The sequence below is a fragment of the Brachybacterium netajii (SeqCode) genome (genome assembly GCF_054114245.1).
Genome location: NZ_JBSYXB010000001.1, coordinates 114,327 through 169,920, shown reverse-complemented (window position 1 = coordinate 169,920; position 55,594 = coordinate 114,327). Strand labels below are relative to the sequence as shown.

Genomic DNA, 55,594 nt, shown 5'->3' with positions numbered 1-55,594 from the left:
GGCGGACATGGGGGCGGACGGTGCGACGGACGAGGGGGATCCGTCCGTTTGTTCGCCCGTGACGAAAACAGGGGCGTCCTGTGTCACGGGAAGTTGAAACGGGCACCGGGACGGGCCAGCCTGAGATGCATGGACACGGCAGAGAAGGTGGACTGGGCGGCGCTGAACACCTCAGCGGCGGGCCGACCTGCCCGACGCCTCGTCGCCCGGGCCATCGCCGCCGCGGGCGGCGACCGCAGCGCAGGGACCGTCATCGAGCTCGGAGCGGGATCGGGAGCGGACTCGTTGCAGTTCGCGCGGCGCGGCTGGACCGTGCATGCCTACGACGCCGACGACACGCTCGCGGCGCGACTGGTCGAGAACGAGCGGATGACCGGCGCGGTGCACTTCCACCACACGGACATCACGGCGGTCGAGGAGTTCCCGGCCGCGTCGATCGTCTACTCCACGTACACGCTCGGACTGCTGGGCCCCGAAGGGCTCGCAGCGACCTGGCCGAAGCTCGTCTCCGCCCTGCCCCGCGGCGGCATCATGGCGGTGGACGTCTTCGGGACCAACGACACCTGGGCCGAGCGCCCCGACGTCGCCGCCCTCGACAGCGCGCAGATCGATGCGATGTTCCGGGGCTTCCAGGTCATCGACCGCTCGGTGCGCGACGAGGACGGCCGCTTCCTGGCCGACAAGAAGCACTGGCACGTCATCACCACCCTCGCCCGCAAGATCTCCTGAGCCGCGGCTCCGGGGCACTCGCGCCGGGGCCCTCCCGCCCGAGCCCCGTCTCGTGAGCCGCCCTCACCGACGGGCGACCGCGCCCAGCGCGCCGATGGCCCGGTCGCGCAGAGGCGCCGTGCGCTCCGCCGAGGCCAGGCGCGCCATCGCCGCGGACCCGATCCTCCACGCCTGCCCCGGCAGCACCCTGCGTCGCTCGTAGGAGCGCAGCGCTCCGGGCACGGCGGCGCGCGTCGAGGCCGTGCCCGCGCCGCCGGTTCCGTCGATCCTGTCCAATGCCTGCGCGAGCGCGACCGCGTCCTGCAGCGCCGTGTTCGCTCCGTGCCCGAGGTTCGGCGCCATCGCATGGGCGGCGTCTCCGATCAGCACGGTCCGACCGCGCACCGGGCGCACCGGCGGTGCGGTGCGGATCCCGTGGATGAGCGTGGCCTCGGGCGTCGCCGCGTCCAGCACGGCGTCGATCGGTGCGCGGCGTCCGCCGACCAGCTCCCGCAGATGCTCCAGGGCCTGCTCGACGGTGTCGCTGCGGTGCTCGGGATGGGCGGCGAACCAGTTGGTGCGTCCGCCGGGCAGCGGCGTGATCCCGACCAGCCAGCCCGCGCCCCAGGTCTCGGCGATCTCCGGCGGGGCGATCTCCGCCGTGCCGCGCAGGATCGTCGTCCGATGCCTCCGGGCGGCGGTGTCGCCGGGCCACAGGGCACGGCGGACGGGCGAGTGCACGCCGTCGGCGCCCACCAGCACGTCCGCGCCCGCGCGCAGATGCTCGACGTCCTCCGGACCCTCCGCGCGGCGCAGGGTCCGGACGACCGCGGCGGGGAGCGACTCCTGCAGGATCCGGACGAGGTCGGAGCGCGCGACCAGCAGGGTGTCCCCGGCCGGCACCCGGGCCAGGACCCGTCCGCCGGCCGTCACGAGCCGGCCCTCCCGCGGCAGGGCGGAGACCTCCCGGACGCGGTCGAGCACGCCGATCCGCTCGAGCGCCCGACGACCGGAGCCGAACAGCCCCAGGGAGGTGCCGACGGCAGGGATCGCGAAGGCCTCGTCGACGAGCTCGACCTCGTGGCCGGCGGCGCCGAGGGCGCAGGCGGCGGCGAGCCCGGCGACGCCCGCGCCGAGGATCCGGATCCTCATCCCGGCCTAGAGGCGCGAGTCCGCGAAGGCGAGCGCCTCCTGCGGATCCAGCACGGCCGCCGGATGCGGACCGGCGGCGCGCCAGACCGCCCGCCGCTCCTCCATCCGCGGGGAGGCGAGGGCCGGTCCGGCCAGCAGCACCATGTTCCCGTCCGACGGGCGGGTGAGCAGGGTGGCGTCCGTCAGCATCCAGGGGCCGGGCAGTCCGCACCGCAGGCAGGCGGCGTCGAGCGCCCGCAGCTGGCGCGCGATGAAGCGCTGGGCGGAGTCGTCGCCGACGTTGACCAGCAGCAGCCCGTCCTCGGCGAGGTGCCCGAGGGCCTCGACCAGGAAGTCCTCGCCGGTCAGATGCGCGGGGGACTCCTCGCCGGAGAACACGTCCAGCACGATCGCGTCGAAGGTCTCGCCCTCGCGTGCGGCGAGGCGCTCCCGCGCATCGCCGATCTCGATCCCGAGCTCCGTGCCCGGCGGCAGCGGGAGCGCGTCGGTCACCAGCGTCGGCAGCTCCCGCTCGATTTCGATCACGAGCTGCGCGGATCCGGGCCGGGTCGCCTGCACGTAGCGGGCGAAGCTGAGCGCTCCCGCCCCCAGGTGGGCGATGGAGAGCGGTGCGCCGGCGGGCCAGCAGGCGTCGATCGCGTGCCCCATCCGCGCGAGGTACTCATGGGTGAGGCGGCGCGGATCGGCGAGGTCGACATGCGACTGCTCGAGGCCGCCGAGCTCGAGCACCCAGCCGCCGCGGACCCGGTCGGGCACGATCTCGGCGATGCGGTCGGAGAAGCTCAGATGCACGCTGCGGCGCGACGCGGACGGACGGGATGAGGACATGAGGACCAGTATCCCGGAGGAGCCGGGGGACACTGCGAGCATGCAGCGTTCTCCTGACCCCGCTCCTGACCCCGCTCGTGGCCCCGCTCCTGGCTCCGCACCCGGCGCTCCCGCCCTCCTCGCCGATCGGCTCGAGATCGGGGGCCGCGTCCTGTCCGTCGCCCGCGCTCGGGCCGCGGACCTCCCCGAGCTCGTCGCGCTGCTCGCCGACGACGTGCTCGGTCGCGAGCGTGAGCTCAGCGGCGAGCACGAGGGGGAGGATCTCGCGCCGTACGAGCGCGCCTTCGCCGCGATCGACGCCGATGCCGAGCACCATCTGCTCGTCGTCGTCCGCGACGAGGACGGGGCGCTCGCCGCGACGCTGCAGCTGACCCTGCTGCCCTCGCTGTCCCGCGGCGGGGCGACGCGGCTGCAGATCGAGGCGGTGCGGGTGGCCTCCGGCCTGCGAGGCGCCGGCCTCGGGACGGCGCTGCTGGACCGGGCGCACGAGTGGGGCCGCGCGCAGGGAGCGACCCTCGCCCAGCTGACCACCGACCGCGCCCGCCCCGACGCGCACCGGTTCTACGAGCGCGTCGGCTACACCGCGAGCCACGTGGGGTTCAAGAGGACCCTGTGACGGAACGGGTGCGCTCGCACCTCCGAGGGCCTCCTCGACGCCCGACGCCCGACGCTCGCCGTCCGCAGGCAGCTCGGAGCTCGCCGCTCAGCGTCCCAGGAGCGTCAGCACGGCGGCCACCCGGCGGTTCACGCTCGCGTCCTCGCTGAGGCCGAGCTTCGCGAACAGCCGCTGCGTGTGCTTCTCGACGGCGCCGCCGCTGATGAACAGCCGCTCCGAGATCCCGGCGTTCGTGAGGCCCTCGCCCATCAGCTCGAGCACCTCGCGCTCGCGCGCGGTGAGGTCGTCCAGCGGGGTGCGGCGGCGGGAGGAGATCACCTGCGCCACCACGTCCGGGTCGATCGCGACTCCGCCGGCGGCGACCCGCTCGATCGAGGCGAGGAACGAGGGGATGTCGAACACGCGGTCCTTGAGCAGATACCCCGTCGCCTGCTCCCCGGACTCGATGAGCTCGGTCGCGTAGCCGACCACCACGTACTGGCTCAGCAGCACGATCGGGGCCTCCGGCCATCGCGTCCGGATCTCCTGGGCGGCGCGCAGCCCCTCGTCGCTGTGGGACGGAGGCATCCGGATGTCGGAGACGACGAGGTCCGGCCGCAGCTCGAGCGCCCGCACCACCAGCTCGGTGCCGGTGGCGGCGGTGCCGACCACCTCATGATCGGCCTCCTCCAGCACCAGCCGCAGTCCCTCGCGGATGAGCGCCGAGTCGTCGGCGATCAGGACGCGCACGGGATCACCGCCTCGATCCTGGTGCCGCCCCCGGGCGGCGAGGAGACCGTCAGCCGACCCTCGAGCGAGGCGACGCGACCCGCCAGCCCCGCCAGTCCGCCGCCGGTGCGCAGCGCGGCGCCCCCGCGTCCGTCGTCCTCGATCCTCACCCGGGCATCATCCCCGATCCGGGTGACCTCCACCAGGACCGACTGCGCCCCGGAATGCTTGGCGGCGTTGGTGAGCGACTCGGAGACGACGTAGTAGATGCCGATCTCGACGTGCTCGGGAAGGTCCAGGACGGGGCATTCGACGACGGCCGGGACCGGCGAGATCGCGGCCAGCTCGGTGAGAGCGGCGGGGAGCCCGCGATCCACCAGCACCGGCGGGGCGATGCCTCGGGAGAGGCGACGCAGGTCGTCGAGCGTCAGGCCGAGCTGCTCGCGGGTCTCGCGCAGCACCGCCTGGGCCTTCTGGGGATCCTTCGCCGCGAGCGACTCCACCCTGGCGAGGTCCATCGACGCCCGCACCAGGCGCTGCTGCGGACCGTCGTGCAGGTCCCGCTCGAGGCGGCGCAGGGCGGCGGACTCGGCGGAGCGGCCCGCGGCGCGCGACTCCTCGGTGCGCAGCAGACGCTGCTGCTCCTGGTACCGCGAGCTCAGCAGGCCGCGAGCCACCCCGCGGTGCGCCGCCGCGAGCCCGCGCACGACGGGTCCCAGCGTGAGCAGGAAGACCAGGCCGATGCAGAACTGCAGAGCGAGATCCGCCGGGAGGGTGAACGGTGCGGGGACGCCCAGCAGCTCGCCGAGCCCGCCGGTCTCCGACGGCGGGAGCACCCGGTCCAGGATCAGCGTCGCGACGGGCCCGCCGATGGTCGCGATCGCACCGACCGTCCAGGCCGCGGCCAGGGGGAAGGTGACCAGGGCGAGCAGGAAGCTGACCACCACCCACAGCGTGTCGAGCCAGCGCTGGGGATCGGCCAGCGGCGCGAGCAGACGACGGAACCGGCCGGCGCCCGACGGGGGTCGCACCGGAGCGGGCGTCGGCAGATCGGTGCCGAGGAGCGCGGACTGCACCGCACGCCCGGCGGCGGCGAAGCCCTTCGCGACCAGCACGGCGAGGACCAGGATCGGCAAGCCGACCCAGACGATCACGGTGGAGACCCCGGCGGCGAGCAGGGCGATGACGAGGGAGAAGCCGATCGCCCCGATCACCACGGTGAGGAGGCCGTAGGCGAGGAAGCCTCCGATGCGGGCGGCCCAGCGGCCGACCGACCGCTGCCGGGAGGGTGCGGTCTCGAGGGTCTGCGCCGTGCTCATCGTGGTCATATCCCTACTGTGGCGGAGCAGGAGCGTCCGGGCGATCCGGTCAGCGGGCCAGGCGGTGTCGGGCTGGCCCGACACCGCGGGCCCGGCATGGTGGTTCCGTCATTCCTCGCACCGCTCCCGTCACCGCTGTTCGCAGACCGCCTTGAGGCGCGCGAGGTCCGCGGCCACCGCGGCCGCGTCCCCGTCGAACTCCTCCACGCTCATCGCCGCGCGGCGGAGGGTGAACACCACCTCGCAGCGGCCCTCGTCGAGCGGCAGCACCCGCAGCGGGTTCAGCACCGATGCGCCGTCGGGCAGAGTCACGGTGTGGTCCAGCACCCCGTGCTCGTTCTCGGGGGCGAAGCTGACCAGCACCTGGCCCATGGGCGAGCTCATCGACCACTGCGTCCCCTCCCGACGCACCTCGCTGCCGGCGAGACCGGCCGCCCAGCGCGGCAGGTTCCGGGGGTCGCTCGCGTACTCGTACACCTCGCGCCAGGGGCGGTCGATGACGATGTCGAGATGACGGGAGGCCGCGGTGCCGCTCTGCTGCGCGCTGTCGTGCATAGCGGCGACGCTAGCAGGGGCGGCCGACAGGATTGACCGGTCCGTCGAGGACCGGAGAACGACTGGTTGACATTGCACCTAGGTGCAATATGGACTAGTGGCATGGCCCTCGCACGCATCATCCTCGGCTTCCTCGCCCTGTCCCCGATGACGGGATACGACCTCAAACGGCACTTCGACACCTCGGTGCGGCACTTCTGGTGGGCCGACAAGTCGCAGATCTATCGCGCGCTCGCGACGCTGGTCGCCGACGGTCTCGCGGAGATCGAGACCGTCCCCGGCCAGGGCGCGCCGGACCGTCAGGTCCACCGCATCACCCCGCGCGGACGGGAGGCGCTGAAGGAATGGCTGGCCGCGCCCCCGGAGCGCCGGAGCGCGCGGCACCCGTTCCTGGCACGGCTGTTCTTCGCCGACGACCTCGAGGAGGGGCGCCTGCGGGAGATGCTCGCCGAGCGCCGCGCGGCGGTCGCCGAGCAGCTCGCCGGCTACGAGCGGATGCTCCCCGAGGTCCGCGCCGAGGCCGAGGGCGATCGCGCCGGAGCGCTCCGCCTCGCCACTCTCGACCACGGCATCCGCCATGCCCGCGCCGAGCTCGACTGGCTTGACGACACCGCCGAGGCCCTCGCATGAGCCCGCGCGTGAGCCCTCGCAGGAACCCTCGCACTGGAGTCCCCGCGCTCGGCGACTACCCGGAGCTCCATCCCTCCGCGCGCGTCGAGGCGCCGTCGGAGCGCGTCGACGCGGCGTCGCAGCCGGGCGGGCCCGACGAACCCGACGAGCGCGACGAGCCCGTCGTGCTCCTGCACGGCGGGACCGTCGCGGGCTGGATGTGGGCGGAGCAGGTCGAGGCGCTCCGGGATCGCACCGTGCTCGCCCTGGACCTGCCCGGCTTCGGGCATCGCGCTGCGGAGAGCTGGCCCGGTCTCGAGGCGACGGCCGACGACGTCCGCGCGCGCGTGCGCGCGCTCGGGGTGGACGGCCCCTTCCATCTCGTCGGGCTCTCGCTCGGCGCGATCGTGGCGCTGCGCGTCGTGGCGCGGCATCCCGAGGCCGTGCTGTCGACCTTCGTGACCGGGACGATCGTCGCCCCGGTGGGGCGCGCGACCCGTCTGAGCGCGCGTCTGCAGCTCGCGCTGCGGGACGCGCGCTGGTTCTGGGCCCTGCAGGCGCGGGCCTACGGCCTGGACGCGGAGGGACGGGAGCGGTTCGTCGCGCACGCGCTCACCCTGCGCCGCGACAACACCGTCGCGATCACCGCCGAGGCCTATGCGGGCGGCCTGCCCGCCGGCCTCGGCCCCGGCTCCGGCCGGATCCTCGCGATCGCCGCGGAGCACGACCCGGCCTCGATCCGCGCCTCCCTCGCCCTCATCGGCGCCGTCGCGCCCCAGGCCGTGCTGCGGATCGCACCGCGCATGCACCACGTCTGGAACGCGCAGGACCCCGATCTCTTCACCGGGGTCCTGCGCGCCTGGCTGCGCGGCGAGGTCGACCCGCGGCTCACGGACCCGCCGCACGCGGCCGTCGGCCTCAGTCCCCGAGGATCGCGCCCCGCGAGGCGGACTGCACGAGCTTGACGTACTTGCCCAGCACGCCCTTGGTGAACTTCGGCGGCAGCGGCTCCCATCCGGTGAACCGGGCGGCGATCTCCTCGGGCTCGACCAGCAGGTCGAGCCGGCCGCTGCCGACGTCCAGGCGGATCCGGTCCCCGTCGCGGACGACGGCGATCGGCCCGCCGTCCACGGCCTCGGGGGCGATGTGCCCCACGCACAGCCCCGTGGTGCCTCCGGAGAAGCGGCCGTCGGTCATCAGCAGCACGTCCTTGCCGAGCCCCGCGCCCTTGATCGCCCCGGTGATCGCGAGCATCTCGCGCATCCCGGGCCCGCCCTTGGGGCCCTCGTAGCGGATGACGACCACGTCGCCGTGGTCGATGGTGCCGTCGGCCAGGGCGTCCAGCGCATGCTGCTCGCGCTCGAAGACCCGCGCCGTGCCCTCGAAGACGTCCTCCTCGAAGCCCGCGGACTTCACCACCGCGCCGTCGGGGGCGAGGGAGCCGTGCAGGATCGTGATCCCGCCGGTCGGGGCGATCGGCGCGGAGGCGGAGCGCAGGACCTTCCCGTCGGCGGGCCGCGGGGAGAGCGCCTCGAGGTTCTCGGCGATCGAACGCCCGGTGACGGTCGCGCAGTCGCCGTCGAGCAGGCCCTCGTCCAGGAGGGTCTTCATGACGACCTGGATCCCGCCGACGTGGTCGACGTCGTTCATGACGTAGCGGCCGTAGGGCTTGAGGTCGGCGAGGTGCGGGACCTTCGCACCGATCCGTGCGAAGTCCTCGAGGGTGAGGTCGACGTCGGCCTCATGGGCGATCGCCAGCAGGTGCAGCACGGCGTTCGTGGATCCGCCGAAGGCCTGCACGACCGCGATCGCGTTCTCGAAGGCCGGCTTGGTCATGATGTCCCGGCTCGTGGTCCCGGCACGCAGGAGGCCGACGACCGCCTCGCCGGCGCGGCGCGCGTCGGCGTCGCGGCGGCGGTCGGCCGACGGCGGGGTCGCCGAGCCCGGGATCGACATGCCGATCGCCTCGGCGACCGTGGCCATCGTGTTGGCGGTGTAGAAGCCGCCGCAGGCGCCCTCGCCGGGGCAGATGGAGCGCTCGATGCGGCCGACGTCCTCCCGGCTCATGAGCCCGCGGGCGCACGCGCCCACGGCCTCGAAGCCGTCGATGATCGTCACGTCCTTCTCCGTGCCGTCGGAGAGGGAGGCGCGGCCGGGCATGATCGTGCCCGCATAGACGAACACGCTCGCGAGGTCCAGGCGCGCCGCGGCCATGAGCATTCCCGGCAGGGACTTGTCGCAGCCGGCGAGCAGGACCGTGCCGTCCAGCCGCTCGGCCTGCACGACCGTCTCGACGCTGTCGGCGATGAGGTCCCGCGAGACGAGGGAGTAGTGCATGCCGTCGTGGCCCATGGAGATCCCGTCGGACACCGAGATGGTGCCGAACTGCAGCGGATAGCCGCCGCCCGCGTGGACGCCGTCCTTCGCGGCCTGCGCCAGCCGGTCCAGGGACAGGTTGCACGGGGTGATCTCGTTCCACGAGCTGGCGATGCCGATCTGCGGCTTCGCCCAGTCCTCGTCGCCCATGCCCACCGCCCGCAGCATCCCGCGGGAGGCGGTCGCCGCCAGCCCGTCGGTCACCTGCCGGCTGCGCGGCTTGATGTCCGGTCTGCCGCCTGCTCCGCCGCCAGCTCCGCCGTCCGGGGCGGTGCCTCCGGTCGTGCCGCCGCTCACTCCGCTGAAGTCTCCGTCGACGCTCATGATGCGAGCGTAGGCCCGCGCGGGCGCGGGCGATAGGTCGCCGACGGAACCGACGGCCGACCGGTCCAGCGGCCGGCCGTCGGCAGGGGTGATCGGCCAGCGGCAGGGCGGTCAGGCGGCGGGGCGCTGGGAGGCGACCCAGCGGGCGCAGGCGCGGGCGCTGTCGAGCGGAGGCTGGATGTCCCCGCGGTCGACCTCCACGACGATCGTGCCGTCGAAGTCGTCGCCGAGGGCCGCCCAGAGGCCCGCGTAGTCGATGTCGCCGCGACCGGGCTCGATCCACAGGCCCGACAGGACGGTCTCCTGGTAGCTGAGTCCCTCGGCGACGGCGCGGTCCCGCACGTCGCGGCGCAGGTCCTTGACGTGCATGCCGCGGACGCGGTCGCGATGCTCGGCGATGAGGGCGACCGGGTCGTCGCCGACCCAGCTGAGGTGGCCGACGTCGGGGCCGAGCCCGAGGAGGGCGGGATCCACCCGGTCGAGGACGTGGCGGGCCTCGTCGGCCGTCTCGATCCAGGTCCCGACGTGCGGATGCAGGATCGGGAGCACGCCTTCGGCGGTGACGACCTCGCCGATGCGCACGAGCAGATCGGACAGGCGGTCCAGGCGCGCGGGGTCCGCGTCGGCGCCGACGGCGGGGCGGGCCGTGCGCGGGGCCGAGAAGTCGACGCCGGGGAGCACGAAGATCTCCCGCAGCCCGAGCTCGGCGTATCCGAGGGCGGCCTCCCGGAAGCTCGCGAGGGTCCGCTCGAGAGGCATCCCGTGCTCCGGCAGGGAGAAGGCGAAGGTGCCGGGGGCCGGGACGAGGCCGGCGTCGCGGATCATCGCGCCGTACTCGGTGGCGGAGAGCTCCGGCGGGACGCGCGTGTGCACCGCCTCGAAGCCGGCCTCGCGGACCTGGCCGAGCAGCGTCGGCCAGGGCCCGCCGCGGGTCCAGTCGAGGCCGCCGTCCTCGGTCGCGAACCACTGCAGGGGGTTGAGAGCGACGAGCGCGCTACTGGGGATCATGAGGGTCCTCTCCTTCGGGGACGGGAACGTCCCCAAACTATACAGAACGTCTAGTTACTGTCCGGACCTAGACTGCCGCCATGAGGCCGAGCTCGAGGAATGCCCTGGTGGACGCCGCGAAGGCGCTCGTGATCGAGGGCGGGATCGCGGCCCTGACCTATGAGGAGGTCGCCGCGCGCGCGGGCGTCACCCGGGGCGGCGCGACCTACCACTTCCCGCAGCGCGAGGAGCTGCTGCGGGCGGTCTGCGCCTCCTTCGCCGCCGACCTCGAGGCCGCCCTCGCGGAGCTGCTGCCGACCTCCGTCGAGGAGTCGACGCCGCTCGAGCGGGCCCGCGCCTATCTCGAGCACAGCGCACTCCCCGGCGGGATCTTCCTCTACGCCTTCGTCACCGACCCCGAGGTGAGAGCCCTGGATCCCAACCCCTGGGATGAGGTGCTCGCGCGCTGGCTGCCGCCGGTCCCCGGCGCAGGGGTGAGCGGGGGTGCTGACGGGGGTGCCGATGAGGCGGAGGAGGCCTTCGTGCTGCGGGTGCTCGCGCACGGCATCTCCGCCTATCGGGCGCTCGCCGGTGAGGACATGGGGGAGCGCGGACGGCGGATCCTGCTGCGGCGCGCGCTCGGCGGCGGTTCTGGCGGTGGCGGTGGCGGTGGCGGTGGCGGTGGCGGTGCTGGCGGTGGCGATGCCGACGGCGGCGATGCCGGACGGGATGCCTGAGTGCGAGGCGTCGGCGATTCGGCACCTTTCTGTGAGCCGCGACACTCATCGCTCTCTCGGGAATGCTGTGGTCCTGCCGTAAGTTGAGTCGGGTGTACTCAAGTTCGATGCGTCGTGGATTGACAACCAGCCGCCGTCGGATCTGTACTTGAGCCGTTGTCCACGCACCTGACGTCGGCCCCCAGCGGCCGGCGGAGCCGGACGGCGACCCCTGGAGACCGGGGGCGTCCGACGGCGATGCACGAACCAGGGCGGTGCGCCGAGCGCGCCGCAGAAAGGCAGGCACCCATGTCCCGTGTCGTCGGAATCGACCTCGGCACCACCAACTCCGCCGTCGCCGTCCTCGAGGGCGGTCAGCCCACCGTCATCGCGAACGCCGAGGGCGCCCGCACCACCCCGTCGGTCGTGGCCTTCTCCAAGCAGGGAGAGGTCCTCGTCGGCGAGCTCGCCAAGCGCCAGGCCGTCACCAACGTCGACCGCACCATCGCCTCCGTCAAGCGCCACATGGGCACCGACTGGACGCAGGAGATCGACGACAAGAAGTACACCCCGCAGGAGATCTCGGCCCGCACCCTGGGCAAGCTGAAGAAGGACGCGGAGTCCTACCTCGGCGAGGCCGTGACCGACGCGGTCATCACCGTCCCCGCCTACTTCTCGGACTCCGAGCGCCAGGCCACCAAGGACGCCGGCACGATCGCCGGCCTCAACGTCCTGCGCATCATCAACGAGCCCACGGCCGCGGCCCTCGCCTACGGCCTCGAGAAGGGCAAGGACGACGAGCAGATCCTCGTGTTCGACCTCGGCGGCGGCACCTTCGACGTGTCCCTCCTCGAGGTCAGCAAGGACGAGGACGGCTCGACCATCCAGGTCCAGGCGACCGCCGGCGACAACCGCCTCGGCGGCGACGACTGGGACCAGAAGATCGTCGACTGGCTGATCTCGCAGGTGAAGAACAAGGACGGCGTGGACCTGGGCAAGGACCGCATCGCCCTGCAGCGCCTCAAGGAGGCCGCCGAGCAGGCGAAGAAGGAGCTGAGCTCCTCGACCTCCACCTCGATCTCGCTGCAGTACCTGTCGATGACCGAGAACGGCCCGCTGCACCTCGACGAGAAGCTCACCCGCGCGCAGTTCGAGGACATGACCTCGGATCTGCTCGAGCGCACCAAGGCCCCCTTCCACCAGGTCATCAAGGACGCGGGCATCTCCGTGTCCGACATCGACCACGTGGTGCTCGTCGGCGGCTCGACCCGCATGCCCGCGGTGACCGAGGTCGTCAAGGAGCTCACGGGCGGCAAGGAGCCCAACAAGTCCGTGAACCCGGACGAGGTCGTCGCCGTCGGCGCCGCGCTGCAGGCCGCCGTCATCAAGGGCGAGCGCAAGGACGTCCTGCTCATGGACGTCACCCCGCTCTCCCTCGGCATCGAGACCAAGGGCGGCGTGATGACCAAGCTCATCGAGCGCAACGCCGCCATCCCGACGAAGACCTCCGAGGTGTTCTCCACCGCCGAGGACAACCAGCCCTCCGTCGCGATCCAGGTGTTCCAGGGCGAGCGCCAGTTCACCCGCGACAACAAGCTCCTGGGCACCTTCGAGCTGACCGGCATCGCGCCGGCCCCGCGCGGCATCCCGCAGGTCGAGGTCACCTTCGACATCGACTCCAACGGCATCGTGCACGTGACCGCGAAGGATCGCGGCACCGGCAACGAGCAGTCCATCCAGATCACCGGCGGGTCGGCCCTCTCCAAGGAGGACATCGACCAGATGATCAAGGACGCCGAGGCCCACGCCGCCGAGGACGAGGAGCGCCGCAAGAACTCCGACGCCCGCAACACCCTCGAGCAGCTCGTCTACCAGGGCGAGAAGCTGCTCAAGGACAACGCGGACAAGATCGCCGACGCCGACCGCACCAAGGCCGAGGACGCGATCAAGGAGTCCAAGGAGGCGCTCGCGCAGGAGGACGCCTCCACGAGCGATCTCGAGGCCAAGCGCGACACCCTCAACGAGGCCCTGCAGGCCGTCGGCACCGCGATCTACGCGCAGGCGCAGGACGGCGCCGAGGGTGCCGAGAGCGCGGAGGGCGCCAGCGCATCCTCCGACGATGAGGACGTCGTCGACGCCGAGATCATCGACGAGGACGAGGAGAAGAAGTGATGTCCGAGGACCGGAGCACTCCCGACGACGCACAGCGCCGCGAGGGCGAGCCGCGGTTCTCCTTCACCGACAAGCGCAAGGTCGATCCGACGGACGGCAGCGTCCGTCCGTCGGAGGCCGACGCCGCCGGCCAGCCGGGTCAGGCCGACCCGGCGGCCGCCGACGCGCCGGTCGACCCGATCGACGCCGAGGCCGCGAAGCTCTTCGAGCAGGCGGCCGCGGGCGAGGACGGGGCGGGCGATGCCCGCATCGCCGAGCTCGAGGCGCAGGTCGCGGCCCTCTCCGAGGAGCTCAAGCGCGAGCAGGCGGAGTACGTCAACTCCCGTCGTCGCATCGAGGCCGCCTCGGAGGTCGCCAAGGAGGCCGCCGTCGGTCGTGTGATGGCCTCCCTGATCGGCGTCCTCGACGACGTCGAGCTGGGGCGCCGCCATGGCGACATCGCCGAGGGCACCCCGTTCCACGCGATCGCCGGCAAGCTCGAGGAGGTCCTCGCGGGCCAGGGCCTGCAGCGCTACGGCGCCGAGGGCGAGGAGTTCGATCCGACCCTCCACGAGGCCCTGATGCACGAGGACTCCGCCGACGCCGAGACCACGACGATCTCGCTCGTCATGCAGCCCGGCTACCGCCTGAACGAGCGCATCCTGCGCCCGGCTCGGGTCGGGACCCGCGGCCCCGCCTGACAGACGGACCGTCCGACGGGACCGGGCCGCCCGCGAGGGCGGCCGCCACGGCGGCGGGCCCGCCCGGCCATGAGGCCGGGCGGGCCCTGCCCCGTCCCCAGCATTCCCCGTCGACGACCCACCCATCCCACCCACGCTCCCGGAAGGAGGCGCAGCACATATGTCCTCACAGGATTGGCTCGACAAGGACTTCTACGCGGTCCTCGGCGTCTCGAAGGACGCGGACGCGCAGGCGATCAAGAAGGCGTACCGGAAGAAGGCCAAGGAGCTGCACCCGGATCGCCATCCCGACGACCCCACCGCCGAGGACCGCTTCAAGCAGGCGGGCGAGGCGTACTCGGTCCTCAACGATCCCGAGCAGCGCAAGCAGTACGACGCGATCCGCGCCATGGGCGCCGGCGGCGCGCGCTTCAACGCCGGTCAGGGCGGCCCCGGCGGGGCCGGCTTCGAGGATGTCTTCTCCTCCATGTTCGGAGGCCAGGGAGGCTTCCCCGGAACCTCCGGCGGCGGTGCCGGCTCCGGTGCCGGGAACCCCGATATCGACGACATCCTGCGGATGTTCGGCGGGGGAGCCGGCGGGGGAGCCGGGTTCGGCGGGGGATTCCCCGGCGGCGCGCCGCGCCCGCCCGCCAAGGGCGAGGACATCTCCGCGCGCACCCGCATCTCCTTCCGCGACGCCGCTCTCGGCACCGAGCTGACGCTCTCCGTCGAAGGCCGCAGCATCACCACCCGCATCCCGGCGGGCGTCCACGACGGCCAGAAGATCCGGCTGCGCGGCAAGGGCCGTCGCGGCCAGGGCTCGGCCCCGGCCGGCGACCTGCTCCTCGCCCTCGACGTCGAGCCGCACCCGGTCTGGACGGCCGACGGCGCGAACCTCCGCATCACCGTCCCCGTCGCCTATGACGAGGCAGTGCTCGGCACGACCCTCGAGGTTCCGCTGCTCGAGGGCGGTTCCGTGAAGCTGAAGGTCGCCCCGGGCACCCCGTCCGGCCGCGTCCTGCGCGCCCGCGGCAAGGGGCTGAAGACCGCGAGGACGACGGGCGACCTGCTCGTCGAGATCGCCGTCGCCGTGCCCTCGTCGGCGGATGACCGGGTCCGCGCGGCGGTCGAGGAGCTGCGCGATGTCCTCGCCGAGGCGGGCGAGGATCCGCGCGCGGGACTGGCCGACGCGGCCGCGCGCTGACATCCTGGCGCGAGGGAGGACGACCGCAGCATCCGGCGCGCACCGCGCGCACCGACCCGGAATCCGTCCCCGACCCGGACCCGGAACCCGACCCGGAAGGAGCATCCCCGATGGCCACGCCGCATCGTCTCGATGAGCACGCCCCCGTGTTCGTGATCTCGGTGGCGGCGGAGCTGTCGGGGATGCACCCGCAGACCCTGCGCCAGTACGACCGGCTGGGCCTGGTCTCGCCGCGCCGCACGGGCGGTCGCGGTCGCCGCTACAGCGTCCGCGACATCGCCACGCTCCGGGAGGTCCAGCGGCTCTCCCAGGAGGACGGGATCAACCTCGCCGGCATCAAGCGAATCCTCGAGCTCCAGGACGAGGTCGCCGCGCTCTCCGCGCAGCTGGACAAGGTCTCCGAGGCGCTCGAGAAGCTCTCCCCGCAGGCCCGGCGCGTGTTCGCGGCCGACGCGAGCGGAGAGATCAGCGCTCTGCGCCGCGGGGAGCGCCCGCGGCGCCGGCCCGGCGGGGCGATGGTGCTGTGGAGGCCCGGCGGCGGTCGCTGAGGCTGCGTCCCGCGGAGCGGAGGGGACCGTGCCCCGCGGAACCGCTGGGACCGCGCCCTGACGGATGGCTCAGCCGAGGGTCTCGGTGTAGATCGCCTCGAGGTCCTCGGCCACGCGGCGCAGGTCGACGGCCTCGGCGGTGCGGCGCCCGGCGGGGCGCAGATCCGGGAGGTCGCCGTCCAGCAGGGCCTCCAGCCGACGGACGACATCGGCGGCGAAGCCGGGTCCGTCGCCGTCGACATGATGGGCGGCGACCCCGTCGGGCACCATGTCCCGGTAGATCTCGATGCCGCGGACCAGCGCCGGCGCCCCGCAGGCGAGCGCCTCGAGCAGGACGATCCCCTCGGTCTCCTCCTTGGTGAGGAAGCAGAAGGCGTCGGCCCCGCAGTAGGCCTCGCGGAGCGTCGCCGCGTCCACGTACCCGGGGAACAGCGCGTTCGGCGGGGCGGAGGCGATCGCGCGCTGGACCTCGGAGGTCAGCAGCGCCGCATCGGTCCGGCCGTACCAGACGAAGGTCGTCCCCGGCATCGACCGGGCCACCTCGACCCAGTCCAGGATGCCCTTGCGCACCAGCTGCATGCCGACGCTCACCACGACGCGTGCGTCCTCGGCGAGCCCGAGGCGATCGCGCAGGCGACCGCGCGCCGAGGCGTCGGGATGGAAGAACGCGGTGTCCACGCCGTTGGACAGGACCCGGATCGGGGCGGTGATGCCGTACTTCGGGGCGGAGATCAGGCGCTTCGCATACGCGGTCGGGGTGACGACGGCGTCGCCGCGCCGGTACAGCAGAGCGATCCAGCGGCGGAACAGCGGCGCGAGGGCGTTCGACCCGGGGAAGGAGTCGCGGAAGTCGTCCTCCGTGGAGTGCGCCCACATGAGCACCGGCCGACGGCGCAGCCGCGCCCAGGCGGCCATCAGCAGGGTGTCCGGGAAGGGCGTGTTGAGGTGGACGACGTCGAAGCGGGAGAACGGGTTCGTCACGGTCCGGTGGCCGAGGCTCTCGACGATCTCCTGCTGGTGGCGCATGGCCGCGCCGATGCCCGACTGGCCGGCCAGCCGGCTGAGGCCGCGGGGCATCAGCACCCGCAGGCTCCGTGTCGGGGAGGCCGTCCCGTCCTCGCCGACTGCGCCGGCATCGGGTGCGCCGGCATCGCACGCGGAGGCGCCGGGCGCGGCGGGGACGACGGCGCTCACCACGGGAGGACCTTCATCAGCAGGGCGGAGACGCCCAGACCGTAGGCGATCAGCGACCAGGGCTTGCAGGTCAGGATGATCAGCACATAGGTGCGCCAGCGCATCTTGGTGGTGCCGGCGAGGTAGCAGAGCAGGTCGTCGGGGGCGACGGGGAGCACGATCGCGGTCGCGAAGGCGCGCGCGAAGTGGGGGCTGCGCGTCCAGCCGAGGAACTTCTCGACGGTCTTCGGGGCGAACATCCGCTCGATGAGATCGAGGCCGACGCGCCGGGCGATGATGAAGTTCAGCAGCGAGCCGGTGCACACGGCGATGTAGTTCAGCAGCGTCCCCTCGACGGCGCCGAACAGCACCGGTCCGGCGATCACGAGGAGCCCGCCGGGAACCACCGGGAAGATCACAGAGGCGATCGACACCACCAGGAAGACGAGGGGGCCGAAGGCGCCCAGGGAGTCGATGTACGCCTGCAGGTTCTCGAGGGACTGCAGGACCCCGCTCTGCCAGCCCCAGAGGACCAGGCCGATGCTGACCAGCAGCCCGAGGATCGGGCTGAAGCGGGCGGCGATCCGGAGGGGATCCCGGCGCACCGGAGCCTCGAGGGCGGTCGCCTCGGCGACGGCGTTCCCCTCGGAGACCGCGGATCCCGCGGCGAGGGAGGTCCCCTCGGCGACGGTCGTCGACCGGTGACGCGCCGTCGAGCGGTTCGCCTCCGACGCGCGCTGCGGCAGGGTCGGCAGAGTCGGCAGGGAGATCGTCCTCAGCGTCGTGAGGCGGCCGATCCTCCCCAGACGATCCGCGGTCGAGGTGCGCTCGCCCGTCGGGCGGAGGACGGGCCGGCGGATGCTGACCCGGGGGACCGCACCGGTGACGGCACCGGTGACGGCGCGGGCGGTCGAGGAGGGGGACGGGACGGGCCGCATGGCTCCTGTGCTGGTGCTCATGCCGCCACCGCCTGACGACGGGGCGCGAGGATGGGCCCGCGGTGCTGCGGTGCGCGGCGGCTCTCGAGGCAGCCGTGGTAGGTCGAGAGCACGGCCCGGCCGAAGGCGGCGGAGCTGCAGGTCGCCTGCGCATGCTCGACGGCCGCGTCGGACATCTGCGCGCGCAGCGCAGGATCGTCGAGCAGCGCCGCGGCGCGGCGGACGAACTCGTCGGCGTCCTCGTACTGCCAGCCGGTCCGTCCGTCGACCACGACATGCGCGAGCGAGGGGTCACGGCGGCACAGCAGCGGGAGGCCGCTGGCCATCGCCTCGATGAAGGTCAGGCCCTGGGTCTCGCTGAGCGAGGCGGAGACGAACAGATCGCCGATCCGGTACCAGCGCTGCACCTCGGCGGGATCGACGATCCCCGCGAAGCGCACGCGCTCCGAGATGCCCAGGCGCTCGGCATGATCGGCGAGCTCATTGCGATAGGGACCGTCGCCGACGAGCACCAGGACGGCGTCGTCGCGATCGATCACCGCGAAGCGCTCGAGCACCTCGTCGAGGTTCTTCTCCTTCGCGAGGCGCGCGACGGACAGCACGACCTTCTGATCAGCACGGATGCCGAGGCTCGCGCGGAGGGAGGCCGCGTCGGCGCGCTCCGCGGCGGTGCGTGCGGGGCGGAAGCGCTCGAGGTCGAGGCCCGTGGGGATCACGTGCATCGGACGGTCCACGCCGTAGCCGTCGAGGATGTCGGCGACCTTGCGGGTCGGGACGACCACCGCGTCCGTGCGATCGAGGACCTTGCGGGAGAAGGCCTGGACCACCTTGCGGCCGACGGTGCGGCTGGGCGAGTAGTAGTGCGTGTAGTCCTCGTAGATCGTGTGGTAGGTGTGCACGAGCGGCACGTCCAGCTGGCGGGCGATGCGGCGGGCCCACACGTAGGTGGAGAACTCGCACTGCGAGTGCACGATGTCGGGACCCCACGCGAGGATCTCCTTGAGGACCCGGCGCGAGGCCATCATCGCGACCCGCGCGCGGTCGTAGACCATCGAGGCGTTGACGGAGCCGAGCCGGTACACGCCCTCCTCGCTGCGGGTGCGGATGCCCGGGGAGAGCGTCAGCACGCGCACATCGCAGCCCAGCGCCTGCAGCTCGCGGCGCAGCGTGGTCACGGAGGCGACGACCCCGTTGACCACGGGTTCCCACCAGTCGGTCGTGATCAGCACGCGCAGCGGCCGGGCGGACGGCTGCGGGGGAGCGGGACGGCGCATGCGGAAGGTCTTCACGCTTCGAGCATGGCACTCGGCGCGGCCGGCGTCGTCCGTCGAGCGGAGGAGAGAGGTCAGACCGTGGTCTGATCCTGACTCCGCGCTCTGATCCCGATGGCTCGTCGTGGTGCTCATGTCTCCGAGACTACGCACAGCCTCACAGGGGCGGCATGGGGCATGCCGGTCACGTCGCGGAGTGTTTCCCCCTGGTGCTTCAGGGCGTCACCTGATAAGAGGCTGTGATCGAGGTGGAGGCCAGCTGCTGGGTGAAGATCGCGAAGCGGGTGCCGACGTGAGGGGCCGCGGGATCGGCGCCGAGGGTCTCCACCGGGAGAGCGTGCACGGTGAAGACATAGCGGTGGGGCATGCCCGCCGGCGGCTCCGGGCCGTCGTAGCCGGTGCGGCCGAAGTCGTTGACGGCCTGCGGCAGCGCGGCATCGTCCCGGGCGACGCCGAGCGGGAGCGAGGCCGTCGAAGCGGGGATGTCCCAGGCGATCCAGTGCCAGAAGCCCGACCCCGTCGGGGCGTCGGGATCGAAGCAGGTGACCGCGAAGGAGCGGGTGCCCTCGGGAGCCCCCGTCCAGGAGAGGTCCGGGGAGAGGTTCTCGCCGCCGAGGTCCTCGACGAGCTGCTGCGGGGCGATCGTCGATCCGGCCGGCATGGCGGACGAGGACAGGAGGAAGGTGGAGTCCTCGTCGCCCCCGCGATGTGTGTTCTGCGTCATGCCCTCAGCGTAGCCCGGGCCGCGCGGTCGGGCGCGGCGATCCGGAGCCGCGCCCGGCGATCCGGTGCCGCGCCCGGCGATCCGGTGCCGCGCCCGGCGCGGTGATCAGAAGCCGTGGGCCGACGGGCGGGGGTAGTGCTGCAGGAACTTCTTGACCTGGTTGGCCTTCGCCGCGGCGACATAGGCGCTGCGACGGGTGCCCTCCACGGAGTAGGCCAGCGGGTGCACGGTACGGTGCTTGCCGATCTCGCGCACGCGATCGCGCAGCGCCGGGTCGAGGATGTAGCGGCGCAGCAGGCCCCACGGGACGATCGAGTACAGGATCTCCTCGCGGGGGGTGATCCGTTCGATCTCGCGCTGCTCCACGAAGTCGGCGACGACCGGCAGGGCCACATTCGCCCCGGCCGCGGTCATGTAGTAGTTGTTGCGCCCGATCCGGGGATTGACCTCGAAGAACTTCGCGATGCCGTCACGGGGATCGACCTTGACGTCGAAGTTCGCGAAACCTCGGTAGCCGGTGTGCCGGAGGAACGCGACCGACTGCTCGAGGACGTCCCCGAGATTCGTGGTGAACATGGCGGCCGGGTTCCCGAGCGCGCCCGGGGTGTGCTCCTCGAGCAGCACGTGCGCGCCGCCCAGCAGGGTCACCTCGCCGCGACGGTCGACGTACGCGGTGACCGAGAGCATCGCGGTGTCGTCGCCGGGGATCATCTCCTGGACGACGAAGCGGTCCGTGTAGCCCGCCTCGCGCAGACGGTCCACCAGGATCTCGAGCTCCTCCCGGGAGGAGATCTCGAAGACCTTGCGCTTGCCGGGGAAGGACACCGCCGAGTACGCCGAGGAGCGCGATGCCTTCGCGACCACCGGGAATTCCCAGGCGATCTCGGGGACCGCCGGGCGCGCGCCGGCGGCGAAGTCCAGCACGATCGTCTCCGGCGTCGGGACGCCGATCTCCGCGCAGCGCTCGGCGAAGGTCGCCTTGTCGGCCACGGCCTCGAGCACGTCGTCGTCCAGCAGCGGCAGATGGTAGTAGGCCCCGAGCCGCTCGCGCTCGGAGGCGATCAGGGCCACCAGGAAGTCGGCGTTGGCCAGCAGGATCGGGCGCGCGGCCCCGGGCTTGGCCGCCTTCTGGGCTCCCACCTCGAGCAGCGCGTCCACCATCGCGGACTCGTTCGCCGAGGAGCCGAGCTCGACCGTCCGCACGATCCGCGAGTCCGCCACCGGACCCGAGACCGAGCGCGTGACGACCGTCGAGACGATGCCGAAGCGCTCGTGGAACGCGCGGGCGAGCGCGTACACGCCGATGTCCCCGCCCAGCAGGACGAGGTCGACGTCCGTCGGCGAGGCGATGCCGCCGACCGGGCGGAACGGATGCGGTGCGGGCGTCGTGGACGGGGCGTCGGACGGGGCCATCACGGACCTGGCCTTTCGGAGGGGACGGAGCGGTGGACGGACAGGAGCGGCGGAGCCGAGGGGTGCCGACGGAGCCGACGGGCGCCGGCGGGGCCGACGGTTCAGAAGCCGGTCTCGGTGGGGCGCGGGTAGACCTTGCGGAACTTGCGGACGAAGTTGGCGCCGGAGACGACCGAGTACGCGCGCATCCACAGCCCCTCGGGACCGTACCGGAAGGGATTGCGCAGCGAGGTGCGCGCCACCGAGCGGACGTGCGCCCTCAGCGCCGGATCCAGCACGTAGGAGAGCACCAGGCGCAGCGGCAGGATCGTGTACAGCACCGGCCGCGTCACCACGACCTGGTCGATGTCGCGGCCGTGGACGCGGTCCTCGACGACATGGCGGGCCACGGACTCGCCGGTCGCGGTCACGTAGTAGTTGTTGCGGCCGATCCGCGGGTTGATCTCGAAGAAGCACTCGCGGCCGGTGCGCGGGTCGACCTTCACATCGAAGTTCGCGAAGCCGACGTAGTCGACGGCGTCGAGGAACCGCTCCGCGGCCTCCGTGAGGGAGGGGAAGGACCCGGTGACCATCGCAGCCGGACGGCCCAGGGCATCGGGGGTGTGCTCGCCCAGGAGGACCTGCGCGGCGCACAGCAGGGTGACCTTCCCGCGGCTGCTGCGGTAGGCGGTGATGGAGCGCTCGGCGGTGTCGTCCCCGGGGATCAGCTCCTGGAAGAGGAAGCGCCCGGTGAAGCCCGCAGCGCGCAGGCGGCGCACGAGGTCGAGATGCGCCTCGGGGGACTCGAGGAAGAAGACCTTGCGCTTGCCGGGGAAGGAGACGTGGTGGTACTCGGCGGTGTTGGCGGCCTTGCCGACGACCGGGTACTCCCAGGGCAACGGCTCCTCGCCGTTCCAGTCCTCGGCCCCGGCCTGCGCGAAGTCGACGACGACCGTCGGCACCGTCCCGATGCCGAGCTCCTCGCACAGCTGCGCGAACTCGGCCTTGTCGGCGAGGCGGGCGAGCAGCGCGCCGTCGACCTGCGCGAGGAGGTAGCAGCGCTCGAGCTCCTCGCGGTAGCGGTCGATGAAGGCGATCAGCGAGTCGGCATTGGTCAGCAGCAGCGCCGGGCGGCCGGCGGGCCGGCGCGCGGCGAGATCGAGCAGCGCGTCGCGCATCTGCTCGTCGGTCGCCTCGGGCCCGAGCACCAGCTGGTCGGTGGTCACGGTGCGCTCGTTCATGGCGACCGGGGTCCGCACGACCGTGGTGCATCGCATCCCGTACTGCTGGTGGAAGGCGATCGTGAGGTTCAGGGAGTTCAGGCCCGCACCGAGGACGACGACGTCGAAGCCGGGATCGACCGGCGAGGGGATGGACTGCATGAGGCGATCCTAAGGCGCGTGACGGGGAAGGACCTCGGAGCCGGGCGGCTCCGAGGTCCGACGTGACGAGCGCGACGCCCGGTCGCGACGGATCACAGGATCCGACGCGACCGGGCGTCGCGACGATGCGGGGTGCGGGCCGGTGCGCTGCGCGGGCCCGCACGGCCCGCAGGGGGTGTCTCAGGCGGTGCGCAGCCAGAGGGCGGAGTTCGACGGGGCGGTGCCCGCCGCGGCCGGGGCGGAGGCGACGAGGACCTCGGCCTCCGCGAGCGCTCCGGGCAGGGCGACGTCCGCATCGGTCGTGTTCACGAGGACGGTCACGTCGCCGCGGACGACGCCGAGGAGACCCTCGGGAAGGTCCTCGACGAACGTGACGGCCGCGTCGGGGCGGCCGAGGCCGAGCTCCCGGCGCAGGGCCAGGCCCGCGCGGTACATCTCGAGGGTCGATCCCTCGACGCCGGCCTGCGCGTCGGCGGCGAGCTCGCCGAAGACCGCGGGCTGGGGCAGCCAGCTCTCGCCGGAGGGCGAGAAGCCGTAGGCGGGGGCGTCCTTCTCCCAGGGGAGCGGGACGCGGCAGCCGTCGCGCCCGGGCACGCCGGCGCGGTGGTGCGAGGGATCCTCGCGCAGCTCGTCGGGGATCTCGGAGACCTCCGGCAGGCCGAGCTCCTCGCCCTGGTAGAGGTAGGCCGAGCCCGGGAGGGAGAGCATCAGCAGGGTCGCGGCGCGGGCGCGGCGCAGGCCGAGCTCCGCATCGGGGACCTCGTCGCGGCGCAGGCCCTCGCCGAAGGAGTAGCCGTGCTCGAAGCCGTAGCGGGAGGCATGGCGGATGACGTCGTGGTTGGAGAGGACCCAGGTGGTGGGGGCGCCGACGGCGTCGGCCAGGGCGAGCGGCTTCTCGATCGCCCTACGCATGGTCTCCACGCTCCAGCCGGCCTGCAGGAAGCCGAAGTTGAAGGACTGGTGCGCCTCGGCGGGGCCGATGTAGCGGGGGAGGCGATGCTCGGGGATCCAGGCCTCGAGGACCATCATGCGGTCGCCCTCGTAGGAGTCGAGGATCGGGCGCCACTCGCGGTAGATCTCCAGCACGCCGTCGTTGTCGAAGTAGACGGGGACCTCGCCCTCGGGGATGTCGATCAGGCCCTCGGAGTTGACCGCGGCGTCGGGCAGGCCCTCGGGCTTGACCATGCCGTGGGCGACGTCGACGCGGAAGCCGTCGGCCCCGCGGTCCAGCCAGAAGCGCAGCACGTCGCGGAAGAGCTCGTGCACGGCCTCGTTCTTCCAGTTCCAGTCGGGCTGGGTGGTGTCGAAGATGTGCAGGTACCACTGGCCGGGGGTGCCGTCGGCCTCGGTCACGCGGGTCCAGGCGGAGCCGTGGAAGATCGAGGTCCAGTTGTTCGGGGGCAGCTCGCCGTCCTCGCCCTTGCCCTCGGCGAAAATGTAGAGGTCGCGCTCGGGGGAGCCGGGACCGGCCGCGAGGGCCTTCTGGAACAGCTCGTGCTGGTCGGAGGAGTGGTTCGGGACGATGTCGACGATGACCTTCAGACCCAGCTCGTGGGCGCGGGCGATGAGCTCATCGGCGTCGGAGAGGGAGCCGAAGCGGGGATCGACGTCGGTGTAGTCCGAGACGTCGTAGCCGCCGTCGTTCTGCGGCGAGGTGTAGAACGGCGAGAGCCAGAGGGCGTCGACGCCGAGGTCGCGCAGGTAGGGCAGGCGCGCGGTGATGCCGGGGATGTCGCCCATCCCGTCGCCGTCCGAGTCGGCGAAGGAACGGGGATAGACCTGGTACACGACGGCGTCGCGCCACCACTGGAGGGCCTGCTCGCTGCCGGCGAGGTCGGCGGTGCGGGTGAGGTCGGCCGCGGGGGAGGCGGGGGACGTCTGCGTGGTCATGGTGGTCCTTCCGATGGAGCGTGGACGCCGTGCGGCGTCCGGGACCCGGCCGCAGGAGCGGCGCGGGCGAGAGCGATGGATTCTGGTCTGGTGCGGGGACGGGTCAGGAACCCGTGGAGGCGGCCGGCCGCTGGACGCGGACCGCGCTCGCCCCGGCGGCATCGGCGGCGAGCCGCAGCCGGTTGCCGTCGATGCAGGTCTCGGCGCCGCCGAGCTCATGGAGGAGTCGGAGGGAGCCGACGTCCGGCAGGGCGGACAGATCGAGGTCGAGCACCCCGTGCGCGGCGCGGGCGAGATGGACGAGGACGTCCCCCTCGGGATGCGTGCGCACGTACACGAGCGCGTCCGGAGTGATCCGGAGCCAGCGCATCCCGCCGCGCCGCAGCGCGACCTCGGAGCCGCGCAGCCCGAGCATGGCCCGGGTCTCGCGCAGCACCTCGACGTCGATGCGGGAGCCGTCCTCGTCGGCGATCGCGCCCCAGGGCATCGGCGTGCGCGAATGCTCGCCGGTCTCGCCCTCGGCGCCGAGCTCGTCGCCCGCGAAGAGCGTCGGCACGCCCGGCAGCGTGGCCAGGGCGGCGAGAGCGGCGAGCTGCCGGTCCCGGTCGCCGACGACGGTGCGGATGCGCGCGGTGTCATGGCTCGAGAGCTGGTTCTGGGAATGCGCCCGGGACGGCCAGGGCATGTGGGCGTTGTACTCGCGCAGCGTGTGCGCCACGGAGGTACCGGAGATCCGCGGGAGCGTCATCGGCAGTCCCAGCCAGTTCAGCGCGCTGTCCGGTGCGGCGAGCCACGACCAGAGGGGCCGCGTGAAGCCGGTGTAGTTCATGGTGCCGTGCCAGCCGTCGCCGTCCAGATCGCCGGTCGCGTCGTGGCCGTGCTCGGCGACGAGCCAGTGCTCGCGGCCCTGGCCGGACTCGCCGCCGACGGCGCCGCGGGCCTCGCGCATGGTCGCGCGGATCTCCCGGGCGACGTCGTGCGCTAGATCGACCTCGCCGTGCCGACCGGTCATGTTGGCCACGTCGATCCGCCAGCCGTCGGCGGAGAAGGGCTCGGCGAGGTAGTGGCCGACGACGCTGCCCGGGCCACGGGTCAGCCGCTCGCGCAGCTCCTCGCTCCGGTGGTCGAGCTTGGGCAGGGAGGGGACCTCGAGCCAGGCGGCGTAGCGGTCCGGATGCTCCTCGAAGAGGTAGAACCCGGCCTCGGTCGACGAGGCGTCGGCCTGGGCGATCCGGAACCATTCGTGGGTGTCGCCGGTGTGGTTCGTCGTGAGGTCGAGGATCAGGCGCATGCCGCGCTCGTGGAGCGCCGCCGACAGCCGCACCAGCGCCTCATCCCCGCCGAGCAGCGGATCGACCCGGTCGAAGGTGGAGGCGTCGTAGCGGTGGACCGATCCCGCGGGGAAGATCGGCGTCAGGTAGACGGTGTTCGCCCCCAGGGAGGCGATGTGGTCGAGGTGCTCGATCACGCCGTCGAGGTCGCCGCCGTAGTACTGGCGGCCGGTGATGATGCCGCGCACCGCGGGCTCCTCGTCCCAGGCCATCGGGACCGCCCACTCGGGGAGGTCCTCCGGCGCGGGCCGGCCCTCGTCATCGACCGGGACGTCGGCGCCGCGGGCGAAGCGATCGGGGAACACGTGGTAGACGACGGCGTCGTCCACCCAGGCGGGAGCCGGCTCGTGCGCGACCAGACGGAAGTCGGTCGCGTCGGCGACGTCCCAGGGGAGGAGCCCGGCCGCGGTCAGCCAGGCGTAGGCCGGGACGGGGGCGCCCGATGCGGTGAGCGCCCCCTCCTCGGCCAGGATGCAGAAGCGGTACACCATGACCGGGTTGACCGCCCGCAGAGAGGTCTCCCACCACGACCCCGAGGGGTCCTCGCGGACCTTCTCGACCGTCGCGGTGCGGATCTCCCCGTCGACGACGGTGCGCAGGGCGACGCCGGTGGCGGGATAGGCTGCTGGCACCCACAGCCGCAGCAGGACCTCCTCGCCCAGGCCCGCGGGCGGGACCGGGACGAAGGAGGGGCCGCTGTCGTGGTGGGGCTGCTCCTCCAGGGGGACGCCCGAGGCGTCGGCGCGCAGGGCTTCGGCGGACGGGGCACTCTCGGGGAGGGCGGCGGTCGGGGCGGTGGCGGAACCGGTCATGATGATGGTGATCAGCCCTTCACGGCACCGGCGGTGGAGCCGCCGACGATGTAGCGCTGGAGGAACTGGTAGAGCACGATCACCGGGATCATGATCATCACGGAGCCGGCGGCGAAGACGCCCAGGTTGTTCGAGCGATCGCCCGAGAGCAGGCCGTACAGGCCCACCGCGAGGGTCTTCTTGTCGTCGGCGGTCAGGAAGATCGAGCCCAGGAGGAACTCGCTGAGCACGCCGACCAGCGCCAGCAGGACGGTGGTCGCGAGGATCGGGGTGAGCGTCGGCATGAGGATCTTCGTGAAGACCTGCCAGTGCGAGCAGCCGTCGATGATCGCGGCCTCGTCGAGCTCCTTCGGCACGGTGTCGAAGAAGCCCTTGATGAGCCACACCTGGCCCAGCGAGCCGCCGAGCAGCACGACGATGTAGCCGGGCAGCGAGTTCAGGCCGAGGAACGGGACGATCTGGCCGAGGCCCGAGATCATCGAGTAGACGGCGATCATCGCGAGGATCGCCGGGAACATCATCACCAGCAGCAGCGACAGCAGGCCGATGCGGCGGCCGGTGAAGCGGAAGCGGCTGAAGGCGTAGGCGGCGAGGGTGGACAGGAACACCTGCACGATCGCGACGATGCCGCAGACGACGATCGTGTTGATGTACCACTGGACGAACGGTCCGCGGGCGCCGCTGAGCAGCTCCTTGTAGTGGACCAGGCTGAAGCTCGTCGGCAGCAGGCCCGAGGAGGACACGGTGCCGAGCGGGTTCACGGAGGCGGACAGCACGAACAGAATCGGGAAGGCCGCGAAGACGACCGCCGCGAGCCCGACGACGTGACGCCATCCGATCTCGGCCATCCAGCGGCCGAAGGGCATCTTGTGCTGGGCGGCGACAGGGGAGTGGGGAGTGGTCTGAGTGCTCATCGTGGGCCCCTCTCAGTTGATGTCTTCGAGGACATTGGTGAAGCGGAACTGGATCGCCGCGAGGATGCCCGTCAGAGCGAACAGCGCGACGGAGACCGCGGAGGCGAAGCCGAAGTCGGCGCCCGAGCCGCCGAAGGCGATGCGGTAGATCATCGAGATCAGGATGTCGGTGCCGCCTCGCGTGTACTCGCCCGGGAGGAAGGGCCCGCCCTCGGTGAGCAGCTGGATCGCGTTGAAGTTGTTGAAGTTGAAGGCGAACGACGCGACCAGCAGAGGGGCCACGGCCACCAGCAGCAGCGGGGTGACGACCTTGACGGTGGTCTGGAGGCGGGTCGCGCCGTCCATGCGGGCGGCCTCCATGACGTCGTTCGGGATCGCCTGCAGGGCGCCGGTGGAGATGATGAACATGTAGGGGAAGCCCATCCACAGGTTCGTCAGCAGCACGGCGACCTTCGCGAGCGTCGGATCGCCGAGCCAGTTCAGGTGCAGCCCCAGCATCTCGTTGATCAGGCCGAAGTCGCGGTTGTAGAAGTTCGACCACACCAGCAGCGAGATGAAGCCGGGCACCGCGTACGGCAGCAGCAGCACCGAGCGGTACAGGCGACGGCCTCGGACCCGGTCGTCGTTGAGGACGAGCGCGAGGGCGAAGCCGACGACGAAGGTCAGCAGCACCGAGCCGATGGCGAAGACGAGGGTCCAGGCGAAGGCCGCGACGAACTGCTTGGCGATCGCGGAGTTCGTGAACAGGCGGACGTAGTTGTTCCCACCGACGTTCTGGAGCCAGGACTGGCTGAAGGCGCGCTCGCCGTCGGCGTTCACGAAGTACTCGGTGTCGCCGATCTTGCCGACGGTGTAGACGTCGCCGGTGACCTTGTTGGTGATCTCTTCGGTCGCCTCGTCGTACGAGAGGGTCGTGGTGCCCTCGAAGGCCTGGTTCGCGCCCTGGATCTTGATCGCGGAGTCGTCGTCGATCGGGACCGCGAGCGCGGTGAGCGCGTCGTACGCGGTGTTGATCTCGCGGGCGGAGAGGATCGTGTAGCCGTCGGCCGCGGTCACGAAGCCGTCGGCGACGGTGACGTCGCCGGAGTCGAGGGCCTCGACGCCGAGATCCTCGGTGCCCTGGAGCACGTCGCCGGTGGCCGGGTCGACGAGGAACAGCGTGAAGGGCCCGGTCTCGGGGTCGCCCTGCGTGCCGACGGACATGTTGTACCAGGTGGAGTCCGCGGTCTGCTGGACGGAGTTGGCGATGATCGAGTCGACCGCCTGCTGCTTGGTGCCGCGGGTGCCGTCGCCGAAGTTCGTGAACGAGTAGCCGACGGTCAGGATGATCGGCGTGATCAGGAAGACGACGAGGAAGAAGGTGCCGGGGAAGATGTACTTGCCCGGGATGAAGCGCTTCGTCGAGTAGAGGACGAAGATCGCGACCGCGGAGAGCAGCATGATCGTCAGCCACATCCACTGCTGGAGCTGGATCATGACCGGCAGGATGAAGGCGACCACGGCGAGGACGATGCCGAGGAACACGATCTTCACGGCCATGCCGGTGATCGTGGTGGAGCGCCCCCGGTGGGTGGGAGCGTTGGTGGAGGACATGGCGACGCTGCCTTTCGGGGTGGAGGTCGTGGGTGGAGGGTCGTGCCCGGGCCGACGGGGTGCGATGCCCGCAGGCATCGCACCCCGTCGATCGGTGAGCGGCTGTCAGCCGATCTGGCTCACGATCTCCTCGCCGGCGGAGACGATGGTCGACTCCGGGTCGGCGCCGCCGACGATGTTCGCCTGGGCCTGGCCGAGCGGGCCCCAGATGGCGGCCATCTCGGGGATGGCGGGCATCGGGGTGGCGTTGGCGGCGTACTCCGCGATCTGGATGATCTCGGGGTACTCGGCCGAGAGCGACTCCTGCAGCTCGACGTGGACCGGGGGCAGCTGGTTCTTGGGGAACATCTGCTCGGCGATGTCGGGGGAGGAGGCGATCGCCGTGGCGAACTGCTGGGCGATGGCCGGGTTCGCGCCGCCGGATGCGACGTAGAAGGCGTTGACGCCGGCGAAGGGCTCCGCCGGGTCGAGGCCCTCGAAGCCGGGGACGGCGCTGAGGGCGAAGTCGATGCCGGAGTTGCGGACGTCCTCGAGGGCCCAGGGGCCGGAGACGAGGTAGGCGGCCTTGCCGTCGGTGAACAGCGAGATCGCGTTGTCGCCGGAGATCGAGGTCTTCAGCACGCCCTGCTCGCCGAGCTCGCCGATCTTCTGGGCCGCCGTGATCGAGCCCTCCTGGCCGACGCCGACGTCGGTCGGGTCGAGGTTGCCCTCGGAGTCGGTCCCGAAGAGGTAGCCGCCGCCCGAGGTGTAGAAGGGCTCCATGTGGTAGGCGTCGCCCTGCTCGCCGACCGGCAGCGAGAGCACGTTCTCGGCGCCGCCGGCGGTGGCGGCCTCGATGAGCTCCTCGACGGTCGCCGGCTCGGGGACGTCGGTGAGGCCCTTGTTGGCGTAGAGCACCAGGGTCTCCACGGCGTAGGGCACGCCATAGGTCTGGCCCTCGAAGGTGACCGCGGTGATGCCGATCTCGGCGATCTGGGACGCGGCGTCCGCCGGCAGCTGGATCGGGGAGATGGAGGCGTTCTGGACCAGGTTCCCGATCCAGTCGTGGGCGGCCACGATCATGTCCGGGCCGTTGCCGGCCTGGTTCGCGGTGATGAAGTTGCCCTGCAGGTCGTCGGCGACGATCTGCACGGCGACGGTGAAGCCGTTGGCCTCGCCCCAGGCGGCAGCGGGCTCCTCGAGGGCGGTGGCCTTCTCCTCGTCCGTCCAGATGACGAGGTCGGCGTCGGCGCGCTCCGGGGCGGCCGCGGTGTCGTCGGTCGCGGTGTCGTCCGATGCGCCGCCGTCGCTGGCATCGCTCGTCGTGGTGGTCTCGGTGGTGGCCGTGTCGTCGCCGCAGGCGGCGAGCATGGCGGTACCGGCGGCGACGCCGCCGAGGGCGAGGAAGCTCTTTCGACGAATCTGCACGTCTTCTCCTTCGAATCGTGGAGCACCAGGGCATCGTTGCGGTGCTCGATGCAGAGGAATCTAGATCACAACCCCTCCTCTGTGCAAGAATACGCAACATCTTGCAGATGACGATTCGGCTACGGGCGACGAAGCCCCTGGTCGGGAAGGATGAGCGACATGCCACGACTCATCGACATTGCCCGGGAGGCCGGGGTCAGCGAAGCGACCGTCTCCCGAGTCCTCAACGGGAAGTCTGGTGTCAACGACGTGACCAGGCGTTCCGTGCTCGAGGTCGCCCGGAGGCTGGGGCGGGAGGTAGGTCCCGACGCCATGGACTCGGGTCCGGTGATCGGCGTCCTGGTGCCCGATCTCGACAACCAGGTCTTCACCTCCTGGGTCGAGCGGATCGAGGCCGAGCTCTTCGAGCGCGGGGCATCCACGCTGGTGGGGACCCGGGCGCGCACCGTGGAGCGCGAGCGAGAGATCTTGCAACGCTTCTTGCACAGCGGAGCAGAAGGTGTGATCGTCGTCTCCGGTCACCATGCGCAGGAGCGAGGTCCGATCGAGCACTATCGCGAGATCGTTGCGGCCGGCGTGCCGCTCGTGCTGATCAACGGCGTGCGCGAGGACGTGGACGCGGCCTTCCTGTCGACCGACGACGAGCACGCCATGCGCCTGACGCTCACCCACCTCCAGGAGCTCGGCCACCGCCGGATCGGGCTCGCGGTCGGCGACGAGCACACCTGGCCGGTGCGGCAGAAGCTCACCGTCTTCGAGGAAGTCGGGGCCGAGATCCCCGGGCGCGACTGGCCGACGGCCTTCACGGACTTCTCCTACGCGGGCGGCTACGAGGCCGCCCGCGATCTGGTCGCGCGCGGCGTGACGGCGATCGTCTGCGGCTCGGACGTCATGGCCGCCGGCGCCCTCGAGGCGATCCACTCGCTCGGTCTCTCGGTGCCGTCGGACGTCTCGGTCGTCGGCTACGACGACGTCTTCTGGGCCTCGCTCACGAACCCGCCGCTGACGACGGTGCGCCAGGCCGTGGCCTCGCTCTCCCGTGCCGCGGTGCGCGCCGTGCTCGCGGGCGGCGAGTCCTCGCGGCGCCCCGCCCGCACCGAGGTCGTCGTGCGCCCGCAGCTCGTCGTGCGCGGCACGACCGCCGCCGCGCCCCGGCCGACGCCCGCCGAGACCCTGGAGGCCGCGGAGGCGAACGGGGAGATCGACGCGCCGCTCGGCCTCGGGGACGACCCGGCTGCGCTGTCCGCCCCGATGTCGGGGGAGGGGGCGCCGGACGCCCAGTCCGCGGCGCGCTGAGCGGCGGCTAGCATGGTCGGGTGAGCTATTCGACCAGTACCAGCAGCAGCTATGACACCGCCCAGACCCGCAGCGACGCGCTCTGGGCGAAGATCGGCAGCGACCCCTCGGGGCTCCGCATGCTCACGGGCGACCGCCCCACCGGGGCGCTCCACATCGGCCACTACTTCGGTTCGCTGCGCAATCGCGTGCGCCTGCAGGACGCCGGGGTGGAGACCTGGGTGCTGGTCGCCGACTACCAGGTGATCACCGATCGCGACGTCATCGGCGACATCAAGGGGTCGGTGCGCGAGCTGCTGACCGACTACCTGGCCGTCGGCCTGGATCCCGAGCGCTCGACCTTCTTCGCGCACTCGGCGGTCCCGGCGCTGAACCAGCTGATGCTGCCCTTCCTCTCGCTCGTCACGCAGCCCGAGCTCGAGCGCAACCCCACCGTCAAGGCGGAGCTCGCGGCGGCCGGGAAGTCCGCCATGGGCGGTCTGCTGCTGACCTATCCCGTGCACCAGGCGGCGGACATCCTCTTCTGCGGAGGCAACGTCGTGCCGGTGGGGAAGGACCAGCTGCCGCACATCGAGCAGACCCGCGTCATCGCGCGCCGCTTCAACGAGCGCTACGCCGGGGGCGAGCAGGTCTTCGTCGAGCCCTCGGCGCTGCTGTCCTCCTCGCCGACGATCCTCGGCCTCGACGGCGAGCACAAGATGAGCAAGTCCCGCGGCAACACCGTCATGCTGCGCATGGATGAGGCGGAGACCGCCAAGAAGCTCAAGAAGGCGAAGACCGACTCCGAGCGCGTCATCACCTACGACCCCGAGAACCGTCCCGAGGTCGCCAACCTCCTGACGATCGCCGCGCAGTGCACGGGCCGCGCGCCCGAGGAGATCGCCGAGGAGATCGGCGACAAGGGTGCGGGCACGCTCAAGGTCATGACCGCCGAGGCGCTCAACGAGCACCTGGCCCCGATCCGCGCGCGCCGTCGTGAGCTCGAGCAGGATCCGGGCTATCTCTTCGAGGTCCTCCGCGCCGGCAACGCCCGCGCGAACGAGGTCGCCGACGCGACCCTCGCCCGCGTGCGCGAGGTCATGGGGATGGTCTACTGACGCACCTCCGTCAGGCGTAGCACGGCCCCGGCCCCGGCCGTCGGGCGCTGCGCGGCCCCGGCCGGACCGCCGGGGCCGCGCGGGCTCAGAAGCGGCTCGAGCTGCCGGCGCCGCTGAAGCCGCCGGAGCCGGAGCTGTAGCCGCTTGAGCTGCTGGTGGATGTGCTCGGCGGGTTCCGGTGCGTCGCGAGGGCCTGCGAGGCGATCCCGTACCAGGAGATCGTCCGCAGCACGGGGCTGATCGACCAGTCCTCGCCGTAGTCCAGGTAGGCGTCGGGCTCGCGGATCGCTCGACGCGCCCGCACGCTCCCGGGGAAGTCCCGGACGAAGCCCTCCGGCATTGCCTCCTGCATGACGCCGGCCTCGACGTCGTCCGTCGCATCGCGCCGGACCGCCTCCCTGCGGACCGCCGAGCTCGCTCGCGCCAGATCGCCGGTGAGCCGGTCCAGTGCGGCGAGGGCGTCCTCGGCCGCGAGATCGCCCCGACGGAACGCCTCGTCGACTCCGGCGAGCTGCGCGGCGATCTCGTCGGCGCTCGCGCGCAGCGCCTCGGCCGACGGCCCGGTGGGATCCCCGTCGGCGGCGAGCCGCGCGAGGAGGTCGTCCACGCCCTCGAGCGAGGACTCCAGCGGGCGCCGCTCCTCCGCCCAGGCGTCCTGCCATGCTCCGGTGCCAAGGAGCAGGTCCGCGGTCGCCAGGAGCGGAGCGGCCCCGCTCTCGAGGCGGTCGACGATCTCGGTGTAGTCCTTCGCCGCGGCGGCCGACGACCCGGTGATCCCCCAGAGGCGGCCGCGGTGCGCGGGCAGCTCCGCACGCCGCGACTCCGCCGCCTGCAGATCCTGCAGCCAGCGCTCCGCGTCCTGATGGGTGAAGCGGCCGTAGGCGCGGTCGGTGGGGATCCGTCGGGCCGACTCGCGGATGCCGCCCGCTCTCTGCTCGGCCTCGCTGTGCTGCGCGAGCGCGCGATCCACCGCGCGCCGTCGGGAGGAGCCGGTCGTGAGCGCGCCGACGGCCCAGATCAGCCCGGCGAGCCCGACGATCACCTCCACGAAGATCACCATGGGGTTCGCCCAGAACGGGCGCCCCAGGAGCGCCGCATACTTCTCGGCGCCGGAGACCATGGCGCCCTGCCAGTCCGAGTGCCCCGCCTCCTCGCGCATGGCGTCCTGGACGTCCTCGAAACCGGATTCGCCCAGGGCGGTGTCATCGCCCGCATAGGTGCCCAGGAAGCGGTTGTCGGGATCGATCGCCAGGACCACGATCCCGTCCGCCCAGACGTCCCCGTCGATCCAGCCCGGCTGCTCCGAGCGGGCGTAGGCGAGCACGGCATCGTTCAGGGCGAGGTCGGAGGCGGGGTCCTGGCCCCAGGCGGTGACGTCGACGGTGAGGATCTTGAGGGCCACCTCGTCACGGAAGTTCACAGTGGCGAGATCGGACGCGAGCTCCTCGGCGTCGAGCACGTCGACGGTGTCGAAAACCTCCGTCGTCGGCGGGACCGCGAGCGCGGCCGGGGCGGCGATCAGCAGGGAGGCGGCCGCGACCAGCAACGATGTCAGGATGACGAGAAGCCGACGGGGCGCCGGCGCTCCGTTCGCGGACGCGGGATGAGAAGGAGAGGGCATGCGGGCAGACTAGGGGCGGCGGCGCCCGCGGCGCCCCGGACGTCGGTCGATGCGTCGTCCGACGATGGACGGTACGACCCGGGTACGAGGATCCCCTTATACTCGGCCCAAGCAGAACTTTGCAGGGAGCGTCGACGGGACAGCCGCCGGCGGCCCTCGGACGGGAGGACCCGAATGCCCATCTACGAGAACGTCTCGGAGCTCGTCGGCCGCACCCCGCTCGTGCGCCTGAACCACCTGGGCGACGACGTCAAGGCCAATGTCGTGGCGAAGCTGGAGTTCTACAACCCCGCGAGCTCCGTGAAGGACCGCATCGGCGTGGCGATGATCGACGCCGCCGAGCAGTCCGGCGAGCTCAAGCCCGGCGGCACCATCGTCGAGGCGACCAGCGGCAACACCGGCATCGCGCTCGCGATGATCGGTGCGTCCCGCGGCTACACCGTCGTCCTGACGATGCCCGAGTCCGCCTCCAAGGAGCGTCGTGCGCTGCTGCGCGCCTTCGGTGCCGAGCTCGTGCTCACCGAGGCTGCGAAGGGCATGAAGGGCGCCGTCGAGAAGGCCCAGGAGATCGCTGCCGAGCGCGGCGCCGTCCAGGTCAAGCAGTTCGACAACCCGGCCAACGCCGACGTCCACCGCCGCACCACCGCGGAGGAGATCTGGGCCGACACCGACGGCGAGATCGACGTCTTCCTCGCCGGCATCGGCACCGGCGGCACCATCACCGGCGTCGGCAACGCGCTCAAGGAGCGCAAGAGCGACCTCAAGGTCATCGCCGTCGAGCCCGCCGAGTCGCCCATCCTCAACGGCGGCCAGCCCGGCCCGCACAAGATCCAGGGCCTCGGCGCGAACTTCGTGCCGAGCCTGCTCGACACCGAGGTCTACGACGAGGTCGTCGACATCGACGGCGAGGCCGCGTTCGCCCGCGCCCGCGAGGTCGCCCGCACCGAGGGCCTGCTGGTGGGCATCTCCTCCGGCGCCGCCATCGAGGCCGCCGCCCGCGTCGGCGCCCGCGAGGAGTTCGCCGGCAAGACGATCGTCGTGATCATCCCGTCCTTCGGCGAGCGCTACCTCTCCAGCCCGCTGTACGCCGAGTACCTGGACTGACAGCAGTGCCGCGTCGCCTCGTCGACCGAGCGCTCAGCGCCGTCGCGACGGTCCGAGAGGACCTCGCGGCGGCGCGTCGCCGTGACCCCGCCTCGACCGACGACCTCGCCATGGCGCTGACCTCCCCGGGCCTGCACGCGATCTGGGTGCATCGCGCCGCCCATCAGCTGTGGGCGCGCGGGGCGAAGCTCCCGGCGATGGTGATCGCCCAGGGCGCGCGCTCGGTGACCGGGGTGGAGATCCATCCCGGGGCGACCATCGGCCGACGCTTCTTCATCGACCACGGCATGGGCGTGGTGATCGGCGAGACCGCGGAGGTCGGCGACGACGTCATGCTCTACCACGGGGTCACCCTCGGCGGACGGTCGATGGAGCGCACCAAGCGCCATCCGACCGTCGAGGACGGCGTGACGATCGGCGCCGGCGCCCGCATCATCGGCCCGGTGGTCCTCGGCGAGGGTGCGCAGGTCGGTGCCAACGCGGTCGTCGTCAAGGACGTCCCCGCGCAGGCCACGGCCGTCGGGGTCCCGGCGACCGTCCGCCGCCTGGCCTCGCAGCAGGCCGAGGAGCACGTAGACCCGGCGATCTGGATCTGACCGCCGGAACCGCTCGTCGGATCCGGCCGTCGGCCGCGCCCCTGCGACGACGAGGGGCCCTCACCGCATCGCGGTGAGGGCCCCTCTCGTCGTGGCCCGCTCAGTGCGGAGCGAGGACGTCAGAGCGGGTCGAGGAAGGACGTGCCGCCGATCCCGTTGCGGGCCCGCTCCCAGTCGGGCAGGACCTCGTGCGCGTCCTGCGCGATGACGTGGTCGTACACGCCTCGCAGATCGGGCGTCGGCGCCGGGGCGATGTCCACCAGCACCGTCGTCGCCCCGCACTCGTGCGCGAGCGGCGCGAGCTGCGCGGCCGGGAAGACGGTGCCGCTGGTGCCGACCACGACGAAGAGGTCGGCCCGCTGCGCGAGGCGCATCCCCAGCTCGAGGTCGGCGGCGGGCAGCTGCTCGTCGAACAGGACGACGTCGGGCCGCGTCGGGCTGCCGCAGAGCGGACAGGCGCCGGGCACCCCGTGGTCCTCGGCGCGCGGACCGTCGCCGGGGCGGACGATCTGCGTCCAGGCGCAGTCCCGGCCCAGGCAGATGGCGCGGAGCGCGCTGCCGTGGAGCTCGGCGACGATCTCGCTGCCGGCGGCCTGATGCAGGCCGTCGATGTTCTGCGTGATCACCGGAGAACCCATGCGGGCGATCGCCCGGTGGCCGGGCGTGGGGCCGTGGGCGAGGGCGAGGGAGGCCATCCGGCCCCAGACCCGCCAGAGCGCCGGAAGGGATCCCGGCAGCCGATCGGCGTGCATCGCCGCCTCGACCTCGGGCTCGAGCGCCCACAGGCCGTCGGGCCCGCGGAACGTTCCCATCCCGGTGCGCGCGCTGAGGCCCGAGCCCGTGAGGAAGACGATCTCGCGGTGCTCGGGCCCCGGGCGGAAGCCGCCCGTCCGGGCGGAGGCGATCACCGAGGGATCACCACTCCTCGTGCTCGCGGGAGTCCCAGGCGGCGTCCTCGCCCAGGTCGAGGGTCGCCAGCAGCGCACGATCCTCGTCGTCCAGGCGGATGCCGTCGAGGGCGGCGTTCTCGCGCTGACGCTGCGGGTTCGAGGACTTCGGGATCGCCACGACGCCCTGGTCGATCGTCCAGCGCAGGATCACCTGGGCGTTGCTCGCCCCGTGCTTGGCGGCGACCTTCTGCAGCGCGAACTGCGCGCCGAGGTTGTCGCGGCCGCCCAGCGGACCCCAGGCCTCGGTGACGATGCCGTGCTCGAGATGGAAGTCGAGCACCTCGGTGCGGGCGAGCGCGGGGGAGAGCTGGATCTGGTTGATCTCCGGCGTGGCGCCGGTGGCGTCGATGAGCTCCTGCACCTGCTCGGGACGGAAGTTCGAGACGCCGATGTGCTGCGTCAGGCCCTCCTCCTTGAGGTCGATCAGGGTGCGCCAGGTGTCGAGCGCAAGGCCCCGCGAGGGGTTCGGCCAGTGGATGAGCACGGAGTGCACGGAGGACAGGCCGAGGCGGCGCAGCGACTCCTGCAGACCGGCGCGAGCGGCCTCGCGGCCCTGGTCGCCGCCGGCGATCTTGGTCGTCACCAGCACCTCGTCAGCGGGGACGCCGCTGCGGCGGATCGCTTCGCCGACGGCGGCCTCGTTGCCGTACTGGGCGGCGGTGTCGATCAGGCGGTACCCGTTGCGCAGCGCCGAGGCGATGACCTCGACACCGCCGACGCCCTTGAGGCTCGAGGTGCCGAAGCCGATCAGCGGGAAGGCGCTGCCGTCGGCGAGGACGGTCTGCGGGATGGTCAGCGCGGAGGCGGTGTCGCTCATGAGTGCTCCAGGGACGAGGATGCGGACGACTCCAGGCTAGTCACCTCCGGCGTCCGATGCGATCGCTGGTAGCGTGCACGCACCGAGCACCAGGAGGCCGTGATGGAGATCTCGGACCGGCGATCGCCCGCGCAGGCGACCTCGCCCTCGCCCTCGCCCTCGCCCTCGCCCTCGCCCTCGGGCGTGGTTCCGATTCCGGTCCCGGGGATCCATGACGAGATCTCCCCGCTGCGGCTGGTGCTCGTGCACACGCCCGGACCGGAGCTCGAGCGTCTGACGCCGGAATCGCGCGAGCGCTACCTGTTCGACGAGGTCCTGTGGCCCGAGCGCGCCCGCACCCAGCATGAGCGGTTCATCGGACTGCTCGAGGCCGAGGGCGCGCAGGTGCTCCGGCTCGGCGATCTGCTCCTGGACCTGGTCGCCGACGCCGATCTCCGCGCAGAGCTGATCGTGCGCACCGCGGATCCGGCCGTGCTCGGCGACATCGCGGCCCGCGAGCTGCAGGACGTCCTCGCGGCACTGGGGGAGCGCGATCCGGCCGGACTGCGCGATGCGCTGCTGGCGGGCATCACCGCGGGGGAGCTCGCCTCGCTCGGCGCGGCGGCGCGGTCGATCGTCCTGCAGCGCCTCGCCCCGGCGGACCCCGTGCTGGACCCGCTGCCCAACCATCTGTTCACCCGGGACTCCTCCGCCTGGATCGGCCGCAGCGTGTCGATCAGCCCGATGCGCCGCGCGGCGCGGCGGCGCGAGGCCATCCACCTCGACATGGTCTACCGTCGGCATCCGCGGTTCGCGGGCATGGACCGCGGACCGGCACGGATCCTCTCCGTCGGAGCGGAGCGCCCGGGCCGGGCGAGCGTCGAGGGCGGGGACGTGATGATGCTGTCGGCGCGGACGGCGGCGATCGGACTCTCGGAGCGCACCAGCACCGTCGGCGCGGAGCATCTGGCGACCGAGCTGCTAGAGGGCGGGGAGGTCGATCGGGTCATCGCGATCGCCCTGCCTCATCGCCGGTCGATGATGCACCTGGACACCGTGATGACCGTCGTCGACGCCGAGAGCATGCTGCGCTTCGGACCGCTCGGGCCGCTGGAGACCTTCGAGATCCGGCGCCATGAGGGGCGCACGGTGTCCCGGGCCCGCGCCGCCGACGAGATGGATGCGGTCCTCGCCGCGGGCCTCGGCGTCCCGACCCTGCGGGCGATCTCCGCCCCGCTGGACCCCCACGGCGCCGCGCGCGAGCAGTGGGACGACGGCTGCAACGTGCTCGCGGTGTCCCCGGGGCGGGTGATCGCCTACGAGCGGGCGCACGCCACCAACGACCACCTGCGCTCCCTGGGCATCGAGGTGATCGAGCTCGACGGCGATGAGCTGGGGCGCGGGCGGGGCGGCCCGCGCTGCATGACCTGCCCGATCGCGCGCGGCTGAGCGCGCGCGGCTGAGCGTCGGGATCAGGCCGACGGCGGAGGCGGGTCCGAGGCGGGCTGGAGGGGCCGGCCGGGCTCCGGCAGGGGGTCGCGCAGCGAGCGCTCCATCAGCAGCTGCTGGGCGCCGAACTCCTCGAGCCCCTTGCGGACGGAGAAGCCGAGGCGTCGCAGGAGGGCGACGCTGCGCTTGTTCCGCGTCTGCGTCACGGCGATGACCGTGTCGTCCTCGAGGGCCTCGCAGGCCCATCCGAGCACCGCGAGGCAGGACTCCGCGGCGAAGCCCTGCCCGGTCCGCTCGGGCATCAGCGCATAGGACAGCTGCAGCTCGCCGCGGTCGTAGTCGAGGGTGATCGAGCCGATGACCTCGTCTTCCCCGTCTGCGCCGTCTGCCCCGTCCGCGCCCTCGAGGACGAGGACCCAGCGACCCCAGGTCAGACCCAGCGGGGAGAGCTCGAGCGCCTGCCGGGAGGCGTAGTCGATCGACCCCCCGAGATACTCCCGCGTGACGGGATGGGTCATGAGGCGGATCATCGCCTCGCGGTCGGGGTCCATCGGCTCCCGGATCAGCAGCCGGGGGCTGCGGAGCCGGACGGGCCACTCGTCGGAGCCTTCTCTGGTCACCTCTCCACCGTACTAGGCGATCGAGGTCCGCGAGCCCGGACCGAGGTCCTCGCCCTGACCTCCTCGCCCGACCTCCACGCCCGGGCTCCGCGGACCGGCGGACGACGCGCCGTCCGCCGGGTACAGTGACCGGGCAGGACAGCTGGGTGCCGATGGAGGCTCCCGTCCTCGGCCCCCGCGACCCGAAGGAGCACGATGACCGACTCCCTGCGCACCACGCCCCTCGAGGCGGTCCACGACTCGCTGGGCGCGACGTTCACGGACTTCGCGGGCTGGAGGATGCCGGTCCGCTACGACTCCGACCTCGCCGAGCACGCCGCCGTGCGCACGAGCGCCGGACTCTTCGACCTCAGCCACATGGGCGAGATCCGGCTGCGCGGTCCCGAGGCCGGCGCCGCTCTGGACCATGCGCTCTCCGGTCGGTTCTCCGGCATGCCCGTCGGTCGCGCGAAGTACTCCCTGCTGCTGACCGAGCAGGGCACCGTGATCGACGACGTGATCGTCTACCGCCTCGGCGAGCAGGACTACCTCGTGGTCGCGAACGCGTCGAACGCCGAGGCCGACGCCGCCGAGCTGCTCGCCCGCGCCGCCGGCCGGGACGTCGAGGTCGAGGACGAATCGGAGCGCACCGCGCTGATCGCGGTGCAGGGTCCCGCCGCCGAGCGGATCCTGCTGGACGCGCTCCTCGGCTCCGACGCCTCCGATGCTCCCGTCGGCGGGCTCGATGCCGCGACGATCACGGGGCTGGGGAACTACCGCGGCGTGCAGGGGACCTATCGCGGGGCCCCGCTGCTGCTCGCCCGCACCGGATACACCGGCGAGGACGGATTCGAGCTGTACGTCCCCTCCGAGCACGCCACCGCGCTGTGGGAGCAGCTCGCGGCCGCGGGCGGAGATCGCCTCGTGCCGTGCGGCCTCGCCTGTCGGGACACGCTGCGGCTCGAGGCCGGCATGCCGCTGTACGGCCACGAGCTCTCCCGCGACCTGCTCCCGGCGCAGTCGGGCCTGTCGCGCGTCGTCGCGCTCTCCGCCGAGGGCGACTTCGTCGGACGCGCGGCGATCGAGTCCTCCGACGCCTCCGCGCTGCCGGTGCTGGTGGGCCTCGCCGGGGAGGGACGCCGCGCGGCCCGCGCCGGCGCGGCGATCCGCAGCCCCGAGGGCGAGGAGGTCGGCACGATCACCTCCGGCGCCCTCAGCCCCACCCTCGGCCATCCGATCGCGATGGCCTTCGTCCGCCCGGAGCAGTCCGCTCCCGGGACGGCGCTCGTCGCCGACGTCCGCGGCAAGGACCTGCCCGTGCACGTCGTGCCGCTGCCCTTCTACTCCCGACCCTGACCACCGCCCCGATCCCGTCCCCGAAAGGACCACCCATGGCAGATGATCTCCGCTACAGCAAGGACCACGAGTGGGTCCGCCTCGCCGAGGACGGCACCGTCGTCATCGGCGTCACCGACTACGCCGCGGGCCAGCTCGGCGATGTCGTCTACGTCGATCTCCCGCAGGCCGGCGACTCGCTCACCGCGGGCACCGAGATGGGGGAGATCGAGTCCACCAAGTCGGTGTCCGACCTCTTCTCCCCGGTCGACGGCACCGTCCTCAGCGTCAACCAGGACGTCGTGGACTCCCCGGAGCTGGTCAACGCCTCCCCGTTCGACAAGGGCTGGCTGATCACCGCGAGCATCGAGGGGCTCCCCGACGATCTGCTCAGCGCCGAGGAGTACACGCGCCTCACCGAGGCCTGAGCCGCCGGACCGGCCGGCGGGCGAGGGAACGCTCGCCGGCCGTCGGCCGCAGCTGTTCGGCCGATGAGCGTCGGCCGCCGCACGTCGCACCAGGGCCCTGCCCGCTTCCGTCCCGTCCGCACCGTCCTCCGGGGGTCATCGCGCATGTCCGTCCCTTCCGCCTCCCTGCACGCCGACGAGTCCTTCGTCCGCCGTCATGTCGGTACCGGCTCCGAGGAGCAGACCCGCATGCTCGAGGTCCTCGGGCTCGAGTCCCTCGACGACCTGCTGCGGCGCGCCGTGCCCGCGACGATCCTGCTCGAGGCCGACGCCGCCTCGGGGGTGCCCGCGGGCGTCTCCGAGCCCGCGGCGCTCGCCGAGCTGCGGGCCCTGGCCGACCGCAACCGGGTGCGGCGCTCCCTGATCGGCCTCGGCTACCACGGGACGCACACCCCGGCCGTGATCCAGCGCAACATCCTGGAGAACCCGGCCTGGTACACCGCCTACACGCCGTACCAGCCGGAGATCTCGCAGGGCCGCCTCGAGGCGCTCATGACCTTCCAGACGATGATCTGCGACCTCACCGGGATGGACGTCTCCAACGCCTCCACCCTCGACGAGGCCACCTCCGCCGCCGAGGCCCTGATGCTCGCGCGCCGCACCGCGAAGCGGAAGGCGCCGGTCTTCCTCGTGGACGCGGACGCGCTGCCGGCGACCAAGGCGGTGCTCGCCGGCCGCGCCGAGGGCCTCGGCATCGAGCTGCGCGAGGTCGACCTCGCCGTCGACGGCGCCCCCGAGGACGAGGACTACCTCGGCGCGCTCTTCCAGTACCCCGGGGCGTCCGGCCGCGTCTGGGACCCGCGGGACGCGATCGCCGCGGTGAAGGGGACCGGCGCCGTCGCCGTCGTCGCCGCGGATCTGCTGGCCCTGACCCAGCTCGCCTCGCCGGGATCGCTCGGCGCGGACGTCGTCATCGGCACCACCCAGCGCTTCGGGATCCCGCTCGGCTTCGGGGGTCCGCATGCGGGCTTCGTCGCGGTGCGCCGGGGCCTCGAGCGCCAGCTGCCCGGTCGCCTCGTCGGCCTCTCGAAGGATGCCGACGGCGCCCCGGCCTTCCGCCTGTCCCTGCAGACCCGCGAGCAGCACATCCGCCGCGAGAAGGCGACCAGCTCCATCACCACCGCCCAGGTCCTGCTCGCGGTGATGGCCGCGATGTTCGCCGTCTACCACGGGCCCGAGGGCCTCGCCCGGATCGGCGCCGGCGTCGCCGAGCGCACCGCGCGCCTGGCGGACCTGCTGCGGGCGGCCGGCGCCGAGCTCGTCCACGACTCCTTCTTCGACACCCTCGAGCTGCGCGCGGACGGACGGGCCGAGGAGATCGTCCGCGCCGTCGGCGAGGCCGGCTGGCTGCTGCACGCGACAGACCCCGGGACCGTCCACCTGAGCCTCGACGAGACGGTCACCGATCAGGACGTGCCCGTTATCGCCGCGGCGCTCGCCGGCGCCCTCGGGGCCGCTCCGTCGACCGACGGCGACCCTGCGGCCGACGGAGCGACGGAGGCCGGAGGGACGACCGCCGTCGGCGCGGGATGGGGCGGGCTCGTCCGCGAGCGCGACTACCTGCGCCACCCGGTGTTCTCCTCGTTCCGCTCGGAGACCGCGATGATGCGCTACCTGCGCCGTCTCGCCGACCGCGACTTCGCGCTGGACCGCGGGATGATCCCGCTGGGTTCGTGCACGATGAAGCTCAACGCCGCCACCGAGATGGCCGGGATCACCTGGGACGGCTTCAGCGCCGTCCACCCCTTCGCCCCGCGCGAGGACGTTGAGGGCTACCTGGAGATGATCGCGCAGCTCGAGCGGTGGCTCGCGGGCCTGACCGGCTACGACACGGTCTCCCTGCAGCCCAACGCCGGCTCCCAGGGCGAGTTCGCCGGACTGCTGGCGATCCGCGCCTACCACGCCTCCCGCGGGGAGTCCGGGCGCACCGTCTGCCTGGTGCCGAGCTCCGCCCACGGCACCAACGCGGCGAGCGCCGTGAACGCAGGGCTGCGGGTCGTGGTGGTCGCCTCCGACTCCCGCGGCAACATCGACGTCGACGACCTCCAGCAGAAGATCAAGGATCACGGCGATGAGCTCGCCGCCCTCATGATCACCTACCCCTCGACCCACGGCGTGTACGAGGAGCAGGTGCGCACGGTCTGCGAGCTGGTGCACGACGCCGGCGGGCAGGTCTACGTCGACGGGGCGAACCTCAACGCCCTGCTCCAGGTCGCGCGGCCCGGCGAGTTCGGCGGCGACGTCTCGCACCTGAACCTGCACAAGACCTTCTGCATCCCGCACGGCGGCGGAGGGCCCGGCGTCGGCCCCGTCGCCGCGAAGGCTCACCTCGCGCCGTTCCTGCCCGGGCACCCGGCGAGCCAGCGGGCCGAGCACGCCGTCGCCGGGCAGGGCGAGCAGGTGCATGGGGGCGCGCCCGTCTCGCAGGCGCCCTACGGATCCCCGTCGATCCTGCCGATCTCCTGGACATACATCCGCCTGATGGGGCCGGAGGGGCTGCGCCATGCGACCGCCTCGGCCGTGCTCGCGGCCAACTACGTCGCCCGTCGTCTGGAGGACGCCTACGAGATCCTCTACACGGGCGAGGAGGGCCTGGTCGCCCACGAGTGCATCGTGGATCTGCGGCCGCTGACCGCGCGCACCGGGATCACCGTCGACGACGTCGCCAAGCGCCTGGTCGACTACGGCTTCCACGCCCCGACGATGTCCTTCCCGGTCGCCGGCACCCTGATGGTCGAGCCGACCGAGTCCGAGGACCTCGAGGAGCTCGACCGCTTCGTCGACGCGATGCTGATGATCGCGGAGGAGGCCGACGAGGTCGCCGCCGGGACCTGGCCGGCAGACGACAATCCGCTGGTCAACGCCCCGCACACGGCCGCCGCGATCGCGACGGGGGAGTGGACCCACCCCTACTCCCGCGAGCTCGCGGTCTACCCGGGCGTCGGGACGGCCGTCGAGGACGGCACGGTGCACGACAGCGTCCAGCAGCGGGTGCAGGCGAAGTACTGGCCGCCCGTGCGGCGTATCGACCAGGCCTGGGGCGACCGCAACCTCCAGGTCACCTGGCCCTGACGTGCGGTGACGCGAACCGACATATGAACCCGGATGACGGTCGGGGCGGGAGGGTCCGCGACATCCGGCTTAACCTTCCTGCATGACCGAGATCCTCACCTCCCACGCCGGGTCCCTCCCGCGGACCCCTGCGCTGATCGCCGCCAACGCGTCCCGTCCTCTCGCCGAGGACGGCATCGCCCCGATCCCGACCGACGAGCACCGCGAGGTGCTGGCGACGGCCGTCGCCGACGTCGTCGAGCGCCAGCGGCGGATCGGGATCTCGATCCCCGGCGACGGCGAGTACGGCCACGCGATGGGCACCTCCGTGAACTACGGCTCCTGGTGGTCCTACATCTTCGATCGCACCTCCGGCCTCGAGCTCACCGGCGCCGACCACCTCAGCGGCGAGCCCGTCCGCTCGACCCCCGGGAACGTGCGCCTGACGACCTTCCCCGATCGCCGCGACTGGCAGATCTTCCGCTCCGCCTACTCGGATCCCGAGTCCGGCATCTCGCTCGGCGCCCAGCACACCTTCCCGGCGGCGACCTCGGCGGTGGCCTACTCGGCCCTGGGTCGCGAGCTCGTCGCCCAGGACACCGCCAACCTCCGCGCGGCCCTGGACGCCTCCGGCTACGGCACCGGCTTCATCACCTCCCTGTCGCCGGGCTCCGGCAGCCGCATCGTCGACGCCCACTACGGCGACGAGGACGCCTTCCTCGACGCCTGGGTCGAGGTCATGCGCCCGGAGTACGAGGCGATCGCCGCGGCCGGCCTCGTGGTGCAGGTCGACGACCCCTCCTTCGCCGAGAACTGGGACCAGATCAACCCCGAGCCGAGCGTCGAGGACTACCTCGCGTTCACCCGCAAGCGCGTCGACGCCGTCAACCGGGCGCTCGTGAACGTGCCCACCGAGCAGACCCGCTTCCACCTGTGCTGGGGCTCCTGGCACGGCCCCCACACCACCGACATCGAGCTGCGCCACATCGTCGGCCTGCTGCTCGAGGTGAAGGCGAAGTTCTACAGCTTCGAGGCGGCCAACGCCCGCCACGAGCACGAGTGGACGGTGTGGCGGGACGTCGAGCTGCCCGAGGACCGGGTGCTCGTGCCCGGCATCGTCTCCCACGCCACCAACGTCGTCGAGCATCCCGAGCTGGTCGCGCAGCGCCTCGAGCGCTTCGCCCGCATCGTCGGCCCCGAGCGCGTGGTCGGCTCGACCGACTGCGGCCTGGGCGGGCGCATCCACCCCGACATCGCCTGGGCCAAGCTCGAGTCCCTCGTGCAGGGCGCGCAGATCGCCTCCCGCCGCCTCTGAGCGCACGGCCGACGAGCGGGGCGCCGCCGGGCGGGGTGTCGCCGGGCGGGGTGTCGCCGGACGGCCGGGCGGGCCGACGGACGGGCGGACAGGATGTCACCCGACCGTCGGCCGTCCGCCATCCGGGGGCCGAGCCGCGGCTACCCGGGGGCGGGATGATGCGGGCGTGAGGATACTTGTCGTCGCAGAGTCCTTCCTTCCGCATATGAACGGTGTGACGAACTCCGTCCTGCAGGTCGTCGACCGCTTCGCGGCCGCCGGCGAGGATCTGGAGATCATCGCCCCGCATACCCGCGGAGCCGACCGCTTCCGGCGCACCCCCTGCGGGCGCCGCGTCCGCGTGCACCGCGTGGTGTCCGCGCCCCTGCCGGGCTATGCCGATGTGAGGATCGCCGCCGCGAGCGCCGTCCAGCTGCGGCGCCGCATCGAGGACTTCGCCCCCGATGTCATCCATCTCGCCTCGCCGACGATCCTCGGCGGCCGCGCCGCGGTCGCCGCGCAGAAGGCCGGCGTGCCCACCGTGGCGGTCTACCAGACCGATATCCCGGGGTACACCGCGAAGTACGGGATGCCCTTCCTCGAGGCCGCCTCCTGGCAGCTGCTGCGTGACCTGCACAACCGCTGCGACCTCACCCTCGCCCCCTCCCGCTCCACGCGCGATCAGCTCGAGGAGCACGGCGTCGAGCGCGTGAAGCTGTGGGGGCGCGGCGTGGACACCTCGCTGTTCTCGCCCTCGCTGCGCAGCGAGCGGCTCCGCGCCCGCTATGCCGAGCCCGACGAGCGGCTCGTCGTGTACGTCGGCCGCCTCGCCCCCGAGAAGCAGGTGGAGGACCTCCGCGTCGTCCACGACATCCCGGGCGTGCGCCTCCTGATCGTCGGCGACGGGCCCGAGCGCGACACGCTGCGCCGCGCCATGCCGCGGGCGCGGTTCGTCGGCTTCCGCTCCGGGACCGACCTCGCGACGCACCTGGCCAGCGCCGATCTGTTCGTCCACCCCGGCGAGCTGGAGACCTTCGGGCAGACCCTGCAGGAGGCCATGGCCTCGGGCCTGCCCGTGGTCGCACCGCGGCGCGGCGGACCCGTCGACATCGTCGACCCCAGCCGCACCGGCCACCTGTACACCCCCGGCATGCTCGACGAGCTGCGCGAATCCGTCACCGACCTGCTGTTCGACGACGCCAAGCGCCGGGCCATGGGCCGGGCGGCGCTGGAATCGGTCCGCAAGCGCACCTGGCCGGTCCTCTGCGAGCAGCTCGAGGGGCATTACCGCACAGCGATCTCGGCCGCCGCCGCGCGCCGGCCGAGGGACCGCATGCGCACCTCCTGAGGCGCCCGCGGTCCACCGCCGACGCCCCGCCGTCACATTCCGCCACGGAGATGGCGCGCGAGGGGCGCGGGGGAGTGGACTGTGCCTGTCGCCGATCGGCGGCGGACACTCCACGCGGAAAGGACCACTCATGGCGCAGCGCCCGACCACCCGTCGACCGCTCATCGGAGTCACCGCAGGAGCGTCCCGGATGATGTCCGGCGCCTGGGAAGGGCACCGCGTCGTCACCGTCACCGAGCACTACGTGCGAGCGATCCGCGAAGCCGGCGCCCGGGCCGTGATCATCGCCCCGCAGGACGAGTGGACCGATGAGGAGGTCGCCGAGCTCGACGGGCTCGTGCTGACCGGCGGCACCGACCTCGACCCGGCGCTGCTGGGCGAGACCCCGCTGCCCACCGACATGACGCCCGATCCCGAGCGCGACGCCTTCGAGACCGCGCTCTACCGCGCCGCCCGCCGGGCCGAGGTGCCGGTGCTCGGCGTCTGCCGCGGCCTGCAGATCATCACCGTCGCCGAGGGCGGCTCCCTGCATCGCCACCTCCCGGTCGACCTCCCCGCGCATCCGACGACGGGGCTCGCCCCGGTCCAGGTCGACGTCGAGATCGACGCCGACAGCGATGTGGCCCTCGCCCTCGGCACGAGCGCCGAGGTCACCGCCTACCACCATCAGGGGGTCCGCGAGGTCGCGGGCGACCTCCGCATCGTCGCCCGTCATGCGAGCGGCCTGCCGCTCGCGGTCGAGGCGGTCGACGGGGCTCCGGTCATCGCGGTCCAGTGGCATCCCGAGCTCGACGCCCCGCGCGCCGAGGGCGAAGGGCTCTTCGCCGCCCTCGTGGGTGCGATCCGCCACCGTGAGGATGCGCGCAGCACCCTCGTCGCTGGTCTAGGATGAGGACTGAGCGTCATCATCCGGGAGCGCTCGTCCAGGCGCGCGCCCCACGGCAGCAGCAGTCCTGAGCGATCCCCTCGAGCGGAGGAAGCAGCAGCATGAGCACTGAGCAGGCGACCACCACGACCGAGCAGGTCGAGGGTCAGGCGTCGGTCACGACGCACGAGGGCAACGGTCTCGTCCAGTCGTGGATCCTGTTCGCGATCCTGTTCCTCCTGTTCGCAGGCGGACTCTACGTGATGGCCTTCTTCACGCCGGTCACCTTCCTGGTCGGCCTGGGCATGAGCATCCTGGCGCTCTTCCTGACCTTCGACACGGTTCCGCGCTTCCTCTCCTGACCGGAGCAGCGCCCCGACCGCGGAGCGCGCGACCCGGCGGAGATCCGCACGCGGAGCCTCGTCGACGAGAGCCCGGCACCCCTGAGGGGGTGCCGGGCTCTCGCACGTCCGGGGGCCGCCCGGTCAGGAGCGTCCGGTCAGGAGCGTCCGCGATCCAGACGCACGACGGTCTCGAGCGCCATGATGATCATGTCCTCGAAGCTCTCCTGGCGCTCCAGGGCGCTGGTCTCCTCGCCGGTCAGGAGATGGTCCGAGACCGTGCACACCGCGAGCGCCTTCCGCGAGAACTGCGCCGCCAGCGTGTACAGCGCCGCGGCCTCCATCTCCACGCCGAGCACGCCGTAGGTGGCGAGCGTCGACGCGATCAGCGGATCGGGGGAGTAGAACTGATCGGAGGAGAAGAGTCCTCCCGCGACGACGGGGAGCAGGCGCTCCTCGGCGACGTCGGCGGCGAGGCGGGCGAGCTCGAAGTCGGCCGCCGGGGCGAAGGACACCTCGCCGAAGCGGATCCGATTCATGCCCGAGTCGGTCGAGGCCGCGAGGCCCAGGATGACATCGCGAACGTTGACGGTCTCCGAGAGGCCGCCGCAGGTCCCGACCCGGATGATGGCCTGCACGTCGTAGTCGACGAACAGCTCCTGCGCGTAGATGGCCATCGAGGGCTGTCCCATGCCGGAACCCTGCACGGAGATCCGCACACCCTGGTAAGTGCCCGTGTAGCCGAGCATCCCGCGCACGTCGTTGTACTGGACGGGGTCTTCGAGGAAGGTCTCACTGATCCAACGGGCCCGGTAGGGGTCGCCCGGCATCAGCACGTAGGGGGAGATCTGATCGGGGGAGGCACCGATATGCGTCGACATGGCCACAGCGTACGTCCGGTCCCCGGCCCGACGGCGGAAGCATCGCGATGCGCCTCGGGAACATCGCGCGACGTGCCACGGGAACGTTGCACCGGGGCCCGGGAACAGAGGAGGATGGTGCGTCGTGAACGCTCCCTCCGCCGAACACCCCCAGCCCGCCCGGACCCCCCGCCCCGCCCCGCCCCTCGAGGTGCGTCGCGCGCGCTGGGCCGTCTCGCTGCTGTTCCTCCTCAACGGGGCGTCCTTCTGCGCGATCCTGCCGCGCTACCCGGAGCTCGTCGCGCAGATCGGGCTGAGCAACACCGCCTTCGGCCTGGCGGTCGGCATCGGCCCCGTCGGGGGACTCCTGGCAGGGCTCTCCGCGGCGGCCCTCATGCGCCGCTTCGGCTCCGCGCGCACGGCGGTGGTCGCCCAGATCATCGCCTCGACGGTGCACCTGCTCGTGTACACCTCCGGCTCCTGGCTGTGGCTCGCAGGCTCGCTGCTGCTGGCTGCCGCGGCCGACGCCGTCACCGACATCTCCATGAACGCCCACGGGATGCGGGTCGAGCGACGCTATCGGCGCTCGATCATGAACAGCTATCACGGCTGGTGGTCGCTGGGCGCGGTCGCCGGCGGGATCCTCGGCGGCATCGCGGCGCAGGTGGGCCTCGCGCTGTGGCTCCAGGGCGTCATCGGCCTCGTGCTGTTCGGCGTCCTCGCCGTGATCTCGGGACGTTTCATGCTGACCGGCCACGATGCGAGCGAGCGCGCGGAGGTCGCCTCGCCCTCGGTCGCGAGCGCCGCGGAGATCCCCGTCGACAGCCTGGGCGGTGCGACCGGTGCGACCGGGGCGACCGGTGCGGCCGGCGGACGGAGCATCGCCGGGATGAGCCTGCGCGGGCTCGCGCTGATCGCCGCCCTCGGCGTGGTCCTGGTGTTCGCCGGATCCACCGAGGACGCCGGCAGCACCTGGGGCGCCCTGTTCATGACCTCGACCTTCGCGGTCACGCCCTTCGTCGCGAGCCTCGCCTTCGTCTGCCTGCAGGGCGCGCAGACGATCGGCCGGTTCACCGGCGACGCCGTCGTCGACCGCCTCGGCGACCGCGCGACCGCCCGGCTGGGAGCGCTGGTCTCCGCCGTCGGGATGAGCTTCGCCCTGCTCGTCCCCTCGCCGGTGACGGCCATGATCGGCTTCGCCGCGGCCGGCTGGGGCGTGGCGACGCTGTTCCCCGCGGCCTATCGGGCGGCCGACGACATGCCAGGCGTGCCGCACGGCGTCGGCATCACGGTGGTCGGCTGGTTCGCGCGGATCGGCTTCTTCGTCACGCCTCCGCTGGTGGGAGCGATCGCCGACGCGCTCACGCTGCACTTCGCGCTGTGGCTGGTGCCGATCTACGCGGTGGGCATCCTCATCTTCGCCGGCGCCCTCAGCGCCCGCCCCCGCCGCACGGAGCACGCCCCTGCCGGGAGCTGAGCGGGAGGCCGCTCGCCCGGATCACGCGCCTGGATCACGGGCCCGGATCATGCGCCCGGATCACGCGATGGATCAGAAGCGGTCCGGGTCGCCCGCGCCCTCGCGGGCGATGACGACCTCGCCCTTCGAGAGGTCGACGACGGTCGTCGGCTCCACCCCCACCTCTCCGGCGTCGATGATGACATCGACCTGCTGGTCCAGCAGATCCTGGACCACCCAGGCCTCCGACGGCGGCTGCTCCTGCCCCGGCAGCAGCAGGGTCGAGGACACGATGGGCTCGCCGAGCGCCTCCACCAGCGCATGCGCCACCCGATGCTCGGGGATGCGCACGCCGACGGTGTGCTTCTTCGGATGCGCCATCCGTCGCGGCACCTCTCTGGTGGCCGGCAGGATGAAGGTGTACGGGCCCGGTGTCGCGTTCTTGACCAGCCGGAACATCGGGTTGGAGACCAGCACGAACTGGCCCAGCTGCGCGAAGTCCGCGCAGACGAGGGTGAAGTTGTGGTCCTTGCCCAGCTGGCGGATCCGCCGGATCCGCTCGAGGCCCTCATGGGCGTCGAGCGTGCACCCGAGGGCGTAGCAGGAGTCGGTCGGGTAGGCGATCAGCCCTCCGGACCGCAGGACCTCGACGGTCTGATCGATCAGCCGCTGCTGCGGGTCGACGGGATGGATGTCCAGGTAACGGGCCATGCTCGATGCTACGCCGACGGGCGGCGTCGGGGCATCACGCGACGACGACGAACTCGCGGCCTATCCACTTCGTGCGCCGCAGGCGCAGCACGGCGCCGATCGGCAGCGGTCCCTTGACATGCGGATATCCGCGGCCGCGGCCCTTGTCGTCGGCCTCGATGTCCACGGCGATCCCCTCGGCCTCGACCCGGGCGACGTCGATCTCGAGGATCACCAGATCATCGGGGCGGTCGGGGTACACGCGCTTGGCGACCATCGAGACCTGCTCGGGCCAGCAGGCGTGGACGAAGCCGACCTCGTCGAGCTCGCAGCCGCGGGTGGACTGCGTGTACGCGCCATCGCGCACTGCCGCCTCCCAGGCGGGCAGCGCGGTGATGTGCCAGATCAGGGGCGCGGGCATGATCGGCAGTGTACCGTGACCGGCATGGATGACAGCTCCGTCGCACCCGGCGAGACGCGCCTGGTCCACGACACCGACCGTGACCGGTACGAGGCTCACCGCGGCGAGGAGGTCCTCGGAGTGCTCCAGTACGGGGACGTGGCCGACCCCGACGACGGAGGGCCCCGCCTGAGGGACCTCCGCTCCACCGTGGTCGCGCCCGAGCACTCGGGTCAGGGCATCGGCTCTATGCTCGTGCGCTTCGCGCTCGACGACATCCGCGCCTCCGGACTGCGCGCGCAGCCGACGTGCTGGTTCGTGCGCGGCTGGATCCAGCGCCATCCCGACTATCACGACCTGCTCGCCGATGCCGCCGACCTCGGCGAGGAGACCCGATGACGGTCCGCGTCCTCACGGTCTGCACGGGCAACATCTGCCGCTCGCCGATGGCGGAGCTCCTCCTCCGCCGTGCGCTCGAGCAGGAGGGCCTCGCGGAGAAGGTCGCCGTCGCGAGCGCCGGGACCACCCGCTGGGAGGTCGGCAATCCGATCGATCCGCGCGCCGGGGCGCTGCTGGCCGCGCACGGCATCGACTCCTCCGCCCACGTCGCCCGGGCGGCGACGCGGGAGGAGCTCGCCGCTGCGGACCTCGTCCTCGCGCTCGACCACGACCATGTCGGCCCGCTCGAACGGATGATGGGGGAGACACTCGGCGGGCGCCTGCGGATGGTGCGCGACTTCGATCCCGCCGGTCCCGCGGACACCGGCATCCGCGACCCCTGGTACGGCGACGAGAGCGACTTCGAGATCACCCGGCAGCAGATCGACTCCGCGCTCGAGGGCATCGTCGCGCATGTCCGCGAGCTGGCCGAGGACACGAGGGAGGACCGCGCATGACCGGCGCGCCGCTCGGAGCGCTCGAGCTCGCCGACGCCTTCCGTCGCGGCGACGTCGACGTGCGCGAGCACACCGAGACGGTCCTCGCCGGCGCCCGCACCGTCGGCGCGCGCGTCGGTGCGTTCGCCCACGTCCTCGAGGAGCGCAGCCGCCGCCAGGCCGAGACCGCGGCCATGAGGATCGCCGCTGCCCGACGTGCCGGGGCGGACGCCCTCGCCGATCTGGCCGATGCCGCACCCCTGCTCGGGGTGCCGTTGCCCATCAAGGACCTGGCGCGCGTCGAGGGCGAGCCCTTCGAGGGCGGCAGCGCCGTCATGGCGGGCTATCGGGCCGAGGCCACGGACGGCGTCGCCGAGCGGATCCTCGAGGCCGGCACGGTGACCATCGGCAAGACCTCCACCCCCGAGTTCGGCATGCCCTGCTACACCGAGCCCGCCACCGGCGCTCCCGCGCGCACGCCCTGGGATCCGCGGCGCACTGCGGGCGGCTCCAGCGGAGGGGCGGGCGCCGCGCTCGCCGCCGGGATCGTCCCCCTCGCCCACGGCGGCGACGGCGGCGGATCGATCCGCATCCCGGCCGCGTGCTGCGGGGTCGTCGGCCTCAAGCCGTCCCGCGGCGTCGTCTCCACGGGGCCGCTGGTGACGGAGGGCCTGGGCCTCGCTGTCGAGGGGATGCTCGCCCGCAGCGTCCGCGATGCCGCCGCCGGCCTCGACCTCATCGCCGGACCGCGCGCCGGGGACTTCCACGCCGCGCCCGTCCACCACGGCTCCTATCTCGCCGACTGCGACGGAGCGGTCCGCCCGCTGCGGATCGGTGTGCTCACCGAGCCGATCGCCGCGGAGGCCGACATCCATCCCGCCGCCCTGCGCGGGCTCGAGCGAGCGGTCGCCCTGCTGGAGGGGCTCGGCCATGAGACGGTGCGGATCCCCGCCCCGTTCGGCGCCGAGCAGTGGCGCGCGTTCATGCCGCTGTGGTCCGTCGGCGCGGCGACGATCCCCGTGCCGCCGGAGGCCGAGAGCACGCTGATGCCGTTGACCCGCTGGCTGCGCGCACGGGGACGGGAGTTCAGCGCCGTCGACCTCGCGGAGGCTTTCGGCGCCGTCCAGCAGCTGGTGCGCAGCACCGCCGCGGCCTTCGCGGGTCTGGACGCGGTGATCACGCCGTCCCTCTCGGGTCCGCCCGCGTTCCCCGCGGACCTCCAGCTGGAGGATCCGGCGGCGGACTTCGACGCCCAGTGCGCCTTCACCCCGTGGACGAGCACCTGGAACATGACCGGCAGCCCGGCGCTCAGCCTGCCGCTGCACCGCGAGGAGATCGACGGGACGCTGCTGCCGTTCGGCGTGCAGCTCGGGGGAGTGCGCATCGGCGACGAGCCGCTCCTGCTGGCCCTCGCCGCGCAGCTCGAGGCCGCCGACCCCTGGCCGCTCGTGCCGACGTCGGCGGCATGAGCGCCGCGGCCTCCTCATCCGCCGGTGCCTCCTGGACAGCGGATTCTGCACCGGCCTCCGTGCGGCTGGACGTGTGGCTGTGGAGCGCACGGCTCTTCCCGACCCGCTCGGCGGCGACCGCCGCCTGCCGCGCCGGACATGTGCGCCGCAACGGAGACCCGACGAAGGCGGCGCAGCAGGTGACCGTCGGCGACGAGCTGCGCGTGCGCTCACCGGGGCGGGAGAAGATCGTGGTGATCCGTCAGATCCTCGTCAAGCGCGTCGGCGCCCCGATCGCCCGCGAGGCCTACGAGGACCGCAGCCCGGAACCGGCCCCGCAGCTGATGGCCCCTCCACCGCGGCGGGACCGCGGCACCGGCCGCCCCACGAAGCGGGAGCGACGGGAGCTGGATCGTCTGCGCGGACGGGATTCCGCGCTCCACGGGTCCGAGCGCGGCGACGAGCACGATCGCGACGAGGTCGGTCCGCACGAGCGTCGGCGTCGACGCCTCGACGACTGACATGCCAGGGCCCGCGGAGGGAACCGGCCGCGGGCCCTCGCACGTCGCGCAGAAGGATCCGCCTCAGCGGTGGGAGTGCAGCAGGGCGGCGCGGTTGTCGGTGAGCCGCTGCAGCAGCGACGCCTCCTGGGCGACGACCTTCGGGTTCGCGCCGTCGGCCAGGAGCCGCTGGCGGACGGAGGCGAGGTCCGCGCTCTCGCGGATGAACCTCTTCATGAGCGGCTTGGCGCCCATCTGCGCGGCCCAGCGCCGCCCCTCGCGGCGACCCTTCCAGGTGGCGAGCATGGTGACCTCCTCATGGGTCAGCCAGCCCTGGTTCGCGTAGTCGCCCAGGCGCACCCGGGTCAGGCGCGACTCGTCGAAGACGAGATAGACGATCAGCCCCAGCCAGATGAGGGACAGCACCGCCTCGGCGGCGAACAGCAGGAGCATCACGATGGTGCTCGTAATCAGCGAGGCCCCGAGGTTCCATCCCCCGTGGAGGAGCATGCCGGGGATCACGGCGACGATGAAGGAGAGCGCGCCGGGGATCGTGCCCCAGCGGCGGACGATCATGCCCATCACCACACCGGTGAGGGAGGTGTAGATGGCGTGGCCGAAGATGTTCAGCACGCCGCGGATCCCGACGAGGAAGAACAGGCTCTCGGCGCCGGAGGCCTCGACCTGGCGCGTGTAGTAGAGGATGTTCTCGGTGAAGGCGAAGCCGCCGCCGATCAGGGTGCCGTAGATCAGGCCGTCCAGCGGTCCGTTGAAGTACCGCCGGGCGAGGAGCATCAGCAGGATCAGACCGGCGCCCTTGCTGGACTCCTCGACGAGCGGTGCGCTGA

Annotated in this window: 51 protein-coding genes and 1 pseudogene (1 of these 52 running past the window's edge); 26 read left to right on the top strand and 26 right to left on the bottom strand. The window is 72.4% G+C overall.

Annotation, left to right across the window (positions count from 1 at the left end; all coding sequences use genetic code 11):
• Positions 1-129 precede the first annotated feature (129 nt).
• Entirely contained in the window at positions 130-729 is a 600-nt protein-coding gene (locus tag ACXET9_RS00770; protein ID WP_457883937.1) for a class I SAM-dependent methyltransferase, read from the top strand.
• A 63-nt stretch (positions 730-792) separates the two neighbouring features.
• Here ACXET9_RS00770 and ACXET9_RS00765 read toward each other — a convergent pair whose 3' ends face one another.
• Together ACXET9_RS00765 and ACXET9_RS00760 are read right to left on the bottom strand one after the other, a co-directional pair.
• Positions 793-1,860, bottom strand: a complete 1,068-nt coding sequence (locus ACXET9_RS00765; RefSeq protein WP_457883935.1) for an FAD-dependent monooxygenase — start codon at positions 1,858-1,860, stop codon at positions 793-795.
• A gap of 6 nt (positions 1,861-1,866) precedes the next feature.
• Positions 1,867-2,730, bottom strand: coding sequence for a spermidine synthase (locus ACXET9_RS00760; RefSeq protein WP_457883933.1), 864 nt, complete (start codon positions 2,728-2,730; stop codon positions 1,867-1,869).
• On the opposite strand from ACXET9_RS00760, the gene ACXET9_RS00755 reads away from it, so the two are divergent.
• Positions 2,729-3,304, top strand: coding sequence for a GNAT family N-acetyltransferase (locus tag ACXET9_RS00755; RefSeq protein ID WP_457883932.1), 576 nt, complete (start codon positions 2,729-2,731; stop codon positions 3,302-3,304). The genes ACXET9_RS00760 and ACXET9_RS00755 overlap by 2 nt on opposite strands.
• Before the next feature lie 87 nt (positions 3,305-3,391).
• Here the strand turns inward: ACXET9_RS00755 and ACXET9_RS00750 are convergent, their stop codons facing one another.
• From ACXET9_RS00750 to ACXET9_RS00740, 3 genes are all read right to left on the bottom strand, one after another.
• The gene (locus ACXET9_RS00750) at positions 3,392-4,033 is read right to left on the bottom strand and encodes a response regulator transcription factor (protein WP_457883931.1); all 642 of its coding nucleotides are present in this window, start codon (positions 4,031-4,033) and stop codon (positions 3,392-3,394) included.
• Positions 4,021-5,340, bottom strand: a complete 1,320-nt coding sequence (locus ACXET9_RS00745) for a sensor histidine kinase (protein ID WP_457883929.1) — start codon at positions 5,338-5,340, stop codon at positions 4,021-4,023. The genes ACXET9_RS00750 and ACXET9_RS00745 overlap by 13 nt, the downstream gene beginning before the upstream one ends.
• A gap of 120 nt (positions 5,341-5,460) precedes the next feature.
• Positions 5,461-5,886: an SRPBCC family protein gene (locus tag ACXET9_RS00740; protein WP_457883927.1), complete on the bottom strand. Its 426-nt coding sequence runs from the start codon at positions 5,884-5,886 to the stop codon at positions 5,461-5,463.
• Between the two features lie 102 nt (positions 5,887-5,988).
• Between ACXET9_RS00740 and ACXET9_RS00735 the strand changes: the two genes are divergently transcribed.
• On the top strand, positions 5,989-6,516 hold the full coding sequence (locus ACXET9_RS00735; RefSeq protein WP_457883925.1) for a PadR family transcriptional regulator: 528 nt from the start codon (positions 5,989-5,991) through the stop codon (positions 6,514-6,516).
• Between the two features lie 8 nt (positions 6,517-6,524).
• A complete protein-coding gene (locus tag ACXET9_RS00730) occupies positions 6,525-7,460 on the top strand; it encodes an alpha/beta fold hydrolase (RefSeq protein WP_457883923.1) in 936 nt (311 codons plus the stop codon).
• Here ACXET9_RS00730 and ilvD read toward each other — a convergent pair.
• Together ilvD and ACXET9_RS00720 are read right to left on the bottom strand one after the other, a co-directional pair.
• Positions 7,414-9,195, bottom strand: a complete 1,782-nt coding sequence (gene ilvD / locus ACXET9_RS00725) for a dihydroxy-acid dehydratase (protein ID WP_457883922.1) — start codon at positions 9,193-9,195, stop codon at positions 7,414-7,416. The two genes, ACXET9_RS00730 and ilvD, sit on opposite strands and share 47 nt — an antisense overlap.
• Positions 9,196-9,306: 111 nt before the next feature.
• Positions 9,307-10,203 carry a sugar phosphate isomerase/epimerase family protein gene (locus ACXET9_RS00720; RefSeq protein ID WP_457883920.1) on the bottom strand — a complete coding sequence of 299 codons (897 nt, stop codon included), beginning with the start codon at positions 10,201-10,203 and terminating at the stop codon, positions 9,307-9,309.
• Between the two features lie 80 nt (positions 10,204-10,283).
• Between ACXET9_RS00720 and ACXET9_RS00715 the strand changes: the two genes are divergently transcribed.
• From ACXET9_RS00715 to ACXET9_RS00695, 5 genes are all read left to right on the top strand, one after another.
• Entirely contained in the window at positions 10,284-10,919 is a 636-nt protein-coding gene (locus ACXET9_RS00715) for a TetR/AcrR family transcriptional regulator (protein WP_457883918.1), read from the top strand.
• A gap of 288 nt (positions 10,920-11,207) precedes the next feature.
• Positions 11,208-13,070 carry a molecular chaperone DnaK gene (gene dnaK / locus ACXET9_RS00710; RefSeq protein WP_457883916.1) on the top strand — a complete coding sequence of 621 codons (1,863 nt, stop codon included), beginning with the start codon at positions 11,208-11,210 and terminating at the stop codon, positions 13,068-13,070.
• Complete coding sequence (locus ACXET9_RS00705) at positions 13,070-13,750, top strand: nucleotide exchange factor GrpE (RefSeq protein ID WP_457883915.1); 681 nt, start codon at positions 13,070-13,072, stop codon at positions 13,748-13,750. Before dnaK ends, ACXET9_RS00705 begins: the two co-directional genes overlap by 1 nt.
• A 160-nt stretch (positions 13,751-13,910) precedes the next feature.
• Positions 13,911-14,933, top strand: a complete 1,023-nt coding sequence (locus ACXET9_RS00700) for a DnaJ C-terminal domain-containing protein (protein WP_457883913.1) — start codon at positions 13,911-13,913, stop codon at positions 14,931-14,933.
• A 110-nt stretch (positions 14,934-15,043) separates the two neighbouring features.
• A complete protein-coding gene (locus ACXET9_RS00695; protein ID WP_457883911.1) occupies positions 15,044-15,481 on the top strand; it encodes a heat shock protein transcriptional repressor HspR in 438 nt (145 codons plus the stop codon).
• Between the two features lie 69 nt (positions 15,482-15,550).
• On the opposite strand, the gene ACXET9_RS00690 is transcribed toward ACXET9_RS00695, so the two are convergent.
• The 11 genes from ACXET9_RS00690 to ACXET9_RS00640 all read right to left on the bottom strand — a co-directional run bounded on the left by ACXET9_RS00690 (position 15,551) and on the right by ACXET9_RS00640 (position 30,308).
• Positions 15,551-16,675, bottom strand: coding sequence for a glycosyltransferase (locus ACXET9_RS00690; RefSeq protein ID WP_457883909.1), 1,125 nt, complete (start codon positions 16,673-16,675; stop codon positions 15,551-15,553).
• Positions 16,672-17,613: a TVP38/TMEM64 family protein gene (locus ACXET9_RS00685; RefSeq protein WP_457883907.1), complete on the bottom strand. Its 942-nt coding sequence runs from the start codon at positions 17,611-17,613 to the stop codon at positions 16,672-16,674. The genes ACXET9_RS00690 and ACXET9_RS00685 overlap by 4 nt, the downstream gene beginning before the upstream one ends.
• The gene (locus ACXET9_RS00680; protein ID WP_457883905.1) at positions 17,610-18,881 is read right to left on the bottom strand and encodes a glycosyltransferase family 4 protein; all 1,272 of its coding nucleotides are present in this window, start codon (positions 18,879-18,881) and stop codon (positions 17,610-17,612) included. Before ACXET9_RS00680 ends, ACXET9_RS00685 begins: the two co-directional genes overlap by 4 nt.
• A gap of 196 nt (positions 18,882-19,077) precedes the next feature.
• Positions 19,078-19,587: a YbhB/YbcL family Raf kinase inhibitor-like protein gene (locus tag ACXET9_RS00675; RefSeq protein WP_457883903.1), complete on the bottom strand. Its 510-nt coding sequence runs from the start codon at positions 19,585-19,587 to the stop codon at positions 19,078-19,080.
• Positions 19,588-19,692: 105 nt separating this feature from the next.
• Positions 19,693-21,000: a carboxylate--amine ligase gene (locus tag ACXET9_RS00670; RefSeq protein ID WP_457884957.1), complete on the bottom strand. Its 1,308-nt coding sequence runs from the start codon at positions 20,998-21,000 to the stop codon at positions 19,693-19,695.
• 101 nt (positions 21,001-21,101) lie between these two features.
• Entirely contained in the window at positions 21,102-22,361 is a 1,260-nt protein-coding gene (locus ACXET9_RS00665; protein ID WP_457883902.1) for a carboxylate--amine ligase, read from the bottom strand.
• Between the two features lie 180 nt (positions 22,362-22,541).
• Complete coding sequence (locus tag ACXET9_RS00660; protein WP_457883900.1) at positions 22,542-24,251, bottom strand: glycoside hydrolase family 13 protein; 1,710 nt, start codon at positions 24,249-24,251, stop codon at positions 22,542-22,544.
• A 103-nt stretch (positions 24,252-24,354) separates the two neighbouring features.
• Positions 24,355-26,394, bottom strand: a complete 2,040-nt coding sequence (locus tag ACXET9_RS00655; RefSeq protein ID WP_457883898.1) for a glycoside hydrolase family 13 protein — start codon at positions 26,392-26,394, stop codon at positions 24,355-24,357.
• Positions 26,395-26,405: 11 nt separating this feature from the next.
• A complete protein-coding gene (locus ACXET9_RS00650) occupies positions 26,406-27,308 on the bottom strand; it encodes a sugar ABC transporter permease (RefSeq protein WP_457883896.1) in 903 nt (300 codons plus the stop codon).
• A gap of 12 nt (positions 27,309-27,320) precedes the next feature.
• The gene (locus ACXET9_RS00645) at positions 27,321-28,901 is read right to left on the bottom strand and encodes an ABC transporter permease subunit (RefSeq protein ID WP_457883894.1); all 1,581 of its coding nucleotides are present in this window, start codon (positions 28,899-28,901) and stop codon (positions 27,321-27,323) included.
• A 105-nt stretch (positions 28,902-29,006) separates the two neighbouring features.
• Positions 29,007-30,308, bottom strand: a complete 1,302-nt coding sequence (locus tag ACXET9_RS00640) for a sugar ABC transporter substrate-binding protein (protein WP_457883892.1) — start codon at positions 30,306-30,308, stop codon at positions 29,007-29,009.
• Positions 30,309-30,467: 159 nt separating this feature from the next.
• On the opposite strand from ACXET9_RS00640, the gene ACXET9_RS00635 reads away from it, so the two are divergent.
• Together ACXET9_RS00635 and trpS are read left to right on the top strand one after the other, a co-directional pair.
• Positions 30,468-31,604, top strand: coding sequence for a LacI family DNA-binding transcriptional regulator (locus ACXET9_RS00635; protein ID WP_457883891.1), 1,137 nt, complete (start codon positions 30,468-30,470; stop codon positions 31,602-31,604).
• Positions 31,605-31,624: 20 nt separating this feature from the next.
• Positions 31,625-32,701: a tryptophan--tRNA ligase gene (gene trpS / locus ACXET9_RS00630; protein ID WP_457883889.1), complete on the top strand. Its 1,077-nt coding sequence runs from the start codon at positions 31,625-31,627 to the stop codon at positions 32,699-32,701.
• Positions 32,702-32,786: 85 nt separating this feature from the next.
• Here the strand turns inward: trpS and ACXET9_RS00625 are convergent, their stop codons facing one another.
• A complete protein-coding gene (locus ACXET9_RS00625; protein WP_457883887.1) occupies positions 32,787-34,322 on the bottom strand; it encodes a DUF5129 domain-containing protein in 1,536 nt (511 codons plus the stop codon).
• A gap of 174 nt (positions 34,323-34,496) precedes the next feature.
• Between ACXET9_RS00625 and cysK the strand changes: the two genes are divergently transcribed.
• Positions 34,497-35,426 carry a cysteine synthase A gene (cysK, locus tag ACXET9_RS00620; protein WP_457883885.1) on the top strand — a complete coding sequence of 310 codons (930 nt, stop codon included), beginning with the start codon at positions 34,497-34,499 and terminating at the stop codon, positions 35,424-35,426.
• A gap of 5 nt (positions 35,427-35,431) precedes the next feature.
• The gene (gene epsC, locus ACXET9_RS00615; RefSeq protein WP_457883883.1) at positions 35,432-36,022 is read left to right on the top strand and encodes a serine O-acetyltransferase EpsC; all 591 of its coding nucleotides are present in this window, start codon (positions 35,432-35,434) and stop codon (positions 36,020-36,022) included.
• A 119-nt stretch (positions 36,023-36,141) separates the two neighbouring features.
• Here the strand turns inward: epsC and ACXET9_RS00610 are convergent, their stop codons facing one another.
• Positions 36,142-36,930, bottom strand: a complete 789-nt coding sequence (locus ACXET9_RS00610) for an SIR2 family NAD-dependent protein deacylase (RefSeq protein ID WP_457883882.1) — start codon at positions 36,928-36,930, stop codon at positions 36,142-36,144.
• Between the two features lie 7 nt (positions 36,931-36,937).
• A complete protein-coding gene (locus ACXET9_RS00605; RefSeq protein ID WP_457883881.1) occupies positions 36,938-37,789 on the bottom strand; it encodes an aldo/keto reductase in 852 nt (283 codons plus the stop codon).
• Positions 37,790-37,891: 102 nt separating this feature from the next.
• Here ACXET9_RS00605 and ACXET9_RS00600 point away from each other — a divergent pair, with 102 nt between their 5' ends.
• Positions 37,892-39,217 carry an arginine deiminase gene (locus tag ACXET9_RS00600; protein ID WP_457883880.1) on the top strand — a complete coding sequence of 442 codons (1,326 nt, stop codon included), beginning with the start codon at positions 37,892-37,894 and terminating at the stop codon, positions 39,215-39,217.
• Between the two features lie 23 nt (positions 39,218-39,240).
• Here ACXET9_RS00600 and ACXET9_RS00595 read toward each other — a convergent pair whose 3' ends face one another.
• On the bottom strand, positions 39,241-39,837 hold the full coding sequence (locus ACXET9_RS00595) for a GNAT family N-acetyltransferase (protein WP_457883879.1): 597 nt from the start codon (positions 39,835-39,837) through the stop codon (positions 39,241-39,243).
• A gap of 195 nt (positions 39,838-40,032) precedes the next feature.
• Between ACXET9_RS00595 and gcvT the strand changes: the two genes are divergently transcribed.
• From gcvT to ACXET9_RS00560, 7 genes are all read left to right on the top strand, one after another.
• Complete coding sequence (gene gcvT, locus ACXET9_RS00590; protein ID WP_457883878.1) at positions 40,033-41,172, top strand: glycine cleavage system aminomethyltransferase GcvT; 1,140 nt, start codon at positions 40,033-40,035, stop codon at positions 41,170-41,172.
• 35 nt (positions 41,173-41,207) lie between these two features.
• Positions 41,208-41,579, top strand: coding sequence for a glycine cleavage system protein GcvH (gene gcvH / locus ACXET9_RS00585; RefSeq protein ID WP_457883877.1), 372 nt, complete (start codon positions 41,208-41,210; stop codon positions 41,577-41,579).
• 144 nt (positions 41,580-41,723) lie between these two features.
• Positions 41,724-44,690 carry an aminomethyl-transferring glycine dehydrogenase gene (gcvP, locus tag ACXET9_RS00580; protein ID WP_457883876.1) on the top strand — a complete coding sequence of 989 codons (2,967 nt, stop codon included), beginning with the start codon at positions 41,724-41,726 and terminating at the stop codon, positions 44,688-44,690.
• Between the two features lie 82 nt (positions 44,691-44,772).
• Positions 44,773-45,984, top strand: a complete 1,212-nt coding sequence (locus ACXET9_RS00575; protein ID WP_457883875.1) for a cobalamin-independent methionine synthase II family protein — start codon at positions 44,773-44,775, stop codon at positions 45,982-45,984.
• Positions 45,985-46,150: 166 nt separating this feature from the next.
• Positions 46,151-47,311 carry a glycosyltransferase family 4 protein gene (locus ACXET9_RS00570; protein ID WP_457883874.1) on the top strand — a complete coding sequence of 387 codons (1,161 nt, stop codon included), beginning with the start codon at positions 46,151-46,153 and terminating at the stop codon, positions 47,309-47,311.
• Between the two features lie 130 nt (positions 47,312-47,441).
• Positions 47,442-48,203 (top strand): gamma-glutamyl-gamma-aminobutyrate hydrolase family protein, encoded by a 762-nt coding sequence (locus tag ACXET9_RS00565; protein ID WP_457883872.1) that lies wholly within the window; start codon positions 47,442-47,444, stop codon positions 48,201-48,203.
• Positions 48,204-48,298: 95 nt separating this feature from the next.
• Positions 48,299-48,538, top strand: a complete 240-nt coding sequence (locus ACXET9_RS00560; protein WP_457883871.1) for a hypothetical protein — start codon at positions 48,299-48,301, stop codon at positions 48,536-48,538.
• Positions 48,539-48,675: 137 nt separating this feature from the next.
• Here the strand turns inward: ACXET9_RS00560 and deoD are convergent, their stop codons facing one another.
• Entirely contained in the window at positions 48,676-49,398 is a 723-nt protein-coding gene (gene deoD, locus ACXET9_RS00555) for a purine-nucleoside phosphorylase (RefSeq protein WP_457883869.1), read from the bottom strand.
• Between the two features lie 124 nt (positions 49,399-49,522).
• Between deoD and ACXET9_RS00550 the strand changes: the two genes are divergently transcribed.
• A complete protein-coding gene (locus ACXET9_RS00550; RefSeq protein ID WP_457883867.1) occupies positions 49,523-50,854 on the top strand; it encodes an MFS transporter in 1,332 nt (443 codons plus the stop codon).
• Between the two features lie 72 nt (positions 50,855-50,926).
• Here ACXET9_RS00550 and ACXET9_RS00545 read toward each other — a convergent pair whose 3' ends face one another.
• Positions 50,927-51,544 carry an L-threonylcarbamoyladenylate synthase gene (locus tag ACXET9_RS00545; RefSeq protein WP_457883865.1) on the bottom strand — a complete coding sequence of 206 codons (618 nt, stop codon included), beginning with the start codon at positions 51,542-51,544 and terminating at the stop codon, positions 50,927-50,929.
• 34 nt (positions 51,545-51,578) lie between these two features.
• Positions 51,579-51,944 (bottom strand): DUF952 domain-containing protein, encoded by a 366-nt coding sequence (locus tag ACXET9_RS00540; RefSeq protein WP_457883863.1) that lies wholly within the window; start codon positions 51,942-51,944, stop codon positions 51,579-51,581.
• Between the two features lie 24 nt (positions 51,945-51,968).
• On the opposite strand from ACXET9_RS00540, the gene ACXET9_RS00535 reads away from it, so the two are divergent.
• The 4 genes and pseudogenes from ACXET9_RS00535 to ACXET9_RS00520 form a co-directional block, all read left to right on the top strand.
• Positions 51,969-52,322, top strand: coding sequence for a GNAT family N-acetyltransferase (locus ACXET9_RS00535; RefSeq protein WP_457883861.1), 354 nt, complete (start codon positions 51,969-51,971; stop codon positions 52,320-52,322).
• A complete protein-coding gene (locus ACXET9_RS00530) occupies positions 52,319-52,819 on the top strand; it encodes a low molecular weight protein-tyrosine-phosphatase (protein ID WP_457883860.1) in 501 nt (166 codons plus the stop codon). Before ACXET9_RS00535 ends, ACXET9_RS00530 begins: the two co-directional genes overlap by 4 nt.
• A complete protein-coding gene (locus ACXET9_RS00525; RefSeq protein WP_457883859.1) occupies positions 52,816-54,267 on the top strand; it encodes an amidase in 1,452 nt (483 codons plus the stop codon). The genes ACXET9_RS00530 and ACXET9_RS00525 overlap by 4 nt, the downstream gene beginning before the upstream one ends.
• A pseudogene (locus tag ACXET9_RS00520) lies at positions 54,264-54,677 on the top strand (RNA-binding S4 domain-containing protein); the annotation flags it as partial. The gene ACXET9_RS00525 and the pseudogene ACXET9_RS00520, both read left to right, overlap by 4 nt.
• A gap of 153 nt (positions 54,678-54,830) precedes the next feature.
• Here ACXET9_RS00520 and ACXET9_RS00515 read toward each other — a convergent pair.
• Positions 54,831-55,594, bottom strand: partial view of a PrsW family glutamic-type intramembrane protease gene (locus ACXET9_RS00515; protein ID WP_457883857.1) — the 3' portion only. It continues 637 nt past the right edge of the window; the window shows 764 of its 1,401 coding nt (coding positions 638-1,401); its start codon lies off the right edge, out of view — the gene reads right to left on this strand; the stop codon is at positions 54,831-54,833.

What these genes read in the sequence shown, in the direction of transcription:
- ACXET9_RS00770 (WP_457883937.1), top strand. Translation starts at nt 130, where the DNA reads ATGGACACGGCAGAGAAGGTGGACTGGGCGGCGCTGAACACCTCAGCG.
- ACXET9_RS00765 (WP_457883935.1), bottom strand. Translation starts at nt 1,860, where the DNA reads ATGAGGATCCGGATCCTCGGCGCGGGCGTCGCCGGGCTCGCCGCCGCC.
- ACXET9_RS00755 (WP_457883932.1), top strand. Translation starts at nt 2,729, where the DNA reads ATGCAGCGTTCTCCTGACCCCGCTCCTGACCCCGCTCGTGGCCCCGCT.
- ACXET9_RS00760 (WP_457883933.1), bottom strand. Translation starts at nt 2,730, where the DNA reads ATGCTCGCAGTGTCCCCCGGCTCCTCCGGGATACTGGTCCTCATGTCC.
- ACXET9_RS00745 (WP_457883929.1), bottom strand. Translation starts at nt 5,340, where the DNA reads ATGACCACGATGAGCACGGCGCAGACCCTCGAGACCGCACCCTCCCGG.
- ACXET9_RS00740 (WP_457883927.1), bottom strand. Translation starts at nt 5,886, where the DNA reads ATGCACGACAGCGCGCAGCAGAGCGGCACCGCGGCCTCCCGTCATCTC.
- ACXET9_RS00735 (WP_457883925.1), top strand. Translation starts at nt 5,989, where the DNA reads ATGGCCCTCGCACGCATCATCCTCGGCTTCCTCGCCCTGTCCCCGATG.
- ilvD (WP_457883922.1), bottom strand. Translation starts at nt 9,195, where the DNA reads ATGAGCGTCGACGGAGACTTCAGCGGAGTGAGCGGCGGCACGACCGGA.
- ACXET9_RS00720 (WP_457883920.1), bottom strand. Translation starts at nt 10,203, where the DNA reads ATGATCCCCAGTAGCGCGCTCGTCGCTCTCAACCCCCTGCAGTGGTTC.
- ACXET9_RS00715 (WP_457883918.1), top strand. Translation starts at nt 10,284, where the DNA reads ATGAGGCCGAGCTCGAGGAATGCCCTGGTGGACGCCGCGAAGGCGCTC.
- dnaK (WP_457883916.1), top strand. Translation starts at nt 11,208, where the DNA reads ATGTCCCGTGTCGTCGGAATCGACCTCGGCACCACCAACTCCGCCGTC.
- ACXET9_RS00705 (WP_457883915.1), top strand. Translation starts at nt 13,070, where the DNA reads ATGTCCGAGGACCGGAGCACTCCCGACGACGCACAGCGCCGCGAGGGC.
- ACXET9_RS00700 (WP_457883913.1), top strand. Translation starts at nt 13,911, where the DNA reads ATGTCCTCACAGGATTGGCTCGACAAGGACTTCTACGCGGTCCTCGGC.
- ACXET9_RS00695 (WP_457883911.1), top strand. Translation starts at nt 15,044, where the DNA reads ATGGCCACGCCGCATCGTCTCGATGAGCACGCCCCCGTGTTCGTGATC.
- ACXET9_RS00685 (WP_457883907.1), bottom strand. Translation starts at nt 17,613, where the DNA reads ATGAGCACCAGCACAGGAGCCATGCGGCCCGTCCCGTCCCCCTCCTCG.
- ACXET9_RS00675 (WP_457883903.1), bottom strand. Translation starts at nt 19,587, where the DNA reads ATGACGCAGAACACACATCGCGGGGGCGACGAGGACTCCACCTTCCTC.
- ACXET9_RS00670 (WP_457884957.1), bottom strand. Translation starts at nt 21,000, where the DNA reads ATGGCCCCGTCCGACGCCCCGTCCACGACGCCCGCACCGCATCCGTTC.
- ACXET9_RS00665 (WP_457883902.1), bottom strand. Translation starts at nt 22,361, where the DNA reads ATGCAGTCCATCCCCTCGCCGGTCGATCCCGGCTTCGACGTCGTCGTC.
- ACXET9_RS00660 (WP_457883900.1), bottom strand. Translation starts at nt 24,251, where the DNA reads ATGACCACGCAGACGTCCCCCGCCTCCCCCGCGGCCGACCTCACCCGC.
- ACXET9_RS00655 (WP_457883898.1), bottom strand. Translation starts at nt 26,394, where the DNA reads ATGACCGGTTCCGCCACCGCCCCGACCGCCGCCCTCCCCGAGAGTGCC.
- ACXET9_RS00650 (WP_457883896.1), bottom strand. Translation starts at nt 27,308, where the DNA reads ATGAGCACTCAGACCACTCCCCACTCCCCTGTCGCCGCCCAGCACAAG.
- ACXET9_RS00645 (WP_457883894.1), bottom strand. Translation starts at nt 28,901, where the DNA reads ATGTCCTCCACCAACGCTCCCACCCACCGGGGGCGCTCCACCACGATC.
- ACXET9_RS00635 (WP_457883891.1), top strand. Translation starts at nt 30,468, where the DNA reads ATGCCACGACTCATCGACATTGCCCGGGAGGCCGGGGTCAGCGAAGCG.
- ACXET9_RS00625 (WP_457883887.1), bottom strand. Translation starts at nt 34,322, where the DNA reads ATGCCCTCTCCTTCTCATCCCGCGTCCGCGAACGGAGCGCCGGCGCCC.
- cysK (WP_457883885.1), top strand. Translation starts at nt 34,497, where the DNA reads ATGCCCATCTACGAGAACGTCTCGGAGCTCGTCGGCCGCACCCCGCTC.
- ACXET9_RS00605 (WP_457883881.1), bottom strand. Translation starts at nt 37,789, where the DNA reads ATGAGCGACACCGCCTCCGCGCTGACCATCCCGCAGACCGTCCTCGCC.
- ACXET9_RS00600 (WP_457883880.1), top strand. Translation starts at nt 37,892, where the DNA reads ATGGAGATCTCGGACCGGCGATCGCCCGCGCAGGCGACCTCGCCCTCG.
- gcvT (WP_457883878.1), top strand. Translation starts at nt 40,033, where the DNA reads ATGACCGACTCCCTGCGCACCACGCCCCTCGAGGCGGTCCACGACTCG.
- gcvH (WP_457883877.1), top strand. Translation starts at nt 41,208, where the DNA reads ATGGCAGATGATCTCCGCTACAGCAAGGACCACGAGTGGGTCCGCCTC.
- gcvP (WP_457883876.1), top strand. Translation starts at nt 41,724, where the DNA reads ATGTCCGTCCCTTCCGCCTCCCTGCACGCCGACGAGTCCTTCGTCCGC.
- ACXET9_RS00575 (WP_457883875.1), top strand. Translation starts at nt 44,773, where the DNA reads ATGACCGAGATCCTCACCTCCCACGCCGGGTCCCTCCCGCGGACCCCT.
- ACXET9_RS00565 (WP_457883872.1), top strand. Translation starts at nt 47,442, where the DNA reads ATGGCGCAGCGCCCGACCACCCGTCGACCGCTCATCGGAGTCACCGCA.
- ACXET9_RS00560 (WP_457883871.1), top strand. Translation starts at nt 48,299, where the DNA reads ATGAGCACTGAGCAGGCGACCACCACGACCGAGCAGGTCGAGGGTCAG.
- deoD (WP_457883869.1), bottom strand. Translation starts at nt 49,398, where the DNA reads ATGTCGACGCATATCGGTGCCTCCCCCGATCAGATCTCCCCCTACGTG.
- ACXET9_RS00545 (WP_457883865.1), bottom strand. Translation starts at nt 51,544, where the DNA reads ATGGCCCGTTACCTGGACATCCATCCCGTCGACCCGCAGCAGCGGCTG.
- ACXET9_RS00540 (WP_457883863.1), bottom strand. Translation starts at nt 51,944, where the DNA reads ATGCCCGCGCCCCTGATCTGGCACATCACCGCGCTGCCCGCCTGGGAG.
- ACXET9_RS00535 (WP_457883861.1), top strand. Translation starts at nt 51,969, where the DNA reads ATGGATGACAGCTCCGTCGCACCCGGCGAGACGCGCCTGGTCCACGAC.
- ACXET9_RS00530 (WP_457883860.1), top strand. Translation starts at nt 52,319, where the DNA reads ATGACGGTCCGCGTCCTCACGGTCTGCACGGGCAACATCTGCCGCTCG.
- ACXET9_RS00525 (WP_457883859.1), top strand. Translation starts at nt 52,816, where the DNA reads ATGACCGGCGCGCCGCTCGGAGCGCTCGAGCTCGCCGACGCCTTCCGT.